43 protein-coding genes and 1 rRNA gene (1 of these 44 running past the window's edge) are annotated in these 57,671 nt (G+C 74.0%); 13 read left to right on the top strand and 31 right to left on the bottom strand.

Features of this window, described 5'->3' with window-relative positions; translation table 11 throughout:
* The 5 genes in view from ACFVSN_RS35210 to ACFVSN_RS35190 are tightly spaced (at most 41 nt apart) and all read right to left on the bottom strand, a layout consistent with a single transcriptional unit that may run on beyond the window.
* Positions 1 to 803, bottom strand: the 5' end (the start) of a protein-coding gene (locus tag ACFVSN_RS35210; RefSeq protein WP_380439468.1) for an ATP-dependent DNA helicase. The gene continues 1,324 nt to the left of window position 1, outside the view; the window shows 803 of its 2,127 coding nt (coding positions 1-803); it begins with the start codon at positions 801 to 803; its stop codon lies beyond the left edge, outside the window.
* A 12-nt stretch (positions 804 to 815) separates the two neighbouring features.
* Positions 816 to 2,642: an IucA/IucC family protein gene (locus ACFVSN_RS35205; protein ID WP_387591388.1), complete on the bottom strand. Its 1,827-nt coding sequence runs from the start codon at positions 2,640 to 2,642 to the stop codon at positions 816 to 818.
* Positions 2,620 to 3,990 carry a lysine N(6)-hydroxylase/L-ornithine N(5)-oxygenase family protein gene (locus ACFVSN_RS35200; protein ID WP_387591390.1) on the bottom strand — a complete coding sequence of 457 codons (1,371 nt, stop codon included), beginning with the start codon at positions 3,988 to 3,990 and terminating at the stop codon, positions 2,620 to 2,622. Before ACFVSN_RS35200 ends, ACFVSN_RS35205 begins: the two co-directional genes overlap by 23 nt.
* A 9-nt stretch (positions 3,991 to 3,999) precedes the next feature.
* Entirely contained in the window at positions 4,000 to 4,611 is a 612-nt protein-coding gene (locus tag ACFVSN_RS35195) for a GNAT family N-acetyltransferase (protein WP_387591391.1), read from the bottom strand.
* 41 nt (positions 4,612 to 4,652) lie between these two features.
* Positions 4,653 to 6,500 (bottom strand): IucA/IucC family protein, encoded by a 1,848-nt coding sequence (locus tag ACFVSN_RS35190; protein WP_387591392.1) that lies wholly within the window; start codon positions 6,498 to 6,500, stop codon positions 4,653 to 4,655.
* A gap of 352 nt (positions 6,501 to 6,852) precedes the next feature.
* On the opposite strand from ACFVSN_RS35190, the gene ACFVSN_RS35185 reads away from it, so the two are divergent.
* Positions 6,853 to 8,040, top strand: coding sequence for a trypsin-like serine peptidase (locus ACFVSN_RS35185; protein WP_380439458.1), 1,188 nt, complete (start codon positions 6,853 to 6,855; stop codon positions 8,038 to 8,040).
* A 32-nt stretch (positions 8,041 to 8,072) separates the two neighbouring features.
* Entirely contained in the window at positions 8,073 to 9,203 is a 1,131-nt protein-coding gene (locus ACFVSN_RS35180; protein ID WP_387957542.1) for a trypsin-like serine peptidase, read from the top strand.
* Positions 9,204 to 9,261: 58 nt separating this feature from the next.
* On the opposite strand, the gene hflX is transcribed toward ACFVSN_RS35180, so the two are convergent.
* From hflX to miaA, 5 genes are all read right to left on the bottom strand, one after another.
* Positions 9,262 to 10,764 carry a GTPase HflX gene (gene hflX / locus ACFVSN_RS35175; RefSeq protein ID WP_380498302.1) on the bottom strand — a complete coding sequence of 501 codons (1,503 nt, stop codon included), beginning with the start codon at positions 10,762 to 10,764 and terminating at the stop codon, positions 9,262 to 9,264.
* Entirely contained in the window at positions 10,761 to 13,100 is a 2,340-nt protein-coding gene (locus ACFVSN_RS35170) for a RelA/SpoT family protein (RefSeq protein WP_387957539.1), read from the bottom strand. The genes hflX and ACFVSN_RS35170 overlap by 4 nt, the downstream gene beginning before the upstream one ends.
* Before the next feature lie 165 nt (positions 13,101 to 13,265).
* Positions 13,266 to 14,174: a diaminopimelate epimerase gene (dapF, locus tag ACFVSN_RS35165; protein WP_387957537.1), complete on the bottom strand. Its 909-nt coding sequence runs from the start codon at positions 14,172 to 14,174 to the stop codon at positions 13,266 to 13,268.
* A gap of 70 nt (positions 14,175 to 14,244) precedes the next feature.
* Positions 14,245 to 14,754: a hypothetical protein gene (locus tag ACFVSN_RS35160; RefSeq protein ID WP_359964880.1), complete on the bottom strand. Its 510-nt coding sequence runs from the start codon at positions 14,752 to 14,754 to the stop codon at positions 14,245 to 14,247.
* Positions 14,755 to 14,980: 226 nt separating this feature from the next.
* Entirely contained in the window at positions 14,981 to 15,931 is a 951-nt protein-coding gene (miaA, locus tag ACFVSN_RS35155; RefSeq protein ID WP_387957535.1) for a tRNA (adenosine(37)-N6)-dimethylallyltransferase MiaA, read from the bottom strand.
* Positions 15,932 to 16,098: 167 nt separating this feature from the next.
* On the opposite strand from miaA, the gene ACFVSN_RS35150 reads away from it, so the two are divergent.
* Complete coding sequence (locus ACFVSN_RS35150) at positions 16,099 to 16,359, top strand: antitoxin (RefSeq protein ID WP_380448751.1); 261 nt, start codon at positions 16,099 to 16,101, stop codon at positions 16,357 to 16,359.
* Positions 16,360 to 16,377: 18 nt separating this feature from the next.
* On the opposite strand, the gene ACFVSN_RS35145 is transcribed toward ACFVSN_RS35150, so the two are convergent.
* Positions 16,378 to 17,076: a hypothetical protein gene (locus tag ACFVSN_RS35145; protein WP_329924765.1), complete on the bottom strand. Its 699-nt coding sequence runs from the start codon at positions 17,074 to 17,076 to the stop codon at positions 16,378 to 16,380.
* Between the two features lie 148 nt (positions 17,077 to 17,224).
* The gene (gene miaB, locus ACFVSN_RS35140; RefSeq protein ID WP_387957532.1) at positions 17,225 to 18,760 is read right to left on the bottom strand and encodes a tRNA (N6-isopentenyl adenosine(37)-C2)-methylthiotransferase MiaB; all 1,536 of its coding nucleotides are present in this window, start codon (positions 18,758 to 18,760) and stop codon (positions 17,225 to 17,227) included.
* Positions 18,761 to 18,854: 94 nt separating this feature from the next.
* Here miaB and ACFVSN_RS35135 point away from each other — a divergent pair, with 94 nt between their 5' ends.
* Positions 18,855 to 19,874: a TAXI family TRAP transporter solute-binding subunit gene (locus tag ACFVSN_RS35135; protein ID WP_380445402.1), complete on the top strand. Its 1,020-nt coding sequence runs from the start codon at positions 18,855 to 18,857 to the stop codon at positions 19,872 to 19,874.
* Positions 19,875 to 19,905: 31 nt separating this feature from the next.
* Here ACFVSN_RS35135 and ACFVSN_RS35130 read toward each other — a convergent pair whose 3' ends face one another.
* Together ACFVSN_RS35130 and ACFVSN_RS35125 are read right to left on the bottom strand one after the other, a co-directional pair.
* Entirely contained in the window at positions 19,906 to 21,333 is a 1,428-nt protein-coding gene (locus ACFVSN_RS35130; RefSeq protein ID WP_380445401.1) for a sensor histidine kinase, read from the bottom strand.
* Positions 21,334 to 21,339: 6 nt separating this feature from the next.
* A complete protein-coding gene (locus tag ACFVSN_RS35125; RefSeq protein WP_380445400.1) occupies positions 21,340 to 22,092 on the bottom strand; it encodes a response regulator transcription factor in 753 nt (250 codons plus the stop codon).
* A gap of 422 nt (positions 22,093 to 22,514) precedes the next feature.
* On the opposite strand from ACFVSN_RS35125, the gene ACFVSN_RS35120 reads away from it, so the two are divergent.
* The 6 genes from ACFVSN_RS35120 (at position 22,515) to ACFVSN_RS35095 (ending at position 27,894) form a co-directional block, all read left to right on the top strand.
* Positions 22,515 to 23,270, top strand: a complete 756-nt coding sequence (locus tag ACFVSN_RS35120) for an amino acid ABC transporter ATP-binding protein (protein WP_380445399.1) — start codon at positions 22,515 to 22,517, stop codon at positions 23,268 to 23,270.
* Positions 23,271 to 23,391: 121 nt separating this feature from the next.
* Positions 23,392 to 24,291: a glutamate ABC transporter substrate-binding protein gene (locus ACFVSN_RS35115; protein WP_380498307.1), complete on the top strand. Its 900-nt coding sequence runs from the start codon at positions 23,392 to 23,394 to the stop codon at positions 24,289 to 24,291.
* A 45-nt stretch (positions 24,292 to 24,336) separates the two neighbouring features.
* Positions 24,337 to 24,987, top strand: a complete 651-nt coding sequence (locus ACFVSN_RS35110) for an amino acid ABC transporter permease (RefSeq protein ID WP_380445397.1) — start codon at positions 24,337 to 24,339, stop codon at positions 24,985 to 24,987.
* On the top strand, positions 24,984 to 25,835 hold the full coding sequence (locus ACFVSN_RS35105; RefSeq protein WP_380445396.1) for an amino acid ABC transporter permease: 852 nt from the start codon (positions 24,984 to 24,986) through the stop codon (positions 25,833 to 25,835). The genes ACFVSN_RS35110 and ACFVSN_RS35105 overlap by 4 nt, the downstream gene beginning before the upstream one ends.
* 140 nt (positions 25,836 to 25,975) lie before the next feature.
* A complete protein-coding gene (locus tag ACFVSN_RS35100; protein ID WP_387591415.1) occupies positions 25,976 to 27,715 on the top strand; it encodes an FAD-dependent monooxygenase in 1,740 nt (579 codons plus the stop codon).
* Positions 27,712 to 27,894 carry a hypothetical protein gene (locus ACFVSN_RS35095; protein ID WP_387591418.1) on the top strand — a complete coding sequence of 61 codons (183 nt, stop codon included), beginning with the start codon at positions 27,712 to 27,714 and terminating at the stop codon, positions 27,892 to 27,894. The genes ACFVSN_RS35100 and ACFVSN_RS35095 overlap by 4 nt, the downstream gene beginning before the upstream one ends.
* Before the next feature lie 191 nt (positions 27,895 to 28,085).
* Here ACFVSN_RS35095 and ACFVSN_RS35090 read toward each other — a convergent pair whose 3' ends face one another.
* The 6 genes from ACFVSN_RS35090 to ACFVSN_RS35065 form a co-directional block, all read right to left on the bottom strand.
* Positions 28,086 to 29,126: a RecX family transcriptional regulator gene (locus tag ACFVSN_RS35090; protein WP_387591420.1), complete on the bottom strand. Its 1,041-nt coding sequence runs from the start codon at positions 29,124 to 29,126 to the stop codon at positions 28,086 to 28,088.
* 7 nt (positions 29,127 to 29,133) lie between these two features.
* Positions 29,134 to 30,252: a recombinase RecA gene (recA, locus tag ACFVSN_RS35085; RefSeq protein ID WP_380498310.1), complete on the bottom strand. Its 1,119-nt coding sequence runs from the start codon at positions 30,250 to 30,252 to the stop codon at positions 29,134 to 29,136.
* Positions 30,253 to 30,511: 259 nt separating this feature from the next.
* Positions 30,512 to 31,777 carry an AI-2E family transporter gene (locus ACFVSN_RS35080; protein WP_387957529.1) on the bottom strand — a complete coding sequence of 422 codons (1,266 nt, stop codon included), beginning with the start codon at positions 31,775 to 31,777 and terminating at the stop codon, positions 30,512 to 30,514.
* A 63-nt stretch (positions 31,778 to 31,840) separates the two neighbouring features.
* Positions 31,841 to 32,035 carry a DUF3046 domain-containing protein gene (locus ACFVSN_RS35075; protein WP_359964912.1) on the bottom strand — a complete coding sequence of 65 codons (195 nt, stop codon included), beginning with the start codon at positions 32,033 to 32,035 and terminating at the stop codon, positions 31,841 to 31,843.
* A 43-nt stretch (positions 32,036 to 32,078) separates the two neighbouring features.
* Entirely contained in the window at positions 32,079 to 32,633 is a 555-nt protein-coding gene (locus tag ACFVSN_RS35070) for a GNAT family N-acetyltransferase (protein WP_380445391.1), read from the bottom strand.
* Between the two features lie 104 nt (positions 32,634 to 32,737).
* Positions 32,738 to 34,315: a S8 family serine peptidase gene (locus ACFVSN_RS35065; protein WP_387957527.1), complete on the bottom strand. Its 1,578-nt coding sequence runs from the start codon at positions 34,313 to 34,315 to the stop codon at positions 32,738 to 32,740.
* A 195-nt stretch (positions 34,316 to 34,510) separates the two neighbouring features.
* On the opposite strand from ACFVSN_RS35065, the gene ACFVSN_RS35060 reads away from it, so the two are divergent.
* Complete coding sequence (locus ACFVSN_RS35060; protein WP_387957525.1) at positions 34,511 to 39,241, top strand: ATP-dependent helicase; 4,731 nt, start codon at positions 34,511 to 34,513, stop codon at positions 39,239 to 39,241.
* Between the two features lie 73 nt (positions 39,242 to 39,314).
* On the opposite strand, the gene ACFVSN_RS35055 is transcribed toward ACFVSN_RS35060, so the two are convergent.
* From ACFVSN_RS35055 to ACFVSN_RS35015, 9 genes are all read right to left on the bottom strand, one after another.
* Entirely contained in the window at positions 39,315 to 39,608 is a 294-nt protein-coding gene (locus ACFVSN_RS35055; protein ID WP_387957523.1) for a hypothetical protein, read from the bottom strand.
* A 69-nt stretch (positions 39,609 to 39,677) separates the two neighbouring features.
* Positions 39,678 to 40,046 carry a helix-turn-helix transcriptional regulator gene (locus ACFVSN_RS35050; protein ID WP_359964922.1) on the bottom strand — a complete coding sequence of 123 codons (369 nt, stop codon included), beginning with the start codon at positions 40,044 to 40,046 and terminating at the stop codon, positions 39,678 to 39,680.
* Positions 40,047 to 40,381: 335 nt separating this feature from the next.
* Positions 40,382 to 40,888 (bottom strand): CinA family protein, encoded by a 507-nt coding sequence (locus ACFVSN_RS35045; protein ID WP_380445387.1) that lies wholly within the window; start codon positions 40,886 to 40,888, stop codon positions 40,382 to 40,384.
* A 14-nt stretch (positions 40,889 to 40,902) separates the two neighbouring features.
* Entirely contained in the window at positions 40,903 to 41,541 is a 639-nt protein-coding gene (gene pgsA / locus ACFVSN_RS35040; protein WP_380445386.1) for a CDP-diacylglycerol--glycerol-3-phosphate 3-phosphatidyltransferase, read from the bottom strand.
* A complete protein-coding gene (gene rimO, locus ACFVSN_RS35035) occupies positions 41,538 to 43,031 on the bottom strand; it encodes a 30S ribosomal protein S12 methylthiotransferase RimO (protein WP_380445385.1) in 1,494 nt (497 codons plus the stop codon). The genes pgsA and rimO overlap by 4 nt, the downstream gene beginning before the upstream one ends.
* A gap of 97 nt (positions 43,032 to 43,128) precedes the next feature.
* Entirely contained in the window at positions 43,129 to 43,986 is an 858-nt protein-coding gene (locus ACFVSN_RS35030) for a RodZ domain-containing protein (RefSeq protein ID WP_329924323.1), read from the bottom strand.
* Between the two features lie 276 nt (positions 43,987 to 44,262).
* Entirely contained in the window at positions 44,263 to 46,941 is a 2,679-nt protein-coding gene (locus ACFVSN_RS35025; protein WP_380506071.1) for a DNA translocase FtsK, read from the bottom strand.
* 154 nt (positions 46,942 to 47,095) lie between these two features.
* Positions 47,096 to 47,734 carry a two-component system response regulator gene (locus tag ACFVSN_RS35020; RefSeq protein WP_380498319.1) on the bottom strand — a complete coding sequence of 213 codons (639 nt, stop codon included), beginning with the start codon at positions 47,732 to 47,734 and terminating at the stop codon, positions 47,096 to 47,098.
* Positions 47,735 to 48,085: 351 nt separating this feature from the next.
* The gene (locus ACFVSN_RS35015; RefSeq protein ID WP_380445404.1) at positions 48,086 to 52,603 is read right to left on the bottom strand and encodes a HAMP domain-containing protein; all 4,518 of its coding nucleotides are present in this window, start codon (positions 52,601 to 52,603) and stop codon (positions 48,086 to 48,088) included.
* A 575-nt stretch (positions 52,604 to 53,178) separates the two neighbouring features.
* Between ACFVSN_RS35015 and ACFVSN_RS35010 the strand changes: the two genes are divergently transcribed.
* On the top strand, positions 53,179 to 55,740 hold the full coding sequence (locus tag ACFVSN_RS35010) for a SpoIIE family protein phosphatase (protein ID WP_387957520.1): 2,562 nt from the start codon (positions 53,179 to 53,181) through the stop codon (positions 55,738 to 55,740).
* A gap of 373 nt (positions 55,741 to 56,113) precedes the next feature.
* Positions 56,114 to 56,677 (top strand): acetate uptake transporter, encoded by a 564-nt coding sequence (locus ACFVSN_RS35005; RefSeq protein ID WP_380445382.1) that lies wholly within the window; start codon positions 56,114 to 56,116, stop codon positions 56,675 to 56,677.
* On the opposite strand, the gene ACFVSN_RS35000 is transcribed toward ACFVSN_RS35005, so the two are convergent.
* Together ACFVSN_RS35000 and rrf are read right to left on the bottom strand one after the other, a co-directional pair.
* The gene (locus ACFVSN_RS35000) at positions 56,670 to 57,518 is read right to left on the bottom strand and encodes a phosphatase PAP2 family protein (protein ID WP_387957518.1); all 849 of its coding nucleotides are present in this window, start codon (positions 57,516 to 57,518) and stop codon (positions 56,670 to 56,672) included. The two genes, ACFVSN_RS35005 and ACFVSN_RS35000, sit on opposite strands and share 8 nt — an antisense overlap.
* A gap of 61 nt (positions 57,519 to 57,579) precedes the next feature.
* Positions 57,580 to 57,671: ribosomal RNA gene (gene rrf / locus ACFVSN_RS34995) — 5S ribosomal RNA — on the bottom strand; the annotation flags it as partial.

Genomic DNA, 57,671 nt, shown 5'->3' with positions numbered 1-57,671 from the left:
AGTTCGTGCGCCTCGTCGACGATCAGCAGCCCGTGCTCGGGCAGCACCGGCGCGCCCTCGATCGCGTCGATCGCGAGCATCGCGTGGTTGGTGACGACGACGTCCGCGAGCTTGGCCCGCTCCCTGGCCTTCTCCGCGAAGCACTCCTGCCCGTACGCGCAACGCGTCGCGCCCAGGCACTCCTTGGACGTGACCGACAGCTGGGACCAGGCCCGGTCGGACACGCCGGGGCTCATGTCGTCGCGGTCGCCGGTCTCGGTCTCGTCCGCCCACTCGCGCAGCCGCAGCACCTCCTGCCCGAGCTTGCTGGCCGGCCCGCCGAGCGCCTCGGCGGCGTCGAACAGGCCCTCGCCCTCGTCGCTCGGGGTGCCCTCGTTGGCCCGGTGCAGGCACAGGTAGTTGGAGCGGCCCTTGAGCATCGCGAACAGCGGCCGGCGGCGCAGCACCGGGTGCAGCGCGTCGACCGTGCGCGGCAAGTCGCGTTCGACCAGCTGGCGTTGGAGCGCCAGGGTGGCGGTGGCGACCACGACGCGGTCCCCGTGCGCGAGGGCCGGCACCAGGTACGCGAGGGACTTGCCGGTGCCGGTGCCGGCCTGGACGAGCAGGTGCTCGGCGTTGTCGACGGCGTCGGCGACGGCCTCGGCCATCTTCACCTGACCGGGGCGTTCCACGCCGCCGACGGACTCGACGGCGGCGTGGAGCAGCTCGGGGATGCGCGAGCGGGGGACCGCGACGGCTTCCCCGGTCTCGGCCGGGGCGGGTGCGTCCTCGCCGGGGAGCTGGGTTTGGGAGTCGTTCGTCATGACCCTCCCACCCTACGGCGCGGGGGTGACAATCCGGTCGCGTCGCCCCGGAAGATCCGCGCCGGGGGTGACGAGGGCGTTGGGCACCGTGCCGTGCCGGGCGGCGTGCGGCCGGTGCGGGCGGTCCTGGTAGCCGTCGAGGAGGAGCCGGTTGCGGTTGAGGCAGAGCCGGTCGATCCGCGGGGTGAGGAGGTCGAACAGCTCGAAGCGCTCGCGCAGCTCGGGGAAGCGGTCCTGGTGGCGGGCGATCTCGTCGCGCAGGAGGGCCCAGAAGTCGGCCTCGGGCAGGCCGGTCTGCGCCTCCAGGAGTGGGGCGAGGTAGCGGAAGACGCCGATGAAGAGCCCGGAGTGGAGGAACTGGCACAGGCCCTGCGGGGGCTCGCGGAGCAGGACGTCGTCGACCTCGGCGGGCAGGTCGCGCAGTTCGGGCAGGTCCTCGTCGCTCAGGTTGACGTCGTCGACGAAGTCCTTGACCGCGAGCCGGGCCGGGGCGTCGTGCGCGTCGAAGACGACGATGGCGTTCTCGCCGTGCGGGGAGAAGACCAGCCCGTAGCGGTAGAGGAAGTGCAGCAGCGGCGGCAGCATGGCGGCGAACAGCCGGCGGGTCCACTCGGCGGGGGCGAGCCCGGAGCGGGCGATCAGCTCGGCGGCGAGGGCGCGGCCGTCGGAGCCGGTCTGCAGGAGGGACGCGAGGGTGCGGGCGCGTTCGCCGCCGTCCAGGAAGGGGCCGAGCGGTTCGCGCCAGATCGCGCCGAGGAGTTCCTTGTACTGGTAGGGCGCCTCGGGCAGGTCGCGGTAGAGCGGGTGGTCGACGGTGACGGAGGCGATCTCGCCGAGCAGGATCACCCGGCACTCGTCGCGCAGGAACGGGTCCGCGTCGCGCAGGCCGTGGATCCAGGCGGTGACAGCGGGCGCGGCGAGGGTGCGCTCCACCGGCAGCCCGCGCCAGACCAGGGTGTTGAGGATGGAGAGCGGCAGTTTGACGGTGCAGCGTTCGGGGTGGGCGGTGTTGAAGAAGGAGCGGATGGACTGCTGGGGCAGCCGTGGGTCGCCGTCGGAGGGCAGCGGGACGATCTCGCCGGAGGCGATCCAGGGCGCGAACAGCGGGACGACCGTCTCGTCCCACTGCCAGGGGTGGACGGGCAGCAGCAGGTAGTCGTCGGCGTCGGGGCCGAGCGCGGCGCGCAGCGCGCCGGGGTCGTCGAGCTCGCGGGCGTAGAGCTGCTCGGGCCGTTCGAGCCCGGGCACGCCGCGGTAGCGGGCGAGCCGGCGGTGGACGGCGATCCAGGGCAGCGGGCGCGGGGTGCGCGCCTCGGGGGCCCAGTGGGCGGCGTCGGCGGCGGAGAAGCCGATCCGGCCCTTGTTGGGGACGATCCAGGGGTGGCCCTCCTGGCGGCCCTCCAGCGCGGCGTGGTCGAGGTCGGCGAGTTCGGCGGCGGTGAGCGCGGTGGCCAGCTGGTGCGCGTCGGCGGTGAGGGTGGCGGTGAGCTCACGGATCAGGTGGCCGGTGGTCTCGCCGCGCAGGCCGAGGGTGTGCCGGGCGTACGGGAGGAAGCGCAGCGGGTCGAGGCCGTCCTCGCGGTCGCAGCGGACGGAGTCCGGGTCGACCCGCCAGCTGCCGTAGGCGCCGCGGCGGGCGGTGAAGCGGTACTCGGCCTCGGGCAGCCCGAGCAGGTACTCGTCGTCCGCGTCCGGGACGGGGACCGGGGTGAGCAGTTCCTCGTAGGCGAACTCGCCGAGCATCTTGGCCAGCAGCGCGCGCCCGGCCCGCTGCCAGGGCCCGGGGGTGAGCTGCGGCGGCAGGTAGAGCGGCGGTTCAGCGGCCGGCGGTTGCGGCACGGGTCAGCTCCTGGGGGTGGGGGAAGGCGGGGACGGGCGGCGCGAAGCCGGTCCACGCGGTGCGGGTGGGCAGCCGGTGGACGGTGCGGCCGGTGACGGCGTTGAGGATGACGGCGGCGCGGTGGGCGCCGAGTCCGAGGTCGGGGGTGCCGACGCCGTGGGTGTGCAGTTCGGCGTTCTGGACGTAGAGGCCGCCGGTGAGTTCGGGCCGGGTGGCGACGCGGTGGTCCGGGTCGACCCGGTAGCGCCCGGCCGCGTCCCAGTCGATGAGGTGGGCGAGCGGTTCGAGCGCGGCCGGGCGGGCGGCCCGGTAGCCGGTGGCGAGCACCACGGCGTCGGTGCGCACGAGGTGCTCGGCGCCGGAGTCGGTGTGCCGGCAGCGCAGTTCGAGGCCGCCGCAGGGCCCGGTCCCGGCCTCGGTGACGGCGGTGCCGGGGGTGATCTCGACCGGGGCGGTGTCGATCGGGCGGCCGATGGTCCGCTCGTAGAGGTGGTCGTGGATCTCGGCGAGGGTCTCGGCGCTGGCGGCCTTGTGGAGCTGCCACTGGGCGGCGACCAGGGTGTCCCGGACGGGCTCGGGCAGGCCGTGGAAGTACCGGGTGTAGTCGGGGGTGAAGTGCTCCAGCCCGAGCTTGGAGTACTCCATGGGTGCGAGGGCCCGGGTGCGGGTGAGCCAGCGCAGCCGGACGCCGTCGCCGTCGTGGCGGCGCAGCAGGTCGAGGAAGACCTCGGCGCCGGACTGGCCGCTGCCGACGACGGTGATGTCCCGGGCGCCGCCGAGGGCGGCCCGCCGGTCGAGGTAGTCGGCGGAGTGGAACGCCCCGGGGTGGCCGTCGAGGGCGGCGAAGGCCTCGGGCAGGACGGGCCGGGTGCCGACGCCGAGCGCGAGGTTGCGGGCGCGCACGCGGCTGCGCCGGCCGGTCGCGGTGTCGGTCAGCTCGGCCCGGAACAGGCCGTCCTCCCAGTGCAGTTCGCTGACCTCGGTGCCGAACCGGCAGGTGCCGAGCCGTTCGGCGGCCCAGCGGCAGTAGTGGTCGTACTCGCGGCGCGGCAGCTGGAAGCGCTCGGCGAAGTAGAACGGGAACAGCCGTTCCTGGTCGCGCAGGTAGTTGAGGAAGGACCACCGGTTGGTCGGGTCGACCAGGGAGACCAGGTCGGCGAGGAACGGCACCTGCATCCGGGCCCCGTCGACCAGCATCCCCGGGTGCCAGCGGAACTCCGGGCGCTGGTCGCAGAAGAGCGTCCGCAGGCCGGGGACGGGCTCGGCGAGCGCGGCGAGCGAGAGGTTGAACGGGCCGATGCCCACGCCGAGCAGGTCGTACGGCGGCTGGGGGGTCGAGGAGTGCACGGGGGTGTCCTAGGCGGGGAGTGGGGCGCGGTCGCGGATCATCAGGGCGGCGCGCTTGGCGGGCAGGTCGAGCTCGCCGGCCGGGCGGAACCCGGCGCGTTCGAAGGCCCGGACCGAGCGCCGGTTGCGGACGTCGGGTTCGGCCACCACCCGTTCGCAGCGCGGCCGTTGCCGCAGGATCCGGTCGGCGAGGGCGGCCAGCAGGACGGCGCCCAGGCCCCGGCCGCGGCTCGCGGCGGGGCCGAGCAGCAGGTGGACGCCGGTGTCGTGGGGCCGGGCCGGGTAGTGCGCGGCGAGCGGGTCGAGGTCGGCGCGGTAGACCTCCCAGTAGCTCATCGGGGTGCCGTCGAGCAGGCCCAGGCAGGGCACGCTGCGCCCGTCGCCGTCGAGCTGGGCCCGGACGTGCTCCGCGGTGACGGCGGGCGGGCCGGCGAGCTCCCAGAAGGCGGCGACCTCGGGGTCGTTCATCCAGCAGGCGAGCAGGTCGAGGTCGGCGGGCAGCCGGACCGGGCGGAGCCGGAACCCGCCGGCCGGGGTGGGGGTCTCGCCCCACCCGGGCACGTCGTCGAGCATCATGCCTCCGCCTCTCCCCCAGCCTTGGCGGCTGGGAGGTACCCCCATCGCTCGGCGGGGGCATTCGCCCACGCGCACCTCTTCCTGGTTCACTCTCCCCCAGCCTCCGGCCGGGGGGACCCCCACCGCTCGCTCACGCACGCGTCCGCCAGGGGGTTGGGGATGTCCACGTAGACGGACTGCGTGGCGACCGGGCCGACCAGCTCGTCCAGGCCGTTGATCCGGGTGAGCAGGTTGGCCTTGCAGGGCAGCGTCGGCGCGTCGAGCAGCAGGGCGGGCAGCGTCGAGCCGGTGGCGGTCGCCTCCGGTCCGGCGAGGAAGCGGCGCAGCGCGGCGAGCAGCACCGTTTCGTCGGCGAGCCCCTGGGAGCCGAGCGCGCCGACCAGGCCGAGCACGTGGTTGATGCCGAGGTAGTAGGCGAAGTGGTGGTCGATCACGTCGTCCGGGAGGAAGGTGTCGCTGTGCTCGCCGAGGCCGGGCAGCCGGGCGGTGAGCCGCTCGCGGGCGCTCTCCCGGTAGTAGTAGCCCTGGTTGTCGCGGTAGCGCCCGCCGCGGGGCCAGCCTTCGGCGTCGAGCAGGACGAGGCTGTTCTGCTGGTGCGCCTCCAGGGCGATGCCGCCGCGGCCGTCCAGCCACAGGACGGGGAGCACGACGGCGTCCAGGTAGCGCAGGAACCATTCAGCGGCCACGGTGCGCAGCGGGCGGCCGCAGCGCACGGCGAGCGCACGGAGGGTGTCGCCGAGCCGGGACGGCACGGTGGTGCCGGTGCCGAGCGGCTGTTCGGCGACGAGCCCGGCGACGCACAGCGCGCGGTCGGCGGGGGCGAAGGGCTGGGCGCGCAGGACGGTGTCCAGGCCGCCGGGGTCGCCGAGGGCGGGGTGGTCGACGCCGATCCAGGCGGGGTCGCGGACGACGTCGAAGCCCGGGTGGGCGGCCCGCCACTCGGCGGCGAGTCCGCTCTCCAGCAGCCGGTGCACCTCCAGGCCGCGGTGGAGCTCCTTGCGCAGGTTCTCCCGGCGGGAGTTGGTGATCCGCAGGCCGAGCGAGAGCTTGAGCATCCACGGGGTGCCGGGCCGGTAGACGGTGCGCACCGACGAGGTGGGGTACCAGGGGTCGCCGGCCGGGCCGAGGTCGTGCAGGAGTCCTTCGGCGAGCAGGGCGGCGACGGCCGGGCGGTGGGCCAGCTCGCGGGCCTGCCAGGGGTGCAGGGGCAGGGCGGCGGTGCCGGGCGGCAGCGGGGCGCGGTCGCCGAGCAGGCGGGCGGTGATCCGCTCGGCGGTCTCGGGGAGGGCGGATCCGGCGGCGAGCAGGGCCCGGTCGACGGCGTACCAGTGGAGTTGGAAGGAGCCGTGCAGTTCGGGCGAGTAGGCGGCGCTCTGGGCCGGGCCGAGGCCGTCGCGGCTCTTGGGGGTGGGGTGCAGGGGGTGGCCGAGCAGCAGGGACTGTTCGGCGGCGAGGAAGTGGGAGCCTTCCGGTCCGCCGGGCGCGGCGCCGGTGCGGCGGTGGGCGAGGATCTCGGCGGTGCGCACGACGGAGTCGGCGACCCTGGCGGCGAGGTCGGCGACCTGTCCGGGGTCGGGCCGGTCGGCGGCCGCGGCGGCGAGCAGCGCGGCGGCGGTGACGGCGTCCACCGGGGCGTCGGGGGCGCCGTCGCCGGCGCCGAGGCGGGCCGGGCCGAAGCGGTGCCAGCCGCCGGGTGACCAGTGGCGGACGGGCGCGGAGAGCCGTGCGGCGCCGCCGAGCACGGCGATCCGCAGTCGGCCGTCCGGTCCCGGGCGGGCGCCGGTCTCGCGCGTCCAGCAGCGCAACAGGGCCTCCAGCGCGGCCTGTTCGGCGGCGACGGCGGGGTCGGGGTGCAGCAGCGGGTCTGGCCCGGCCGGCCGGTCCGCGGGCGGCAGCGTTTCGGGCGGGGCTCCGGTCAGGGCGGCGGTGCTCAAGGGTGCTCCTCGGGACGCGTGGGGTGCGGACGCGCGCGGATGGCGGAGGGGGGTTCGGCGGGCGCTCGCACCGTCGCGTCAGGTAAGGGTTACCTATCCCTGACGGGTGATCACAAGGACGGCTCACTCGTCCGGGTGAAGATCGGTGATTGTTCACCGCCGGGGAGGACGCCCGGTTGTACCGGTGGCTCCTGTGGAGGCTTCGTCACGGATCGGTGACCACCGCTCAGGAGCCGCAACCCGGGGGCGCCCGGCGCCGTCCTCCCGACCAGTGGAAGACTCCTACCCCGGACCGTCCCGTCCACGAACCACCGTCCCGTCCACGCACCGATCCACAGGGGGAAGCGCACAGATGCCATCGATCCACCGGTCCGCCGTCGCAGCCGTCCTCGCCGCCGGCACCCTGTTCGCGGTGAGCGCCTGCGGCCCGGACGGCCCGTCCTCGGCCACCGGCACGGACACCGCCGCACCGCCGCCCGCCTCGGCGAGCGGCCCCGGCAGCCCCGCCCCCGGCGGCGGCGTCATCGGCGGGATCACGCTGCCCTCGGGCATCCCCACCAGCCTGCTGGAGGGCCTGCCCAAGAGCTGGGACGACCTGAAGAAGTGGAAGTTCGAGGACTGGGACAACTGGGCGTCCAAGCACGTCTTCAACAACCCGGTCGTGAAGGACTTCTGGAACCCGGACAAGATGGGCGACTCCAAGCCGGCCGACCCGGCCCCGCCCACCGCCAAGCCGGCCGCCGACGACGGCGTGACCGACCCCGAGCCGCCGGTGGTCAAGGCCGTGCCGGTGCCGCGCCCGTACACCAAGCAGCCCTCCGGCAAGGTGTTCTTCAGCGCCCAGGGCGGCCGGGGCAACTGCTCGGCGACGGTCATCACCGACCCGCAGCACCCGGGCAAGAGCAACCTGGTCTGGACGGCCGGCCACTGCGTGCACGAGGGCAAGGGCGGCAACTACTACAAGGACCTCGTGTTCGTGCCCGCCTACAACAACTCGGGCGCCTCCAGCGGCGGCAAGAAGGCCCCGCTGTCCGAGCTGGCCCCGCTCGGCACCTGGTGGGCCGACCAGGTCACCACCTCGCCGCAGTGGGTGGTCGAGGGCGGCGGCACCGGGGACTCCGCCAGCCAGTACGACTTCGCGATCATGCACGTGAGCAACCAGAGCGGCACCGGCAAGTCGCTGGAGGAGACGGTCGGTTCGGCCGTCCCGGTCTGGTTCGACGCCCCGCGCGACCGGCTCTCCGTCTCGGCCGTCGGCTACCCGCTCTACAAGCCGTTCGACGGCCAGGAGCTGTACAAGTGCGACGGCGGGAAGCCGACCCGCCTGTCCTTCGACCCGAAGCGGCCGTCGATGCTCACCATCGGCTGCAACATGACCCAGGGCGCCAGCGGCGGCGGCTGGTTCGCCACCATGCCCGACGGGCGGACGGCGCTGGTCAGCAACACCTCGATCGGCACCCAGGAGCACACCTCGCTGAGCGGCCCGTACCTGGAGACGGTCGCCAAGAACGCCCTGGACTGGATCTCCAGGAAGCAGTGACCGCGTTCACCCACCGCCGGGGACGATGCACCGTGCCGTACACCACCCGCGGACGCGTGCCGCGGCACCGGGCCGCACTGGCCGGCGCCGCGGCGCTCGCCGCGCTCGCCCTCACCGCGACCGCGTGCGGGCCGGACCGGACCGCCGGGAGCGCCGCGAGCGCGCCAGCCACCCTCGCCCGGCCGGCGCCGCCGACCAGCCCCGGCGACCTGGCCGGCTGGAAGGTCGACGACTGGGCCCGCTTCGTCGCCGACAGCGCCTTCGCCAACGAGGTGCCCCCGGGCTTCTGGTCCCGCGCCAGGATGGAGGCCGCCAAGGGCCGGCCCGTCCCGGAGGCCCCGCGCACCGCCGCCCAGGGCGACGCGCCGCAGGACGCTCCCCCGGCCCAGGCCCCGGCCCAGGCGCAGCCGCACCCGTACGGCCCGGCCGCCGCCGTGGTCGGCAGGCTCTTCGTGACCGCGCCCGGGGGCGACGCCGCGTGCTCCGGCACGGTGGTCTCCGACCCGGCCGCCCCGGGCCGCAGCGACCTCGTCTACACCGCCGCCCACTGCCTGCACGACGGCAAGGGCGGCGCCTGGCTGCGGAACATCACCTTCGTGCCCGGCTACAACCGCGACGGCCAGGCCGGCCGCGGGAAGCCGGCCACCGACCAGCAGGTGTCCCCGTACGGCCGCTGGACGGCGGTGCGCGCGCTGGTCTCGCCGACCTGGCTCAAGGAGAGCGGCACCGGCGCCCACGACCAGTACGACTACGGGATCGTCCGGGTGCGCGACGAGAGCGGCTCCGGCCGGTCGCTGGAGGAGACGGTCGGCGGCTCGGTCCCGGTCTGGTTCAACGCCCCGCGCGAGCAGATCACCTCGGCGTCCGCCTACGGCTACCCCGCCGAGAAGCCGTTCGACGGTACGGAGCTCGACCACTGCGACGCGCCGGCCGCGCCGGCCCGGCTGGCCTTCGACCGGGCCCGCCCGCCGATGTACGCGATCGGCTGCACCATGACCGGCGGCGCCGACGGCGGCGGCTGGTTCATCGTCAAGGACGGCAAGCCCAACCTGATCAGCGTCACCTCGGTCGGCGACCGCAACCCGACCGGGTACCTGGCCGGCCCCTCGCTCCAGGACCAGGCGAAGCAGGCCTTCGAGTACTTCGCCAAGAACGTCCGATGACGTGCGAGCCCCCGGACGGGGTTCCGTCCGGGGGCCTTCGCACGTCACGAGGGGCCGGTCAGCCCCGCAGGGCCACCGCGAAGCGCTCAAGCTCCGCGGCCAGCTCGACCGGCACCTTGGCGTGCAGCAGCGTGCCCTCGCCGGTGTGCTCGGTGGAGAGCAGCTCGCCCTCCGCGTGCACCCGGGAGACCAGACCGCCCTGGGTGTAGGGCACCAGGGCCCGCACCTCGACGGCCGGGCGCGGCAGCTCGTCGTCGATGAGCTTCAGCAGCTCCTCGATGCCCGCGCCGCTGCGGGCCGACACCACGATGGCGTGCGGCTCGCGGCGCAGCAGGCGCTGCAGCACGTGCGGGTCGGCGGCGTCCGCCTTGTTGATCACCACGATCTCGGGGACGTTCTGCGCGTCCACCGAGACGATGACCTCGCGCACGGCGGCCAGCTGCGTCTCCGGCTCGGGGTGCGAACCGTCCACCACGTGCAGGATGAGGTCCGCGTCGGCGACCTCCTCCATGGTGGAGCGGAACGCCTCGACCAGGTGGTGCGGCAGGTGCCGGACGAAGCCGACGGTGTCGGCCAGCGTGTAGACCCGCCCGCTGGGCGTCTGCGCCCGGCGCACGGTCGGGTCCAGGGTGGCGAACAGCGAGTTCTCCACCAGGACGCCCGCCCCGGTGAGCCGGTTGAGCAGGGAGGACTTGCCGGCGTTGGTGTACCCGGCGATGGCCACCGACGGCACCTGGTTGCGCCTGCGCTCCTGGCGCTTGGTGTCGCGGCCCTTCTTCATGTCGGCGATCTCCTTGCGGAGCTTCGCCATCTTCTCGCGGATCCGGCGCCGGTCGGTCTCGATCTTGGTCTCACCGGGGCCACGGGTGGCCATGCCGCCGCCGGACGAGCCGGAGCCACCACCACCCATCTGCCGGGAGAGCGACTGGCCCCAGCCGCGCAGGCGCGGCAGCATGTACTGCATCTGCGCGAGCGAGACCTGCGCCTTGCCCTCGCGGGACTTGGCGTGCTGGGCGAAGATGTCGAGGATCAGGGCCGTCCGGTCGACGACCTTGACCTTGACCACGTCCTCCAGCTGGATCAGCTGGCCGGGGGTGAGCTCACCGTCGCAGACGACGGTGTCGGCGCCGGTGGAGGCGACGATGTCGCGCAGCTCCTTCGCCTTGCCGGAGCCGATGTAGGTCGCGGCGTCGGGCTTGTCACGGCGCTGGATCACACCGTCCAGGACCTCGGAGCCGGCGGTCTCGGCGAGGGCGGCGAGCTCAGCCATCGAGTTCTCCGCCTCCTCCAGCGTCCCGTCCGTCCAGACACCGACGAGCACCACGCGCTCCAGGCGGAGCTGGCGGTACTCGACCTCGGTGACGTCCTGGAGCTCGGTGGAGAGACCGGCGACGCGGCGCAGCGCGGCGCGCTCGCTGCGGTCGTACTGGTCTCCGTCGTAGTGCCGGCCGAGGTCCTCGTCGATGGCCGCGAGGTCCTCGTCCATGAGGGCTTCCGCTCGCAGACCGTCGAGGCGGCGCGGGGCGTCGGCGTGGTCGCGGGTGTCGAACGTGGAGGTCATTCTGTCCTTTGGTCGCTGGGTGGCTTCGGCGACGGCCCGTGGACGGTACCGGAGCTCTTCTGCCCGGTGAACGCCGTGGACCTGCCGCGCATTCCCCTCGATGGTCCCACGCCCGGCGCGGGCCGGTCACCCCCATTTCTTCCGGCCGTGCCGTCCTCGGGGGCGTGCGGGCGGCTGACGTCGTACACGCCGGAGACCCGGAGCATGGCCCGCATCAGGCCGGGCAGGGCGGCCGGGGCGGGCAGCTCGACGGTGTAGGTGTGCCGCACCCGCAGCTCCTGGGGCGGCTCGACCTCGGCCGAGACGATGCCGACGTCCTCGGCGGAGATCGCCGCGGTCAGGTCGGCGAGCAGCCGGGGCCGGTTCAGGGCCTCGGCCCGCAGGGTGGCCCGGTAGCCGTCGGCCGGGGTGCCGTCGGCCCGCCAGCGGACCTCCAGCGTGCCGCGTCCGGCGGTCCGCATCCGCTCCCCCGCCGGACAGCCGGTGCGGTGCACGGCGACGGTGCCGCCGCGGATCGGGTAGCCGGTCACCTCGTCCGGCGGCACCGGCGTGCAGCAGCGGGCCAGCCGTACCGGCGCCCCCGGCCGCCCGGCCACCGCGACCGGGGCGGCCCGGCGCTCGGCGGTGCGGTGCGCGGGCGGGGCGGGCTGCCCGGCGGAGGGGCCGGTGCGGACCGCCGGCAGCCGGGCCGGGTGGTCGGCCAGCCAGCGCTCGATGGCGAGGCGGGCGGCCGGGGTGCGGGCGTGGGCGAGCCACTCGGGCGCGGGCCCGGAGGGCTCGGCGGCGCGCGGCCCGGCCCCGGCGGGCACGGTCTCGGTGAGCACGGCGAGCAGGTCGCCGTCCTGGAGGACGGTGGACAGCGCGGTGAGCCGGCCGTTGACCCGCACGCCGATGCACCGGTGCCCGGTGTCCTCGCCGAGCAGGTAGGCGGCGTCCACGCAGGTGGCGCCGGCCCGCAGCTGAAGCGTTTCGCCGCACTCCGTCACGACCGTGATCTCCCGGTCGCCGGCCAGGTCGGCGGTGAGCGCCGACCAGAACGCGTCCGGGTCGGGCGTCTCCTGCTGCCACTCCAGCAGCCGGCTGAGCCAGCCGGGCCTGGCCGGGTCGGTGCGGTCGAGCTCGTCGGCGTCCTGGACGGCGGCGGCGGGCTCCGGGTCGCCGAGGGCGACCACCCCGGTCTCGGCCACCTCGTGCATCCGCCGCGTGCGCACCAGCACCTCGACCACCGCGCCGCCCTCCAGCGCGACCGCGGTGTGCAGCGACTGGTACAGGTTGAACTTGGGGGCGGCGACGAAGTCCTTGAACTCGCCGGGCAGCGGCGTCCAGCAGGTGTGCAGCTCGCCGAGCACGGCGTAGCAGTCGGCGTTCTCCTCGACGACCACCAGCAGCCGGCCGAAGTCGGCCGGCTGCGGCCCCTGCGGCCGCCCGTCCGCCCCGGGCGCGGCGGCCCGCTTGAGCAGCACCCGGTGCAGCGAGACGCAGTGCCGCGGCCGGACGGTGACCTCGGCGGCGACCCCGGTCTCGGCCAGCTGCCGGGCCAGCAGCCGCGCGAAGGGCTCCAGCAGGGTGTCCGGCTCACCCTCGTGACCGGCCATCAGGGTGCGGGTGCGGGTGTGCTCCTCGGGGTGCAGGGTGGCGAAGACGATGTCCTCCAGCTCCGCCTTGAGCACCTGGATGCCGAGCCGCTCGGCCAGCGGGATCAGCACGTCCCGGGTGACCTTGGCGATCCGCACCTGGCTGGCCGGCTTCATGTGCCGGATGGTGCGCATGTTGTGCAGCCGGTCGGCGAGCTTGATCACCATCACCCGGACGTCGTCCCCGGTGGCGACCAGCATCTTGCGGAAGGTCTCGGCCTCGGCCGCGGCACCGAAGTCGACCTTCTCCAGTTTCGTCACCCCGTCGACCAGGTAGGCGACTTCGGGCCCGAACCCGGCGCTCACCTGATCCAGCGTCAACTCGGTGTCCTCCACCGTGTCGTGGAGCAGCGAGGCAACCAACGTCGTGGTCCCGGCGCCGAGTTGGGCCAGGATCATGGTGACGGCCAGCGGGTGGGTGATGTACGGCTCGCCGCTCTTGCGCTTCTGCCCGCGGTGGCTGGCCTCGGCCAGCCGGTAGGCGCGCGCGAGCAGTCCGAGGTCGGCCTGCGGATGGTGCCCGCGGTGGGCCCGGACGAGCGGTTCGAGCGCGTCCGGCACCGGCTGGCGGCCGGTGGCCAGCAGGGCGGCCCGCCCGGCGCGGCCGAGCGCGGCCCGGCCGAGGCCGCCCAGGGGCCGCAGGACCCCGGCCTGCCGCGTGCTTGTCGGCGGCCCGAGCGGTTGTCCGGCTTCGATGGTCATGGCACCTCCGGCGACGGTCACCGGCGGCCGCCCCGACGAGGGGCGCCGACCCGGTGATCCATGCTACCGAGCACAGCACGTTGCGCGATGCCTCGCTTCCCCTCTGCGACCGGTATCACTCGATCGGGGGGATTCGTCACCGTACGAAATGGGCAAACCGGGCCCTCAGCCGGTCAGTGCCGCCCACCACCGGGGGTCGATCTCGCCGGCCGCCACGATCACCGCGGCGCCGGTCATCTGCACCAGGCCGTCGGGGTGCTCGGTGATCGTCAGCCGCCCGCCGGGCAGGTCCACCGCGTAGGTCGCCGCCTCGCCGGTGACCGCCGGGTCGAGGCCGTCGCGCCGGATCGAGGCCACCGCGACGGCGCACGCGCCGGTGCCGCAGGACAGCGTCTCGCCGGAGCCGCGCTCGTGCACCCGCATGGCGACGTGCCGCGGCCCGCGGTCCACCACGAACTCGACGTTGACGCCCTCGGGGTAGGCGCCCTCGGGGCTGGTGAGCGGCGGGCGCAGCAGGTCGCCCGCGTGGTCGAGGCTCTCGACGAAGGCGACGGCGTGCGGGTTGCCCATGTTGACGTTCAGCGCGGGCCAGCGCCGCTCGCCGACGGCGACCTCGATGCCGTCCGGCCCGGGCAGCCTCGCGCGGCCCATGTCGATGGTGATCTCGCCGGCCGTGCCGTCCTCGGCGTCCTCGGCGACCTGCGCGGTCAGCACCCCGGCCCGGGTGGCCACCGAGATCTCGCCGGGCTTGGCGTGGCCGGCCTCGACCAGGTAGCGGGCGAAGACCCGCAGACCGTTGCCGCACATCTCGGCGATGCTGCCGTCGGAGTTGCGGTAGTCCATGAACCACTCGGCCCGGTCGGCGAGGTCCGCGGCGGCCGGCTCGGCGGCGGAGCGCACCACGCGCAGCAGGCCGTCGCCGCCGATGCCCGCCCGCCGGTCGCACAGCGCCGCGACGGCCTGCGGGCCGATCGCCAGCCGGCCGTCGGGGTCGGGGACGATGACGAAGTCGTTCTGGGTGCCGTGCCCCTTGAGGAAGGGGATGCCGGCCGGCTGCGAAGAGGATGCGCTCACCCTCCCGATGGTACTGAGGAGGGCGGGAGGCCGGTCGGGGCGGGCGGCCCGTCGGGCTGGTGCCTCGGCCCTAGCGGAGGTGGGCGACCCGCCAGACGGCGAGGGCGCAGGCGGCGAGCGCGATCAGGGTGTAGACGACGATCGCCTTCCACCCGGCCCGCTTCCCGGAGCCCCGGCGCGGCAGGCCCGGCCACTTGTACCCGGCGTGCCGGGCGGCCATCGCACCCCAGCCGACCGAGGCGGCGGTGAGCAGCAGGCCGAGCATCCCGACCATGGTCGCCCGCGCCCCGGCGGAGCCGAAGGCGAGCGGGAAGCTGAACATCAGCGAGCCGAGGGTGCCGAGCAGCGCGATCGGCAGCGTCTGCCACCACCGCAGCCGGCGCCGCGGGCGGATCTCCCGCTCGTGCACCGCGCCGGCCGGGCCGCTGGTGTCCAGCGTGGGCAGCGCGACGGCGTAGGAGGTGGGCGCGTCCAGGCCGGTCAGCACGGGGAGGTCACCCATCGTCGACTCGTCGAACTCGTCGGCCGGTGCGGTGACGCTCCCGCTCTGGCCGGACTCGGGGCCGGTACCCGTCGACACACGGCCTCCCCTGACAGTTCGACACGAGCGGACTCGCGGCCGGTACGGCCGGCCCGCCCGGGCCGACCCTTATGACACCGATGATGGCATGTCCAGAGGTGCGTTCCGGGCCTCTCCGGGGTCGGCGGGTGATCCGTGGCCATCACGTGATCGGGCCGTAACCCCCGGTTGGTCCTGCACGGCCACGTGCTCGCGCAGCTGCACCGCCGAAGTGGCCGGATCCCGCCTACGCGGCCGATGCGCGCTGACGCCCGATCAGCTCAAGGGAACGTTCCAGCAGCTCGACCGGGTCGGTGCCGGCCGGGCGGGAGAGCCAGTGGATCCGGTCGTCCCGGCGGAACCAGGACTCCTGGCGGCGGGCGAAGCGCTTGGTGGCCCGCACGGTTTCGGCCTTCGCCTCGTCCTCGGTGCACTCGCCGGCGAAGTGGTCGAGCATCTGCTGGTACCCGAGCGCCCGGGAGGCGGTCCTGCCCTCCCGCAGCCCGACCCGTTCGAGCGCGCGCACCTCGTCGAGCAGCCCGGCCTCCCACATCCGGTCGACGCGCAGGGCGATCCGCTCGTCCAGCTCGGGGCGCGGCACCGCGACGCCGATCTGCACGGCGTCGTAGACGGCGGTGTTGCTCGGCAGGTTGGCGGTGAACGGCTGCCCGGTGATCTCGATGACCTCCAGCGCGCGGACGATCCGCCGCCCGTTGCCGATCAGGATCGCCTCGGCCGCCGCCGGGTCGAGCCCGGCCAGCCGCCGGTGCAGCGCGTACGGGCCGGCCTCGGCGAGCTCCGCCTCCAGCCGGGCGCGGACGGCCGGGTCGGTGCCGGGGAACTCCATCTCGTCGATCGCCGCCCGGACGTACAGCCCGGAGCCGCCGACCAGCACCGCGGCCCGCCCGGCGGCGAGCAGCCGGTCGATCTCGGCGCGGGCCAGCCGCTGGTACTCGGCGACACTGGCGGCCTCGGTGACGTCCCAGACGTCCATCAGGTGGTGCGGGATCCCGCCCCGCTCGTCCGTCGTGAGCTTGGCGGTGCCGATGTCCATGCCCCGGTAGAGCTGCATCGAGTCGGTGTTGATGATCTCGCCGCCGAGGCTGCGGGCGACGGCCACGGCGAGGTCGGACTTGCCGGCGGCGGTCGCCCCGACGATCGACACGACGGGGGGCTGGACGGTGCGGGAGCTGCTCACCGCTCCAGTCTCGCAAAACCGCCGCGGGACCGGGCACCGGGCTGCCTCCCGCCCCCGATTGCGCGACGATATGACTGTTTCCGGCTGTTTCCAGGCCCTGGTCCGGTTTGCGAACGCTTTACCCCTCCCGGACGTTGGGCAGGAAACAGGGAGAGAAGGAGATCGCCATGGGCCTGATGGACAACCTCAAGGGCAAGGCCGAGGAGCTCAAGGAGCGCGCCAGCGAGCTCGCCGGCAAGCACCACGACCAGATCGACAGCATGGTGGACAAGGCCGGCGGCGCCATCGACAAGGCGACCAAGGGCAAGTACAGCGACAAGATCGAGCACGGTGCCAGCAAGGCCAAGGGCGCGGTCGACGACTTCGCCCACAAGCCGGAGCCCGGCGAGGAGGGCACCGGCGGCAACGGCCGGGCGCCGCACGCCTGAGCGCGGGTGCGGCGGTGATCAGCTCCAGGACGCCACGAAGTACCCGACGCCGTACGGCGCGTCCTGGTAGCCGAGCCGCGCGGTGAGGCCGGCGCCCTCGGCGGCGCCGGCCAGCACCTGCCAGGGCGCCCGGCCGTCGGCCTTCAGTTCGGCGGCCAGGGCGGCGTCCAGCGCGGCCAGGGCGGGGAGGTCGGCCGAGCCCAGGGCGGCGGCCAGCGCCGCGTCGTAGCCCTCGGCGCGCTCGTCCAGGTAGCCGGGCGCCTTCACCGTGCGGCAGGCGCTGCCGCCGCCGAGCACCAGCAGGGCGACGCGGTCGGCCAGCCCGGCCAGGCCCTGGCCCAGCCCGAGCATGCGGTCGGCGGGGGCGTCCTCGGGCACGGCGCAGGCGTGCGTCGGCAGGGTCACCCCGGCGCGCTCCAGCAGCCACGCCCCGACGGTCAGCGAGGGCGCGAGCTCCGGCCCCTCGACCCGGCCGCCCGGCAGCTTGGCCACCAGCGGCACCCCGTAGCGCTGGAAGGAGCCCGCCCCGCCCTCGGTCCACACCTCGGCCCCGGGCCCGGCGCCGACCACCACGACCAGCTCGGGCCCGGCCGCGACCAGCGCCGCCAGTGCCTCGTCGCAGGCGGCCCGCAGCGCGTCCAGTTCGCTCGCCGCCCCGGCGGCGACCTCGGGGACGAGCAGCGGCGGACAGGGGCACACGGCGGCGGCTACCAGCATGTGGATCACTCTAGTGCCGTGGCCGGACAGGTCCGCCGTGTTGCGACGCCCGGCCACGGCACCAGCCGAGAAGCACGGCGGCCCGGCGGGACCCGAAGGTCCTGCCGGGCCGCCGGAGCGTCCTGCGCGGGGGCGGGCGGGGCGGGCGTCAGTCCCCGCAGCAGCCGCCCGCCGGGGCCGCGAGCGGCAGCGCCGCCGGGGCGCCGACGCTCGGCAGGCCGAGCATCACGCCAGCCGGCTTGGCGGCGGGCTTGGCCTGGCGCTTCTCCCACGCGTCGCCCGCGCGGGTGCGGCGCACGGCGAGGGCCGGGCCCTCGGCCAGCAGGTGGTGCGGGGCGGCGTAGGTGATCTCGACGGTCACCACGTCACCCGGGCGCACCGGCTCGGCGGGCCGCGTGCTGTGCTCGTCGTTCAACCCTCGAAGCCTCGGGTTGAAGTGCACGAGGCGGTTGTCGGGGGCGCGTCCGGAGAGGCGGTCGGTCTTGCCGTCCTTCTTGCCCTCGCCCTCGGCGACCAGGATCTCCAGCGTGCGGCCGACCTGCTTCTTGTTCTCGTCCCAGGAGATCTCCTCCTGGAGCGCGATGAGCCGGTCGTAGCGGGCCTGCACGACGGCCTTCGGCACCTGGTCCGCCATCTCCGCGGCCGGGGTGCCGGGGCGCTTGGAGTACTGGAAGGTGAACGCGTTGGTGAAGCGCGCCTCGCGGACGACGTGCATCGTCTCCTCGAAGTCCTCCTCGGTCTCGCCGGGGAAGCCCACGATGATGTCGGTGGAGATGGCCGCGTCCGGCATGGCCTCGCGGACCTTGCGGATGATCCCGAGGAAACGGTCCTGCCGGTAGGAGCGGCGCATCGCCTTGAGGACGCGGTCCGAGCCGGACTGCAGCGGCATGTGCAGCTGGTGCATCACGTTCGGCGTCTCGGCCATCGCGGCGATGACGTCGTCGGTGAAGTCGCGCGGGTGCGGGGAGGTGAAGCGGATCCGCTCCAGGCCCTCGACCTGGCCGGCGGCGCGCAGCAGCTTGGAGAAGGCCTCGCGGTCGCCCAGGTCGGAGCCGTAGGCGTTGACGTTCTGGCCGAGCAGGGTCACCTCGATGACGCCCTCGTCCACCAGCGCCTCGATCTCGGCGAGGACGTCGCCGGGGCGGCGGTCCTCCTCCTTGCCGCGCAGCGCGGGCACGATGCAGAAGGTGCAGGTGTTGTTGCAGCCGACCGAGATCGAGACCCAGGCGGCGTAGGCGGACTCGCGGCGGGTGGGCAGCGTGGAGGGGAAGGTCTCCAGCGACTCCAGGATCTCGACCTGGGCCTTCTTCTCGACCGCGGCCCGCTCCAGGAGCGCCGGCAGGTGGCCGATGTTGTGGGTGCCGAACACCACGTCGACCCAGGGGGCGCGCTGGACGATGGTGTCGCGGTCCTTCTGCGCGAGGCAGCCGCCGACGGCGATCTGCATGCCCTGGTTGCGGCCCTTGGCCGGCGCGAGCTGCCCGAGGTTGCCGTACAGCTTGTTGTCGGCGTTCTCGCGCACCGCGCAGGTGTTGAACACCACCAGGTCCGGGTCGCCCTCGGGCCCGGCCTTGACGTAGCCCGCCTCCTCCAGCAGCCCGGACAGGCGCTCGGAGTCGTGGACGTTCATCTGACAGCCGTGCGTGACGACCTTGTAGCTCTTCAATCCGCTCTCACCGCTCACCAGACCAGGGTACGGGCACGCGTGAAGGGCTTTTTCACGGACGGCGGCCCCGCGGCCCCTCCCGTTCTGCCGGGGCGCCTGGCACTATCCCTGCATGACCCCCACCGTTCCCTCACGTCCGGGCGCCGTGCTCCGCGCGGCCGCCCGAAGCCCGCTGTGGCGGACGGTCCTGGTACTGGCCCTGCTGCTGGCGGGACTCGGCGGGTGGTGGCTCTCGGCGGGCCGCTCGCCCGGCTACCCGCGCGGGGAGACGCACTTCGCGACGGGCGTGCAGCGCGGGGTCTACGACCGGTACGGGCAGCTGCTGCAGGCGCACGTCGCCAAGTCGATGCCCGGGGTGCGGCTGGCGCTGGACAACACCGACGGCTCGGTCGAGAACCTGAAGCGGGTGGCCGACGGCCGGGACCAGTTCGCCATAGCGACGGCCGACGCCGTCGCCGACTACCAGGGGCCCGGCAAGGACCGGCTGCGGGCGATCGCCCGGCTCTACGACGACTACCTCCAGCTGATCGTCCCGGCCTCCTCGCCGGTCCAGCGCACCGCCGACCTCAAGGGCCTGCGGGTGGGCGTGGGCCTGCCGCAGTCCGGGGTGAACCTGGTGACCAGGCGGCTGCTGACCGCCGCCGGCCTGGACCCGGACCGGGACATCAAGGGCGTGCCGGACGGGGTCGGCGACGCCGCCGACGACCTGCGCGAGGGCAGGGTGGACGCCTTCTTCTGGTCCGGCGGCCTGCCCACCAGCGCGCTGACCGACCTCTCCGACCACGTCCGGATCAGGATCGTCCCGCTGGCCGACCTGTCCGAGCAGCTCCACAAGGCCGAGGGCGGCGGCACCGACGCCTACCGGGCGGCCACCATGCCCAAGGGCACCTACCCGAACGCCGAGCCGCAGGACGCCGTCGCCACCGTGGCGGTGCCCAACCTGCTGATCACCCGGGACGACGTCGACCCCGGCCTGGTCCAGGGCATGACCGAGGCGGTGATCGACAGCCGCGACCAGATCGGCGCCCAGGTCCACGCCGCCCAGCTGGTCGACCTGCGCACCGCCGTGTACACCGACCCGCTCCCCCTCCACGAGGGCGCGATGCGCTACTACCGCTCGGTCAAGCCCTGACCTGGCGCGTCCGCGACCACTGCTTCCCCGACTACTGCTTCCCCGGGCGGGGCACGGCCAGGGTCACCGCGAGCCCGGTCGGCTTGACCGGGGCGAAGCCGAGCGAACCGCCGCCCGCCAGCAGCAGGGTGCGGGCGATCGACAGGCCGAGCCCGGAGCCGTCCACGTTCTGGTGCCGCGGGCTGCGCCAGAACCGGTCGCCCGCCCGGGAGACCTCCTCCTCGGTGAGGCCCGGCCCGGCGTCGCTGACCGTCACCGCGACCTCGTCGCGCCGCACCGCGACCCGCAGCCGCACCCGGCTGCCCTCCGGGGAGAACTTGAGCGCGTTGTCCAGGACCGCGTCCAGCGCCGAGCCGAAGCCGATCGGGTCGGCCATGCCGAGCGCGAGCGCCGGGCCGTCCCAGCGCAGCTCGATGCCGCGCTGCACGGCCACCGTCCGCCAGGCGTCGACCCGGGCGAGGGTGAGCGCGGCGAGGTCGGTCGGCTCGGGTTCGGGGCGGGCGTGCTCGGCGGTGGCGAGGCCGAGCAGGTCGTCCAGCACCCGGGCCAGCCGGGCGCCCTCCTCGCGGACGACGCCCAGCTCCTCCTCGTGCCCCTCGGGCAGTTCCAGGCCGAGCACCTCGACCCGCAGCAGCAGCGCGGCCAGCGGGTTGCGCAGCTGGTGGGAGGCGTCCGCGACGAAGGCCTTCTGCTGGTCCAGGGCGAGCACGACGTGGTCGGCCATCTCGTTGAACGAGTGCGCCAGCCGCTGCAGTTCGGGCGGGCCGCCGCCGGGGGCGACCCGGGCGTTCATCCGGCCGGTGGCGATGTCGTGGGTGGCCCGGTCCAGGGTGCGCACCGGGCGCAGCACCCACTCGGTGAGCCGGACGGCGAGCAGCACGGCGACGATCATCGCGGCGGCCTCGCCGGCCCCGATCACCAGCCAGCTGTGCAGGATCCGGGTGCGCAGCGCCCCGGTCGGCGACTCGCTGAGCACCACGGCGACGACGTCGCCGTCGCGCACCACCGGGGCCGCGACGATGACCGTGCGGTCACCGGTCCACGGCCAGACCTGGGGCGGGTTGTGGCTGCGCCGCCCGTCCAGCGCCTCCTGGAAGGCCTGGGCGCCGGAGCCGCCGGAGGGCACCGTCCAGTTCTTCGGCGCGGCGGCGATCGGGACGCCGTCGCGCTGGAAGATGCCGAGGCGCACGCCGTACAGGTCGTAGTAGCGGGCGACCTCGGCGTCGATCGCGTTGCGCCGGCTGAGGTCGCCGGGGGCGGGCCCCGGGTCGCCCTTGCGCGCCGCGTCCGAGGTGCCGGAGGTGGGCAGGTCCTGGGCGAAGCGGGCGGCGTCGTCGAGCCGGTCGACGACCACCTTGGTCTGCTGGGCCGCCGCGACCGCCGCCGCGAGCGGCAGCCCGAGGGCGGCCAGGACGCAGACCATCAGGGCGAGCAGGATGCCGAGCAGGCGATTGCGCACGTACGGTCAGTGCTCCGCGCCGGCCGGGGGCGCGTCCGGGGCGGCCGCCGGGCACTCGGGGATCAGCCGGTAGCCGACGCCGCGCACGGCCTCGACCAGGCCGGGCAGCGCGAGCTTGTTGCGCAGCGAGCCGATGTGGACCTCCAGCGTGCGGCCGTTGCCCTCCCAGCCGCTGCGCCACACCTCGCTGAAGATCTGCTCGCGGCGGTAGACCACGCCGGGGCTCTGGGCGAGCAGCGCGAGCAGGTCGAACTCCTTGCGGGTGAGCGGCACGTCGCGGCCGTCCACGCTGACCCGGCGGCGCTCCCGGTCGATCCGTATGCCGCGGGACTCCAGCGGACCGCGCTGCTGCGGGACGGCGTCGGGCGCGGCCGGGGAGGCGGCGGACGGCGCGGCGCCGCGGCGGGCGACGGCGTGGATGCGGGCGAGCAGTTCGCCCATGTCGTACGGCTTGGTGACGTAGTCGTCGGCGCCGAGGTTGAGGCCGTGGATCCGGGAGCGGATGTCGGCCCGGGCGGTGACCATGATCACCGGGACGCCGCTGCCGGCCCGGATCCGGCTGCACACCTCGAAGCCGTCGCGGTCGGGCAGCCCGAGGTCGAGCAGCACCACCCGGTACGGCTCGTTGCCGTCCGGCACCAGCGCGTCCAGGGCCTCGTGCCCGCTGCGGGCGTGCCGGACCTGGAACCCGTGCCGTCCCAGCACCGCGACCAGCGCGGCGGCCACGCGTTCGTCGTCCTCGACGAGCAGTAGTCGCATGTCTCCTCCTTCCCCGTTCCCCGACGTCTCCAGGGGCCCCGGGGACTCCCCCGGGCGGTGATCACCGGGGCCGCTCGGTCGGTCCCGGTCCTGCGCAGTATGGGCCAGCGGGCCGCCGGACGCCAGGTTCGGCCGCGCGGCGGGGCTCCGCGGGACGCACCGCGCGGGCGCCGTCCACGTCAACCGTGCCCCGATCGCGGCCGGACGAACAGCTTGCGAGCGCCGTGTGGCCGTTTCGTGATGCTCAAGTTCCGCTCAGATCGGCTGACGAGGCATCGTCACGGCTCCTATGGTCGGCCCACCGGGGGCTGCGGCTCCGCCGGCTGCGGCCCCCGGATTTCGTACCACCATTGCAGCCCAAGGGAGTTCAGACTTCGCGCGGGCCGAACGAGAGAGCAGGCGCGATGACCGGGAATCCGATCATGGACTCGAAGTCCGCAGCCGCTCCGCTGGTCGTGCTGGACGGCGTGAACAAGCACTACGGCGCCCTCCACGTGCTCCAGGGCATCGACCTGCGGATCACCCAGGGCGAGGTCGTGGTGCTGATCGGGCCCTCCGGATCGGGCAAGTCCACGCTCTGCCGGACGATCAACCGGCTGGAGACCATCGACTCCGGCACCATCACCATCGACGGCCGCCCGCTGCCCGCCGAGGGCAAGGAGCTGGCCCGGCTGCGCGCCGAGGTCGGCATGGTGTTCCAGAGCTTCAACCTGTTCGCCCACAAGACCGTGCTGGAGAACGTGGTCATGGGCCAGGTCAAGGTGCGCAAGGTGGCGCGCCCGCAGGCCGAGAAGACGGCCCGGGAGCTGCTGGAGCGCGTCGGCGTCGGCGCGCAGGCGGACAAGTACCCGGCCCAGCTGTCCGGCGGCCAGCAGCAGCGCGTGGCGATCGCCCGCGCGCTGGCCATGAAGCCGAAGGTGATGCTCTTCGACGAGCCCACCTCGGCCCTCGACCCGGAGATGGTCAACGAGGTGCTGGAGGTCATGCGCCAGCTGGCCGCCGACGGCATGACGATGGTCGTGGTCACCCACGAGATGGGCTTCGCCCGCTCCGCCGCGAACCGGGTGCTGTTCATGGCCGACGGAAAGATCGTCGAGCAGAACACGCCGGACGCCTTCTTCACCGCACCGCGCTCCGAGCGCGCCAAGGACTTCCTCTCCAAGATCCTGCACCACTGACGCTCCGCCTCCCCCGGAAGGCCGGCCCGCCAACGGCGCCGGCCGGCCCGCCCCTGCGCACAACTTCCAGACGCCAGAGCCCGGTTGACCCCGTGGCCCAGCCCCCAGGAGAACAACCCTCATGAGGACTCGTCGCACCCTCGCCGTCGCGCTCTGTGCCGTCGCGCTCACCGCCACCGCCGCGTGCGGCAAGGACGGCTCGCCCGACGCCGCCGCCACCCCCAGCGGCGCCCCCGCGCTGCCGACCTACACGGTCAAGACCGACGTCAAGATCGACTCGGCGGTGCTCGCCGAGGCCCACAAGCGCGGCCAGCTGATCATCGGCGCCAAGGCCGACCAGCCGTTCCTCGGCTGGGAGGACGTCGCCAGCGGCGACCGCAGCGGCTTCGACATCGAGATCGCCAAGATGGTCGCCGCCGACCTCGGCTTCACCCCGCAGCAGATCAAGTGGCAGACGCTGGTCTCCTCGCAGCGCGAGCCCGCCATCGCCAAGGGCCAGATCGACTTCTACGTCGGCACCTACAGCATCAACGACGAGCGCAAGAAGTCGGTCTCCTTCGCCGGCCCGTACTACATCGCCGGCCAGGACCTGCTGGTGAAGGCCGACAACAAGGACATCACCGGCAAGGACGCGGTCACGGGCAAGAACGTCTGCACCGCCACCGGCTCGACGTCCATCAAGAACATCCAGCAGTACAACCCGAAGATCACGCAGTTCGACACCTACTCGGCCTGCGTCGAGAAGCTGCTGTCCGGCGAGGTCGACGCCGTCACCACCGACGACGCGATCCTCAAGGGCTACGCCTCCAAGTACAGCCCCAAGCTCAAGGTGGTCGGCCAGCCGTTCACCCAGGAGAAGTACGGCGTCGGCCTCAACAAGGACGACGCGGCCCTGCGCAACGCCATCAACGACTCCATCAAGGCGCACCAGGACAACGGCGACTGGAAGAAGGCGTACGACGCGACCCTCGGCCTCTCCGGCTCCGCGGCGCCCACCCCGCCGGCCCTCGAGCGCTACTGATCCACCCGCCCGATTCCTTACCGCTCCTGAGAGGAGGGCCGCCGGATGGGTTTCCTGTTCGAGGACGGCAACTTCACGCTGTTCCGCGACGGCTTCCTGCAGACGATCGAGCTGAGCGCCCTCAGCGCGCTGCTCGCCCTGCTGCTGGGCACCCTGCTGGCGGCCTTCCGGGTCTCCCCGGTCCCGGTGCTGCGCGCCTTCGGCACCGGCTGGGTGACGATCTTCCGCAACACCCCGCTGACCCTGCTGTTCTTCGCCGTCGAGTTCGGACTGCCCGCGCTCGACGTGCACTTCGAGCACCTCACCTTCGCGACGCTGGCGCTCGGCGGGTACACCGCCTCGTTCGTCTGCGAGGTGCTGCGCTCGGGCATCAACACCGTGCCGCTCGGCCAGGCCGAGGCCGCCCGCAGCCTCGGCATGACCTTCGGCCAGACGCTCACCCTGGTCGTCCTGCCGCAGGCCGCCCGGACCGTGCTGGCCCCGATGAGCAGCGTGTTCATCGCCCTGCCGAGGAACTCGGCGATCGCCGGCGCGTTCAGCGTCGGCGAGCTGTACAGCGCGCAGCAGACCTTCTCCGAGCGCGGCTACTCGATCTTCTCGATCTTCTTCTGGGTGGCCTGCGCCTACCTGGTGATCAGCGCCGTGATCGCCACCCTGTTCCGCATCCTGGAGTCCCGACTGGCGGTGGCCCGATGAACAGCCCCTTCACCCGCGGCTCGACCGCCAGCGTCCTGTACGACGCCCCCGGTCCGAAGGCCCGCACGCGGTACCGGCTGTTCGGCGTGCTGGCGTTCGTCGCGATCGCCGGCCTGCTCTGGTACGCCGTCACGGCGCTGTCCGACAGCGGCCAGTTCGACGCCGGGCTCTGGGACGTCTTCCAGTACAACACCATCCAGCAGCGGATCCTGGACGGCCTGCTCTCCACCCTGGAGGCCTTCGGCCTGGCGGCGCTGTTCTCGCTCACCCTCGGCTCGCTGCTCGCCGCCGGGCGGCTGTCCGACCACAAGCCGGTGCGCTGGGTGTGCACCGCGATCGTCCAGTTCTTCCGGGCGATGCCGCTGCTGATCCTCATCGTCGCGCTCTACTACGCGTTCTTCGCCAAGGACCCGATGTGGGCGCTGGTGCTCGGCCTCACCCTCTACAACGGCGCGGTCCAGGCCGAGATCATCCGCAGCGGCGTCAACGCCGTCCCCCGGGGCCAGTCCGAGGCGGCGTACGCCCTCGGGATGCGCAAGACCCAGGTGATGGCCGGCATCCTGGTGCCGCAGGCGGTCCGCTCGATGCTGCCGACGATGATCGGCCAGCTGGTCGTCACCCTGAAGGACACCTCGCTCGGCTTCGTCATCACCTACCACGAGCTGCTGTTCGTCGGTAAGGCGATCGCGAGCCAGCCGATGAACGCCGCGGGCTTCCCCTACATCCCGGTGGTCCTGGTGATCGGTCCGATCTACGTCGCGATGTGCCTGTTGCTCACCGCGCTCGCCCGGTGGATCGAAGCACGCGGCCGTCGCGGCGCGAACCGGCGCACTTCGGCTGCTGCTTGACGGACACGCAGGTGAACTGTTGCATTGCTCTTCGTGACACCTCCCGGGAGCTTCCACGCGGCATATGACGCCAGCCTGACGGCCTGCCCATGCCCGGCCTTCCGGGCCCGAACGGTCCACCCCCGCCCGGAGGGCCCGGCATGGACCCGGTGATCGTGGTCGGGGCCGGACCGGTCGGTCTGGCCCTGGCCCTCGCGCTCGCCCGGCACGAGGTGCCGACCGTCGTCCTGGACGAGGGCTCCGGGCTCTGCCCCGAGGGCCCGCGCAGCGTCGTCCTCGGGGCCGACTCCACCGCCTTCCTCACCCGGATCGGCTACCCCCGGGCCGTCTCCGACTCCGCCCTCTGGGACTCCTTCGCCATCTGGCGGCGCCGCCAGGAGGTGCTGCGGATCGACCTCACCGACTCGCCCGCCTTCCACCTGCCGCAGCACCGCCTCCAGCGCGGCCTGCGCGACGCCCTCACCGGCACCCCGCTGGTCAGACTCGTCCCGCTCAGCCGCGTCACCGAGCTCGTCCAGGACCGCGACGGCGTCAGCGTCCGCACCCACGGCACCCAGGACGGCTCCAGCACCTGGTGGCGCGGCAGCCACCTGGTCGGCTGCGACGGCGCGCGCTCCACGATCCGCAAGCTCCTGAAGATCCGCTTCCCCGGCCGCCCGGCCGTCGACCGCAACGCCATCGCCACCGTCCGGGTCGACCTGCCCTTCGACGGCGCCCGGCTGCACCGCGAGCCGCCGTGGCGCGGCGACCGCGAGGCCTCCGCCCGCCCCCTGCCGGACGGCGTCTGGCGGCTCGACTGGCGCCTGCCGCCCGGCCGCCCGGCCCCCACCGAGCAGGTCGACCCGCACGCCACCTGGCCCGGCGTCGTCACCGGCGACACCCTGCTCAACCGCGTCACCGCGAGCCTCACCGGCTGGTGCGGCGAACTCCCCCGCTTCGAGCTGCTCGCCGCCGCCGACCACACCGCCCAGCAGCGCCTCGCCGCCCGCTTCCGCAGCGGCCGCTGCTTCCTCGCCGGCGACGCCGCCCACCTGCACGGCGCCCTCGGCATGCAGAACCTCGCCGACGGGCTGCGCGACGCCGACAACCTCGCCTGGCGGCTCGCCCTCGCCTGGCACCTCCACTCCGGCGGCCCCCAGCCCGGCGGCTCCCTCCTGGACGGCTACGAGGCCGAGCGCCGCGGCGCCGTCGGCGCCCGGCTGCGCGCCGTCGACCAGTCCATGCCGCTGCTGCGCCCGCTGCGCGGCTGGCAGCAGACCCGGCGCTCGCTGCTCGTCGGCGGCTTCCGCAAGCACGCGCCGCTGCTCGCCGACGGCCAGCTCGGCACCGGCCGCTTCGGCGGCGCGCCCGCCTACCCGGCGGCGCCCTCGGGCGTCCCCGGCCGGGTGCCGGTCCAGCGCGGCGCGCGCACCACCACCTCGCTCAGCGAGCTGCTGCCCGCCACCGCCCCCGGCGTGCTCGTGCCCGACCTCCCGGTGCTCTCCGCCGACGGCAGCCCCGACCACCTCCACGCCCGGCTCGGCTCGACCTTCCTGCTGCTGCTCGTGGCCCCCGGCACCGCCGTCTGGTCCGCCGAGCACTGGCTGGGCGCCGGGCTGATGCCCCGGCTCGCCGAGGTCGCGAACGCCCTGCCCGTCCCGGCCGAGGTGCTCGTCGCCGAGGAGTACCCGGACGCCGGCCCGCACACCGTGCTGCTGATCCGGCCGGACGGGCACCTCGTCGGCGTCACCCAGGGCGCCGCCGCCGAGGACCTGCTGGCGCTCGCCGACCGGGCCCGGGGCGGCCCGGCACCGCTCACCGGCGCGGCCGAGCCCGAACCCGAGCCGGCCCCGGAGGCCGTCCCCGAGCGGCTCGACCCCTCTGCCGTGCCACCTCGGTGACCCCGCTCTCCCGGACCACCGTCACCCGGATCCGCCCCGGGTGGGTCAGCTCCTCGGACACCCGCCGGGCGACCTCCCGGGCGATCAGCCCGGCCCCGAGGTCGTCCACCGCCTCCGGCCGCACCATGACGCGCACCTCGCGCCCGGCCTGCACGTTCCGCCGCTACGAGACCCGGTAGCGCAACGCCCCCGGGGTGCGCACGAGTTCGGGGTGCTCCCGCCGCCCCGGACGGCCGACAGCACGTCCTCGCCGGCCCGCACGCAGCCCTGCTCGATCTCCTCGCGGCTGCACCGGCACCCGCTCCCCTCGGTCACCACGCCCGGTGCGCGTCCTCCGGTTCGATGCGGTGCGCCGGGCCCCCGAGGCAGCTCAGTCGTCGGCTTCCGCGTCCTCTTCCTCGATGGCCGCGCGCACCACTCGGAAGGCCAGCCCCTCGGAGTAGCCGCGCCGGGCCAGCACGCCGACCAGCCGCCGCATCCGGGCCTGCGGCTCCAGCCCGCGGGTGCTGCGGAGCTTGCGGTCGACGAGGGCCCGGGCGGCCTCCGTCTCGTCGTCATAGTCGAGCTGGGCCACGGCCTGCTCGACCAGGTCGGCGGCCACGCCCTTGGTCCGCAGCTCCTGGGCGAGCGCCCGCCGCGACAGGCCCCGGACGGCGTGCCGGGACTCCACCCACGCCGCGGCGAAGGCCGCGTCGTCGATCAGCCCGACCTCTTCGAGCCGGGTGAGCACCTGGTCGGCGACGTCCTCCGGGATCTCCCGCTTGCGCAGGGCGTCGGCGAGCTGCTTGCGGCTCTTGGCGGTGCCGGTGAGCAGCCGCAGGCAGATGTCGCGGGCGCGGCTCTCGGGATCGGCGTGCTCCTCGGCCCGGGCCCGCTTCGGCTCGCGCGGCCGGGCCTGCTCGCCGTCCGGCTCGGCGTCCGGTTCCGTGCGTCGGCGCCCAGCCGACCGGCCACCCGCCCGGCCACCCGACCGTGCGCTCGTCCGCCCGCGCGGGGCGGAGGCGGCCGCACCCCCGTGACCGGCCGCCTCCCGGTAGTCCGCCGGTTCCGCGCGGTCCGCGTGCTCCCCGTACCCGTCGGCGTCCTCGGCCAGCGCCGAGCGACGGCGCCGACGGCCGGTGGGCAGCTCGGAGGCGGAGACCAGCCCGAGCCCGTCGGACAGCCCCTCCGCCGGACCCGGTCCGGGCGCCGCGCCGCGCACCGCCCGGACCGGCGCCCGGTCGAACTCCGGCTCCGCGCCGGATGCCCCTCGCGCCGCCGAACGCGGCTCCCGACGGCGCTGCGGCCGGACCGGGCCGGTCGCCGACGGCTCCGGACCCGGCTCCTCCGCCACGGCGGCGAACCAGTCCGGCGGCCCGTGGTCGTCGTCCGGCGACGCCGGGCCGGCGACGCCCACCTCGTCGTGCTGCATCAACGGCTCAGGCCTTGGCGGCCGCCGCCGTCTTCTTCGCCGCGGCCGTCTTGGCGGCGGTCGCGGTGATCGGCTTGGCGGCGCCGTCCGCGGCGGCGGTGTCGGCCGCGCCCTCGGCGGGCTCCTCGACCTTCGGGCCGATGCCGAGCTTGCCCTTGATCTTCCGCTCGATCTCGTCGGCGAGCTGCGGGTTGTCCCGCAGGAAGTTGCGGGCGTTCTCCTTGCCCTGGCCGAGCTGGTCGCCCTCGTAGGTGTACCAGGCGCCCGACTTGCGGATGAAGCCGTGCTCGACGCCCATGTCGATCAGGCCGCCCTCGCGGCTGATGCCGACGCCGTAGAGGATGTCGAACTCGGCCTGCTTGAACGGCGCGGCGACCTTGTTCTTGACCACCTTGACGCGGGTGCGGTTGCCCACCGCCTCGGTGCCGTCCTTCAGGGTCTCGATCCGGCGGATGTCGAGGCGGACGGAGGCGTAGAACTTCAGCGCGCGGCCACCGGTCGTGGTCTCCGGCGAGCCGAACATGACGCCGATCTTCTCGCGGAGCTGGTTGATGAACACGGCGGTGGTGTTCGACTGGTTCAGCGCACCGGCGATCTTGCGCAGCGCCTGGCTCATCAGACGGGCCTGCAGACCGACGTGCGAGTCGCCCATCTCGCCCTCGATCTCGGCGCGCGGGACGAGCGCGGCGACCGAGTCGATGATCACCAGGTCGATCGCGCCGGAGCGGATCAGCATGTCGGTGATCTCCAGAGCCTGCTCACCGGTGTCCGGCTGGCTGACCAGCAGGGCGTCGGTGTCCACGCCGAGCTTCTTGGCGTAATCCGGGTCGAGCGCGTGCTCCGCGTCGACGAACGCGACCGTGCCGCCGGCCCGCTGGGCGTTGGCCGCCAGGTGCAGCGTCAGGGTGGTCTTTCCGGAGGACTCGGGGCCGTAGATCTCGACCACCCGGCCTCGGGGGATGCCACCGACCCCGAGGGCGACGTCCAGGGCGGTGGACCCGGTGGAGATCACGTCGATCGGCTCGTTGGCCTTCTCGCCGAGGCGCATCACCGAGCCCTTGCCGAACTGTCGCTCGATCTGGGCGAGTGCGGTCTCTAGGGCCTTCTCGCGGTCCGTACCTGCCATGGCCTTTTCCTTCGGGTTCTGTGCTGTGCGCTTCATCGTCCTCGACGCTAGCGCGTCCCACTGACAAACGAGCCCGACCGGGCTCCGCCTGTGGAAAACTCCTCGCCGGAGAGTACAAAGAACATCTGTTCGATTCAAGCGTCGCACGCCACCAGGGGCGCGCGCCGAACCCCGCCCGCCCCTCCCGGCGCGGCCGGAACGGATCCGACCTCGTTCGATTCCGTTCGATTCCACGGGGCTCCGGGCGGGCCGGTCCGGCTCAGCCCGCCTCGTCCGACCCGCCGCCGACCATCCGCCGCAGCCGGCGCGCCGCCTCCCGGCGCAGCTCGCGCCGGGCCCGCCGCTGCTCGCCGCGGTCGATCCGCGGGTCGGTCGCCACCTCGTAGCGCCGCACGTACGTCCCGACGAAGCCCTGCAGCGTGGCCGCCGCCGGGATGGCGATCAGCGCGCCGACCGCCCCCAGCAACGCCGCGCCCGCGATCACCGCCCCGAACGCCACCGCCGGGTGCACGTCCACCGTCCTCGCGGTGATCCTCGGGTGCAGCAGGTAGTTCTCGACCTGCTGGTACACCACCGTGAACACCAGCACCCACAGCGCGTCCACCGGTTCCACGGTGAGCGCCACCAGCACCGGCAGCGCGCCCGCGAGGTACGTCCCGATGGTCGGCACGAACTGCGACATGACGCCGACCCAGATCGCCAGCGCGGCCGCGTACGGCAGGTCCAGCAGCGCGAACATCACCCAGTGCCCGGCGGCCGACACCACCGCGAGCAGCGCGCGCGAGTACAGGTACCCACCGGTCTTGGCGAGCGCGATCTCCCAGGCCCGCAGCACCTCGCCCTGCTTGGCGGGCGGCAGCAGCGAGCAGACCGTCCGCCGGACCCTCGGGCCCTCGGCGGTGAAGTAGAAGGTGAACAGTCCGACCGTGAAGGCCTGGAAGAGGCCGCCGATCACGGTGGAGGACAGGCCCCAGACGTTGTCGGCGGCCTGCTGGGCGTAACCCTCGATCGTGCCGGAGTCCTTGAGCAGCTTCTTCTGCAACTCGCCCAGCGAGACGTCCTGGTGGAACGTCCCGTTGAACCACGTGATCAGGTTGTCGACCAGGTGCGGCAGGTCCCCCGCGATCTTCGCGACCTGGTCCACCAGCAGCGTGCCGAGCGCCGCCAGGAACCCGAGGACGGCGACCGCGACCGCGACGAACACCAGGAACGTCCCGACGCCCCGACGCACCCCGCGGGCGGCCATCCGGTCGACGGCCGGCTCCAGCGCGAGCGACAGGAAGAAGGCCACCAGGAGCATCACGAAGAGGTCGATGAGCTGGCGGAACGCCCAGTCCGCGAGCTGGAACAGGCCGAGCAGGACGAACGCGAGCACCATCGCCCTGGGCAGCCAGCGCGGCATCCCGCCGCCCCAGAGCCCGCCGCCCCCGTCCGCCGCCTTGGCCGACGTCTCGGCCGGCACCTCGGCCGGCCTGTCCGAATTCTGGTGTTCTGTGTCACTTGTCACCGGGACAGTCTGTCCCATCGGCCCGGCGGCGGAGGCCGGTTCGGCGACATCCGGCCGTCGTCCGGGGGACGGCGGAGCCGCTCAGCGGAGCAGCGCGGAGACACCCTGGGTCTCGCAGACCGCCCGCCAGACGTCCTTGGCCTCCCAGCCCGCGTCCAGCGCCTGCCGGACCGTCCGGCCGCCGAGCTCGCTCATCACGTGGTCGGAGGCGAAGGACTCCGCGTACGTCTCCCCGAAGTGCTCGTACATCCGTCGCCAGAACTCCGTCAGCCTCATGCCGTCCAGTATCCCGGACCGGCCGCCGGAGCCCCCGGGCGCGTCAGCCCCGCCACCGCGCCCGCTCCAGGGCGTACTCGACCTCGCCGTGCTCGCTGCCGGGGATGGCCTCCGGGTGGTCCTCGTGGAAGGTCCGGACGTACGAGAGGCCGCTCTTCTCCATCACCCGCCGGGAGCCCGCGTTGACCGTCATCGTGTACGCCACCACCCGCTCCACGCCGAGTCCGGTGAAACCGCGGCGGACCAGCGCCCGCGCGCCCTCGGTCGCGTACCCGCGCCCCCAGGCGGCCCGGCGCAGCCGGTACCCGAGCTCGACCTCGCCGCGCTCGCCCGCCACCGTCGGCCGGAACTCGAACCAGCCCAGGAAGGCCCCGCCCGCCCGCTCCTCCGCAGCCCACCAGCCCAGGTCCCCGTAGCGCTCGTAGTGCGCGAGGTAGAGCGGCAGCAGCTCGCCCTCCACGACCTCCCGCGGCGTCGGCCGGCCGCCGGTGAGGTGGCGCATCACCTCGGGATCGCCGTCCAGCTCGACCAGGTGGTCCGTGTCCGCGGCGGTGAAGCGGCGCAGCACGAGCCGTTCGGTGGCGAGGAATGCGGTCATGCCCCGATCCTCGCCCGCCGGCGCTCGTCCGTCACCCGCTTTTCCGGGCCGCGACGGGCACCGCCCGGGCCGCGACGGGCGCCGCCCGGTCCGCGGGAGGAGCGCTACCGCGGCAGCGCCAGCAACCCCGCGCCGAAGTACTGCCGGTCCCCGCACGCGTACGGCCCCTGCGGGCAGGCGGCCGCGGCCGTGGTGGCCAGCAGGGCGGCGAGTCCGGCCGAGCCGTAGTCCGGGTGGAGCGCGGCGGCCACCGCGACCGCGCCCGTCACGTGCGCGGCCGCCATCGAGGTGCCGGCCAGCGCCGCGTACTGCCCGCCGGGCCAGTCGGAGACGATCGCGCCCTGCGGCCCGCCGTCCGGGTCCCCGCCGGGCGCGGCCAGCGAGACCCTGCCGCGCCCGTAGTTGGAGTACGCGGAGGGGCGGCCGTCCCGGTTGACGGCGGTGACGGTGACGACGCCGGGCAGCTCGCCGGGCAGCCTGACGCACTCGGTGCCCAGGTGGCGGGACTGCGCCGGGCCGGAGACCCGGTCGTTCGGACTGCGCTCGTCCGTCCTGGCCGCGCCGAGGTCCTGCCCGTCGTTGCCCGCCGAGGCGACGACGACGGCGCCCTTGCGCTGGGCGTAGGCCGCGGCCCGGCCGACGGCGGCGATCAGCGCGGCCTGGTCGCGGTCCTCCGGGCAGTTGTACTTCCACGGGTCGGCGAAGTAGCTGTTGTTGATCGCCCTGGCGCCGTGGTCGGCGGCCCACAGCATGCCGCAGACGATGTTCTCCGCGTAGTACTGGCCCAGCGGCCCGAGCAGCCGGACGGCGGCGATCCGCACGCCCGGCGCGACCCCGGTGACGCCCCGGCCGTCCCGGACGGCGCCGACGATCCCGGCGACGTGGGTGCCGTGCCCGCTCTCGCCGACCCCGGGGTCGGGCCGCCAGGAGCCGGTGCGCGGGTCCGGACGCCCGTCGGCGCACGAGGCGGAGGCCTTGGGGTCGACGGCGGTCCTGAGGTCGGGGTGGGTGTCGTCGACGCCGGAGTCGAGCACCGCGACGAGCACCTTGTGCAGCGCCTCCGGCGCCGGCCCGGCGGGCCCGGCCGGCGCGGCGGTCGCGTCGCCGCCCCCGGCGCCGGGGGCGCCGAGCATGGTGAGGTTCCAGCCGTCGTGCTCGGCGGGGTCGGGCACCGTGAGGGTGGTGTCCTCCTGCCGCTCGGACAGTTCTGCGGTGTCGGTCCCGCCGGAGCGCTCCGCCCCGCCCGACCGGTCCGCGCTGCTGCGCCCGGCGCGTTCGGTGCCGGCCGCGAAGTCCCCGGCGCCGTCCAGCGGGCGCGGCGGGCCGACCACCGGCGCGGTGCGGGTGGCCCCGACGGCGGCGATCCCGGGCCTGGCCCGCACCTCGTCCGCGAAGCCGCCGGGGGCGTACGCCAGTACGGCCCCGATCTGCGGGTACTCCTGGACCACCTGCCCGCCCGCCGCGCGGGCCTCGGCCCCGGCCAGGGCCGCGCCGGCGGCGTCGTCCCGTCCGGCCAGCACCAGGTAGCTGAGGTAGACCCGGCCGCTGCCGGACACGTACGGCACGGCGCCGCCGACCACGAGCGCGGTGAGCAGCATCGCCAGCAGGACCCGGACGGGCCCGCGGGCCCCGCGGCGGGGGGCGCGGACGGGACCTGTTCCGGACGGGTTCACCTGCGCCATCGCACGGTCTCCGCTCGTCGGTCCCGCGGGCGCGCGGGTGATCATGGGCTGGAATCATCACCATATGAGCGGATTGTCTTTTTTGCTCCTTTAACTACACCTCCTTTCGCTGGACCGCCCCACCGCACCGCCCCACCCACCCGGCGCTCCCCCGCCACCCGCCCGGTTGTCGGTCCCACCCGGCACCATGGGGGCATGGCGCCCCAGCAGCTGATCCCGCCGGCCGACCGGCCGGACGAACCGCAGGACGACCCGCTCGCCGGGTTCGCCCCCGCCACCCGGGCCTGGTTCACCGGCGCCTTCCCCGCGCCCACCACCGCCCAGGCCGAGGCCTGGCGCGCCATCGGACGGGGGACGGACGTCCTGGTGGTCGCCCCCACCGGCTCCGGCAAGACGCTCGCCGCGTTCCTCTCCGCCCTGGACCGGCTCAGCAGCACCCCGCCCCCGGCCGACACCAAGCGCCGCTGCCGGGTCCTGTACGTCTCGCCGCTCAAGGCCCTCGCCGTGGACGTCGAGCGCAACCTCCGCGCCCCGCTGACCGGGCTCCGCCAGGCCGCCGTCCGGCTCGGCGTGCCCGAACCTGACGTCCAGGTCGCCATCCGCTCCGGCGACACCCCCGCCGCCGACCGCCGCCGCTTCGCGACCCACCCGCCGGACATCCTGATCACCACCCCCGAGTCGCTCTTCCTGCTGCTCACCTCGGCCTCCCGGGAGGCGCTGCGCGGCATCGACACCGTGATCCTCGACGAGGTCCACGCGGTCGCCGGCACCAAGCGCGGCGCCCACCTCGCGCTCAGCCTGGAGCGCCTGGACGAGCTGCTGGACCGCCCGGCCCGCCGGATCGGCCTGTCCGCCACCGTGCGCCCGGTGGAGGAGGTGGCCCGCTTCCTCAGCCCGCAGCGCGGCGCCGCCGTCGTCCAGCCCGCCGCCGCCAAGGAGTTCGACCTCTCGGTCGTCGTGCCCGTCCCCGACCTGGACGACCTGCCCGCCGCCCCCGCCACCGGCGGCTCCTCCGACAGCGATCCACAGCGCCAGTCCTCGATCTGGCCGCACGTCGAGGAGCGGATCGTCGACCTCGTCCAGGCGCACCGCTCGACGATCGTCTTCGCCAACTCCCGCCGCCTCGCCGAGCGCCTGTGCAACCGGCTGAACGAGATCGCCCACGAGCGCGCCACCGGCGCCGCCGCCCCCGAGGCGCACGCCCCCGCCCAGCTGATGGGCGGCTCCGGCGCGGCCAGGGGCGTCCCGCCGGTCCTCGCCCGGGCCCACCACGGCTCGGTCTCCAAGGAGCAGCGGTCCCTGGTCGAGGAGGAGCTGAAGGCCGGCCGGCTGCCCGCCGTGGTCGCCACCTCCAGCCTGGAGCTGGGCATCGACATGGGCGCCGTCGAACTGGTCGTCCAGGTCGAGTCCCCGCCCTCGGTGGCCTCCGGCCTCCAGCGAGTCGGCCGGGCCGGCCACCAGGTCGGCGCCGTCTCCACCGGCGTCTTCTTCCCCAAGTACCGCGGGGACCTCGTCCAGTCCGCCGTGGTCACCGAACGCATGCGGGCCGGCCGGATCGAGGCCCTGCGCGTCCCGCGCAACCCGCTGGACGTCCTCGCCCAGCAGCTCGTCGCCATGACGGCGCTGGACACCTGGCCGGTGGACGACCTGCTCGCCGTGGTCCGCCGCGCCGCGCCGTTCGCCACCCTCCCGCAGTCCGCCTTCGACGCGGTGCTCGACATGCTCGCCGGCCGCTACCCCTCGGACGCCTTCGCCGAGCTGCGCCCCCGCCTGGTCTGGGACCGCGTCGCCGGCACCGTCACCGGCCGCCCCGGCGCCCAGCGCCTCGCCGTCACCTCCGGCGGCACCATCCCCGACCGCGGCCTGTTCGGCGTCTTCATCGCCGGGACGGACCCGAAGAAGGGCGGCGGCCGCGTCGGAGAGCTGGACGAGGAGATGGTCTACGAGTCCCGCGTGGGCGACGTCTTCACCCTCGGCACCACGTCCTGGCGGATCGAGGACATCACCCACGACAAGGTCCTCGTCACTCCCGCCCCCGGAATCCCCGGCCGGCTCCCGTTCTGGAAGGGCGACACCCTCGGCCGCCCGCTCGAACTCGGCCGCGCCCTCGGCGCGTTCACCCGCGAGCTGGGCGCACTCGCCCCCGCCGACGCCACCGAGCGCCTCAAGCGGGCCGGCCTCGACGACTGGGCCGCCGGGAACCTGCTCGACTACCTCGCCCAACAGCGCACCGCCTGCGGCCACCTCCCGGACGACCGCACGATCGTCGTCGAGCGCTTCCGCGACGAACTCGGCGACTGGCGGATCGTCATCCACTCCCCCTTCGGCGCCCAGGTGCACGCCCCCTGGGCCCTCGCCCTCGGCGCCCGGCTGCGCGAGAAGCACGGCCTCGACCCGCAGGTCATGCACGCCGACGACGGCATCGTGCTCCGCCTGCCCGACGCCGACCTGCTCGCCCCCGACTTCGACTTCGCCGGCCCGTCGCAGCGGTCCGCCCCGGACAGCGCCCCGGACGAGGCCCCGGTCGGCGCCGACGCCGCCCTCTTCGACCCCGGCGAGATCGAGCGGCTCGTCACCGACCAGGTCGGCGGCTCCGCCCTGTTCGCCTCCCGCTTCCGCGAGTGCGCCGGCCGCGCCCTGCTGCTCCCCCGGCGCAACCCCGGCCGCCGCACACCGCTCTGGCAGCAGCGCCAGCGCGCCGCCCAGCTCCTCGAAGTCGCCTCCGAGTACGGCTCGTTCCCGATCGTCCTGGAGGCCGTCCGGGAGTGCCTCCAGGACGTCTTCGACGTGCCCGGCCTGGTCGAGCTGATGGGCGACCTCGAATCCCGCGCCGTCCGCCTGGTCGAGGTCACCACCCCCGAGCCCTCCCCCTTCGCCCGCTCCCTGCTCTTCGGCTACGTCGCCCAGTTCCTCTACGAGGGCGACTCCCCGCTCGCCGAGCGCCGCGCCGCCGCCCTGTCGCTCGACTCCCGGCTGCTGTCCGAACTCCTCGGCCAGGCCGAACTGCGCGAACTGCTCGACCCGCAGGTGCTCGCCGAACTGGAGGCCGAGCTCCAGCGCCTCACCCCCGAGCGCCGGATCAAGGACGCCGAGGGCGTCGCCGACGCACTGCGCCTGCTCGGCCCGCTCGCCGAGGCGGAGCTCGCCGCCCGCGGCGCCGAGCCGCTCTGGGCCCTGGAGCTGGAGGCCGCCCGCCGGGTCATCCAGGTCCGGATCGCCGGCGAGCAGCGCTGGGCCGCCGTCGAGGACGCCGGACGGCTGCGCGACGCCCTCGGCACCCCCCTGCCCGTCGGCGTCCCCGAAGCCTTCACCGAACCGGTCAAGGACCCCCTGGGCGACCTCCTCGCCCGGCACGCCCGCACCCACGGCCCGTTCACCGCCGCCGAGGCCGCCGCCCGCCTCGGCCTCGGCACCGCCGTCGTCACCGGCGTCCTGCACCGCCTCACCGCCACCGGCCGCCTCGTCCAGGGCGAATTCAGGCCCGTCGAGGGCCACACCGCCACCGTCGAGTGGTGCGACGCCGAGGTCCTGCGCCGCCTGCGCCGCCGCTCCCTGGCCGCCCTGCGCCAGGAGGTCGAGCCCGTCCCGCCGCGCGCCCTGGCCGCCTTCCTCCCCCAGTGGCAGCACCTCGCCGGCCACCGGTTGCGCGGGCCGGACGGCCTGCTCCGGGTGGTCGAACAGCTCCAGGGCACCGCCCTGCCCGCCTCCGCCCTGGAGAAGCTGATCCTCCCGGCCCGCCTCGCCGACTACTCCCCCGGCCTGCTGGACGAACTGATGGCGGCCGGCGAGCTCGGCTGGTGCGGCGCCGGCGCCCTGCCCGGCAAGGACGGCTGGATCAGCCTCCACCTGGCCGAGAACGCCCACCTGCTGCGCCCCGAGCCCGTGCCGCCCGCCGTCACCCCGCTGCACGGCGCCCTGATGACCGCCCTCACCGGCGGCTACGGCCTGTTCTTCCGCCAGCTGGTCGAGCGGCTCCGCGCCGACGGCGACGAGACCCCCGAACCGGAGGTCGTCGAGGCCCTGTGGGACCTCGTCTGGGCCGGCTACGTCAGCAACGACACCCTCGCCCCGCTGCGCGCCCTGCTCGGCTCCGGCCGGACGGCGGGCACCACCGCCCACCGCGCCCCCAGGGCCACCCCGCGCGGCCGCTACGGCGGGGCCGGCCGCGCCTTCGGCCGGGCCGGCGGCGCGCTGCGCAGCGGCCCGCCGACGGTGGCCGGCCGCTGGTCGCTGCTGCCCGCCCCGGCCGCCGACCCCACGGTCCGGGCCACCGCCCAGGCCCAGGCCCTGCTGGACCGCCACGGCCTGCTGACCCGGGGCACGGTGGCGGCCGAGCGGGTCCCGGGCGGCTTCGCCGGGGTGTACCGGGTGCTCGCCGCGATGGAGGAGCGCGGGCGCACCCGCCGCGGCTACTTCGTCGAGGGCCTCGGCGGCGCCCAGTTCGCGATGGAGGGCGCGGCCGACCGGCTGCGGTCGGTCAACGGCCGGCTGGAGCGCACCCGGGCCACCGAATGGCCGGCCGGCCCCGCCGCCGAGCCGCCGCAGGTGCTGGTGCTCGCCGCCGCCGACCCGGCGAACGCCTACGGCGCCGCGCTGCCCTGGCCCGAGCCCCCGGCCGCCCCCGGCGCCAAGGAGGCCGGGGCGCACCGGCCCGGCCGCAAGGCGGGCGCCCTGGTGGTGCTGGTGGACGGCGAGCTCGCCCTCTACGTCGAACGCGGCGGCAAGTCCCTGCTGGCCTGGCCGGAGGACGGGGCCACCCGGGCGTCGGCGGCCGCCGCCCTGGCCGGTGCCGTCCGGGAGGGCGCGCTCGGCAGCGTCACGGTCGAACGGGCCAACGGCGAGCCCGCCCTCGGCTCGGAGCTCGGCGCGGCCCTGGAGGAGGCGGGCTTCCACGCCACTCCGCGCGGGCTGCGCCTGCGTCCGTGAACCCCGCGGGACCGGTGCCCGGGTACGCCGAAGGCCGCGGAGTCAACGACCCCGCGGCCTTCCCGCACACTTCTCACCCGATCGGGGGCGTCGGCGCCTCCGTTCGGCCCACGGCCCCGCGGGCCCCGCGGCGGACCGGTCCGGTCGCGCTCCGGTCGGCGTGGACCGGGATCAGACCGAGCCCCCAGCCGCCGGCCGCGAGCAGGCCGAGCACCGCGCCGTCGGCCAGCTGCCCCCGGACCACCAGGAGCCACCAGACCAGCCCGGCCGACAGGACCACCAGGACCCAGCGGGCCGGCCACGGCACCAGGCGCCGCAGCACCGGCCGTATTCGGGCCACCGCGTGCGCCGTCGCGTCTCTCCGCACGACCGCCCTCCTTCGCTCGCCCCGGGCCCTGCCCTGCGTCGAGCAGGCGTGCCGGGAGTCGAGGCCGGATCAGGCGGCGACCACGTCCATCGCGGCGGCCTTGGGCGACATGGTCGCCCGGTCGGCGCCGGGGGCGGGCAGCGGTACCGGTTCGAGCACCGGCCTCAGCAGATCACCTTCGGAGAGGGTGGCCATCGCCGCAAGTTCGGCGAGCGACAGTTCGTCGCTGACCTCGCGCATGACCTCGGACATCCGGACGTCGAGCGCGTCGCAGATGGCGGAGAGCAGCTCGGACGAGGCCTCCTTCTGTCCCCGCTCGACCTCGGAGAGGTAACCGAGCGAAACCCTGGCGGCCGCCGACACCTCGCGGAGTGTGCGGCCCTGGCGCTGGCGCTGCCGACGCAGTACATCGCCCAGTAGGCGACGGAGCAGGATCATCGGTGCCTCCCTCCTCGGACTGCGGATCGAGATGTCACGCCCCCACCGTACCGCCTTGCCCGCTTCGCGTGCGGGGACCCTGGTCGTGTTCACTCTGGGCTGCAAGGCTGTCCCCCTCCTCGTTCCGGTGTCGTACCCGGGTCCGCGGGCCCCTCGTGGTACCCCTCGCGGGCCGCCCGGCCACCGTCACGCAACTCGTTCTCCACCTGGTTTCTGCCCAACCAGGCTGTCGGATGTAACACGATCCTGCGGCTCCACCGTCCCCGCACGCGACTTCGGGCGGATCCCGGTCGGCAGGGATCGGGACGGACGGGGTCCTGGGCCGTGCCTTCGGCTCAGGCCGGCAGCCGACCGGCGAGCAGCTCCAGCGCGGCGGTCACGGCCCCGTGACGGATTGTGGCACGCCCCCCGGACAGCCGGGGCGAACTGACCAGAGTTCCCCCCGGACCGGCGAGCGCCAGGTGTACGGTGCCCACCGGCTGCCCGTCCTGCGGCTCCGGCCCGGCCACCCCGGTCGTCGCGAGCCCGTACGTCGCCCCCAGCAACCGCCGGACGCCCTCGGCCATCTGCCGGGCCACCACCGGGTGCACCGGCCCGTGGACGTCGAGCAGGCCCTCGTCCACCCCGAGCACCGAGGCCTTCAGCTCGGTCGCGTACGCCGTCACCGATCCCCGGAAGGTCGCGGACGCCCCGGGGACGTCGACCAGCGCGGCCGCCAGCAGCCCGCCGGTCAGCGACTCGGCGACGGCCACCGTGCTGCCCCCGCCGCGCAGCGCCGCGTGCACCCGCTCGGCCAGCGCGTAGTCCGCGGTCGTGTGCTCCGCAGTCCCGTGGTGCGTCACCAGGCCCCCCTCGTTCACCGGTCCGCGCGCTCCGCGGCCATTCCCTCGCGGCGCAGGCGCAGCGCCTGCCCGATGTAGTCCAGCGCGGTGCCGACGGTCAGCAGCACCGCCAGGCCCATCAGCACGGCCCGCGCGGTGGCGAGCCACCCGGTCAGCTCCAGCACGTACATGCCGACCGCGATGCCCTGGGCCAGGGTCTTGAGCTTGCCGCCCCGGCTGGCCGGGATGACGCCGTAGCGGATCACCCAGAAGCGCATCAGCGTGATGCCGAGCTCGCGGGCGAGGATCACCGCGGTGACCCACCAGGGCAGGTCGCCGAGGACCGACAGGCCGATCAGCGCCGAGCCCATGATCGCCTTGTCGGCGATCGGGTCGGCGATCTTGCCGAAGTCGGTGACCAGGCCCTTGCGCCGGGCGATCTCGCCGTCGAACAGGTCGGTGATCATCGCGATGGCGAAGGAGGCCCAGGCCACCGAGCGCCACTTGGGGTCGTGCCCGCCGTCGGCGAACAGCAGCGCCACGAAGACCGGCACCAGCAGCAGCCGGAGCATCGTGAGCATGTTGGCGATGTTCCAGACGGCCGGCGCCGGCGGCAGCGCGGCGGCCGGTCTGTCCGGATGGGCCGCGGGCGGGGCGCCGGGCCCCTTGGTCATTCCCCGGCTCCCGGGGCCTGCCGGACCCGCACCGGCTCCAGGGCCTCGGCGATCAGGTCGACGCCCTCGCTGGCCACCACCCTGGCCCGCCAGAACTGGCCGACCCGCGGGTCCTCGACGCCGGTGAGGGTGGTCAGACCGTCCGTCTCGGGGGCCTGGTGGGCGGCGCGGCCCTCGACCACGTCCTCCTCGACCGACTCGATCAGGACCTCGACCTCGGTACCGATCCGCTGCTCGGCGCGCTGCGCGGTCATCTCCTCGGCGAGCCGGCTGAGCCGGTCCAGCCGGTCGGCGATCACGTCCTCGGCGAGCTTGCCGTCGTAGGTCGCGGCCTCCGTGCCGTCCTCGTCCGAGTAGCCGAAGACGCCGATCGCGTCGAGCCCGGCGTGCGTGACGAAGCGCTCCAGCTCGGCGAAGTCCTCCTCGGTCTCACCGGGGAAGCCGACGATGAAGTTGGAGCGGGCGCCGGCCTGCGGGGCCTTGTCCCGGATGGTCTTCAGCAGCTCCAGGAACTGGTCGGTGGAGCCGAAGCGGCGCATCCGGCGCAGGACCGCCGGCGCCGAGTGCTGGAAGGACAGGTCGAAGTAGGGCAGGACGTCGGCGGTGCCGGTCATCGCGTCGATCAGGCCGGGGCGCATCTCGGCGGGCTGCAGGTAGGACACCCGGACGCGCTCGACGCCGTCGATCTCCGCGATCTCGCCGAGCAGCGTCTCCAGCAGGCGGATGTCGCCGAGGTCCTTGCCGTACGAGGTGTTGTTCTCGCTGACCAGGACGACCTCGCGGACGCCCTGCTCGGCCAGCCACTTGGCCTCGTTCAGGACGTCGGAGGGGCGGCGGGAGATGAACGATCCGCGGAAGGCCGGGATGGCGCAGAAGGAGCAGCGGCGGTCGCAGCCGGAGGCGAGCTTGACCGAGGCGACCGGGCTGTCGTCCAGCCGCTTGCGCAGGGTGCGCGGGCCGGAGGCGGGCGCGAGGCCCTCGGGCAGGTCGTCGATCGGCTCGGCCGGGGTCTCGGCGGGCCCGTGGCCGGGCAGCGCGACGGTCTCGGCGGCGGACTGCCGCTCGGCCGGGCTGATCGGCAGCAGCTTGCGGCGGTCGCGCGGCAGGTGCGGGGCGTGGTGGCCGCCGGAGAGGATGGTCTGGAGGCGGTCGGAGATGTCGGCGTAGTCGTCGAAGCCGAGGACCCCGTCGGCCTCGGGCAGCGCGTCGGCGAGCTCCTTGCCGTAGCGCTCGGCCATGCAGCCGACCGCGACGACGGCCTGGGTGCGGCCGTGCCCCTTGAGGTCGTTGGCCTCCAGCAGGGCGTCGACGGAGTCCTTCTTGGCGGCCTCGACGAAGCCGCAGGTGTTGACGACGGCCACGTCGGCTTCGGCGGCGTCGTCGACCAGCGACCAGCCGTCGGCCTCCAGTCGCCCGGCGAGTTCCTCGGAGTCCACCTCGTTGCGGGCGCATCCGAGCGTGACAAGGGCGACAGTACGGCGTTCAGGCATAGGCCCAAGATTAACGCGCGGCTCCCGGTGCCGTTCGCCCCGGAGGCCGCGCGCCTCGATAACACGATCTTCTGCGGGCCCCGCCCGGTGCCGGTGGTCAGCCCGCCTGCGGGTCTCCGGGGGTGTACGTGACGTGCACCACCTGCCCGTCCTTGCCGAGCAGACCGAGGTCCTTGCCGTTGACGTACGCGTGCACGGCCCCGCCGTTGCCGAGCACCAGCTTGATCTGCTTGGGGTCGGTGAAGGTCTGGTCCTGGCCGTCGCTGATGTTGTTCTGGAACAGCGACTTGCCGTTCCCGTCTATGGCCGAGACCCAGCTGGTGCCCTCGGCGACCAGCTTCACGGTGACCTTGTCGGCCGGGACGGCCGCGATCGCCGCTGCGCTCGGCGCGGGGGCCGGGGGCTGCACGGAGGGCGAGGGCGCGGGGGCGATCGAGCCGGTGCCGGTGCCGCTGGGCAGCGGCGCGCTGGCCGAGCCGGTGCCGGTGTGGCCGCCCTTGCCGCTCACCAGGTTGAAGCCGATCAGGGCGACCACCGCGACGATCGCGGCGACCATGGCGGCGGTCCAGTTCGGCCGGCCGCGGGAGGGCACCTTGATCGGGCCGCTCTCGATCAGCTGGGTGGGCCGCTTGGAGGCCGGTGAGCCGCCGTGCGCGGCGTCGTAGCGGGCCACCAGGGCCTCGCCGTCCACGCCGACCTCGCGGGCGATCGCACGGATGTGCCCGCGGGCGTAGAAGTCGCCGCCGCAGCGGCCGAAATCGTCCTCCTCGATGGCATGCACGATCGGCACCCGGACGCGGGTCGCCGTACTCACCTGATCCACCGTGAGTCCGGCCTCCAGCCGGGCGGCGGACAGCACCCGGCCGATGCTCGGGGCATCGGCCGCCTGGACCGCGTCGCTCGGCTCTGCGGACGACGGGGCGTTCTCGCGGTCGGGGGACTTGCCGATGGTCACGGGGCACGCCTTTCGAGCGGATGGCCACCTGCTGGGGAACAGTCTAGGGGCGTGGACGGATCGATTCTCAAGCGGAACAGGCCCGAATGCGCGCACCCGCCCCGATCGGGGTGGGGCCCCGCAGACGGCCGGTCGGCGGGGTCACGCAGGGGGAGCACGGTGATCGCTTTCCGGCCAGTGACGCGGTGCGCGGACGTTCGGTTCCCGCCCTGGCGCCTACCCTCCTCCGAACGAGTGACACCTCGTCCGGGACACCCGCCTCCCGCGCCCGGTCCGTCAGCCGCGCAGGGTCACCAGCACCCCGTCGAGCTCGTCCGGCTTCACCAGCACGTCGCGCGCCTTGGAGCCCTCGCTCGGGCCGACGATCCCGCGCGACTCCATCAGGTCCATCAGCCGGCCCGCCTTGGCGAAGCCGACCCGGAGCTTGCGCTGGAGCATCGAGGTCGAGCCGAACTGGGTGGAGACCACCAGCTCCGCGGCCTGGATCAGCAGGTCGAGGTCGTCGCCGATCTCCTCGTCGATCTCCTTCTTCGGCCCGCCGCCGACCGTGACGTCGTCCCGGTAGCGGGCGGCCAACTGGTCCTTGCAGTGCTGCACCACCGCGGCGATCTCGGCCTCGGTGACGAACGCGCCCTGCATGCGGATCGGCTTGCCGGCGCCCATCGGCAGGAAGAGCGCGTCGCCCTTGCCGATCAGCTTCTCGGCGCCGGGCTGGTCCAGGATGACCCGGGAGTCGGCCATCGCGGAGGTCGCGAAGGCCAGCCGGGACGGCACGTTGGCCTTGATCAGACCGGTCACGACGTCCACCGAGGGCCGCTGGGTGGCAAGCACCAGGTGGATGCCGGCCGCGCGGGCCAGCTGGGTGATCCGGACCACCGAGTCCTCGACGTCGCGCGGGGCGACCATCATCAGGTCGGCCAGCTCGTCGACGATCACCAGCAGGTACGGGTACGGCGTCAGCTCGCGCTCGCTGCCGAGCGGCGGGGTGACCTTCCCGGCGCGCACCGCCGCGTTGAAGTCGTCGACGTGCCGGAAGCCGAACGCCGCGAGGTCGTCGTAGCGCATGTCCATCTCGCGCACCACCCACTGGAGGGCCTCGGCGGCCTTCTTGGGGTTGGTGATGATCGGTGTGATCAGGTGCGGGATGCCCTCGTAGGCGGTCAGCTCGACCCGCTTGGGGTCGACCAGCACCATCCGCACCTCGTCCGGGGTGGCCCGGGCGAGGATCGAGGTGATCAGGCAGTTGATGCAGGAGGACTTGCCCGCGCCGGTCGCCCCGGCCACCAGGATGTGCGGCATCTTCGCGAGGTTGGCCATCACGGTGTGGCCCTCGACGTCCTTGCCCATGCCGACGACCATCGGGTGGGTGTCCTCGGCGGCCGTGCGCGAGCGCAGCAGGTCGCCGAGGTTGACCATCTCGCGGTCCCGGTTGGGGATCTCGATGCCGACCGCGGACTTGCCCGGGATCGGGCTGATGATCCGCACGTCCGCGCTGGCCACCGCGTACGCGATGTTCTTGGCGAGCGCGGTGATCCGCTCCACCTTGACGGCCGGGCCGAGCTCGACCTCGTAGCGGGTGACCGTCGGGCCCCGGGTGAATCCGGTGACCTTGGCGTCCACCTTGAACTCGGCGAACGTGCTCGTGAGCTGGGCCACCACCTCGTCGTTGAGGGCGCTGCGGGGCTTGGCCGGGCCGCCGCGCTCCAGCAGGTCGAGCGGCGGCAGGCTGTAGGTGATGTCGCCGGAGAGCTGGAGCTGCTCCATCCGCACCGGGGCGCGGCCGTGCTCCTCGGGCGCGCCCGGGCCGCCGCCGCGGGCCGCCGGGACGAGGGCCTCCTCGGGCGGGGCGGTGCGGTCCTGCACCTGGTGCATCATGTCCGCCACCGCGGAGGAGGCGGGCACGCCGTAGACCAGCGCGCCGTCCAGGTCGGCGGCGGCGCCCGCGGCGAGGTTGCGGGTGGTGAACGGGTCGTCGACGTCCTTGTCGAACGAGACGGGCTCGGGGCCCGCCTCCGCGCCCTCGGGCTCCTCGGACTGCGGCTTGCGCCGGCGGCGGCGCCGACGGGCGGCCACCTCGTCGACCGTGTCCTCGGAGTCGACGCTGAACGGCAGCGCCGACGGGTCGGCGTCCTCCGGCGGATCCGTGGACAGTTCGCGCTCCGGCGCACGCCCCTCGCCGTACTCGTCCTCCGGCCCCGGCTCGACCACGCCGAGCCGCACGCCGGCGGAGCGCAACCGCTCGGGGATGCGGTTGACCGGGGTGGCAGTGACCACCAGCAGGCCGAAGAAGGCCAGCAGCAGGAGCAGCGGCACGGCCAGCGCCGGGCCCGCGGCGGCCATCATGGGCGTCGACGCGGCCCAGCCGATGATGCCGCCCGCCGCCCTTATCCGGGACGCGCCGCTGCCCATCGTGGGCGCGCCGCAGCCGATGTGGACCAGGCCGAGGACTCCGACCACCAGCGCGCTCAGGCCGATCACGATCCGCCCGTTGGCCTCCGGCAGCTCCGGGTGGCGCCAGAGCCGGATCGCGATCCCGACCAGCAGGAACGGCACCAGCACGTCGAGCCGCCCGAACAGCCCGGACACCACGGCGGTGGCCGCCTCGCCGAGCCAGCCCTGCGGGCTGAACCAGGTCCCCGCGGCCGTCACCAGGCCGAGCGCGAACAGCACGAGGCCCAGCCCGTCCTTGCGGTGGGCCGGGTGGAGGTTCTTGGCACCGTCGCCGACGCCCCGGAAGATCGCGGCGATCGGGCTCGCGAGCCCGTTGAGGGCGCGCAGGAGTATCGACCTGTTCGGCGGCGGTGGCGGGGCCGACCTGGCCGCCGTCTTCTTCGCGGGTGCCTTGCGGGGCGCCGCCTTCTTCGCCGGCGGTTTGCCCGGAGTCCTCGCCGCGGCCTTCTTGGACGGTCCCGGACTCGTCTTACGTGCTGCGTTTCCGGGCGTACGAGTGGCCATGGGTCAGCAGCCTACCGGTGCGGGCCACCGGTGCACATGTGGCGAGCCGGGGCGCCCCGACGTGTCGCAGACACTCCGTCACGCTGACCGGAATTCACCCGGACGCCCGCGCGCTCCACCCGGTCGGGCCGGCCGGCGCGGCTCCTGCGTACCCCTACGAGCTGCCCGGGCGCAGCGCGTCCAGGGCCCGGCGCAGCCCGGCCAGCTTCCGCTCCAGGTGCGCCGCGGTGGCGGCCACCCCCGCGTCGGCGCTGCCGTCCAGCTGCTTGCCCAGCGCCTCCGCCTGCTCCTCGACCGCCGCCAGCCGCGCGGACAGCTCGCCGAGCAGCGCCCCGCCGAGGGCCGGCTCTCCGCCGCCCGCCTCCAGCTCCAGCCGCAGCAGCGCGGCCTGCTCCTTCAGCTGGCAGTTCTTCACGTACAGGTCGACGAAGACGGAGACCTTGGCGCGCAGCACCCACGGGTCGAACGGCTTGGAGATGTAGTCGACCGCGCCGGCCGCGTAGCCGCGGAAGGTGTGGTGCGGGCCGTGGTTGATCGCGGTGAGGAAGATGATCGGGATGTCCCGGGTGCGCTCGCGGCGCTTGATGTGGGCGGCGGTCTCGAAGCCGTCCATGCCCGGCATCTGGACGTCCAGCAGGATCACGGCGAAGTCGTCGGTCAGCAGCGCCTTGAGCGCCTCCTCGCCGGACGCCGCGCGCACCAGCGTCTGGTCGAGCGCCGACAGGATCGCCTCCAGTGCCAGCAGGTTCTCCGGCCGGTCGTCGACCAGGAGGATCTTCGCCTTCTGCATCAGGGCCCGCCCTCCTGTCGCCTGCCTGCCCGGTGAGGGCACTCGCGTACTGCCCACCGCTACCCCGGTCATGCTAGCCGCACCCCCTCGCCCGGCACATCGCTCCGTCGCGACCCGGCTGCGTCGGACCCGATCGGGACCGGTGCACGGCCGGTGCTCCGGCGCACGCTCAGCAGTGTGTCGCCGTCCGGTCACTGTTCGCAACGATCGGTGACCCTACCGGGTTCCCGGCCCTCCCCGCCAGCAAACCGATCTCCGGCCCGGCGTACGCCCCGGAGTCCGCCTCCCGGTGCGCGCCCCGCCGGCGGAGCGTCGCTCAAGTCCCGCTTGGGAAACGGGACCTGGGGTACGCGCTCAGGGCCGGTCGGGCCGCAGCCACTCGTGCATCACCGCCAGCAGGTGGTCGGTCTCCACCGGCTTGGTGATGTGGTCGGTGGCGCCCGCCGCGAGGGACTTCTCGCGGTCGCCCTTCATCGCCTTGGCGGTCAGCGCGATGATCGGCAGGCCGGCGAACTGGGGCATCCGGCGGATCGCCTCGGTGGTCGCGTAGCCGTCCATCTCCGGCATCATGATGTCCATCAGGACCAGCGCGACGTGCTCGTGCTGCTCCAGCATCTCGATGCCCTCGCGCCCGTTCTCGGCGTACAGGACGGTCAGGCCGTGCTGTTCCAGGACGCTGGTGAGGGCGAACACGTTGCGGACGTCGTCGTCGACGATCAGCACCTGCTGGCCGCCGAAGCGCGCGTCGGTGCGGCCGGGGCGCAGCGGGACCGGCTCCACCGGGCGGCCCCCGGCGGGGAGGTCCAGGGCGGCGGTGCGACGGCGCTCCACGGCGCCGCGGCGGCGCTCCTCGGCGAGTTCGCGGACCTCCTGGGCCCAGTGGTCGGCCGGGTTCTCGCCCACCGGGACGGGAACGCCCACCGGGGTCACGCCGACGGTGGCGCGCAGCACCGGGGTGTTGGGCACGGCCGCCACGGCGGCGCGCTCGGTGGGCGGGGTGTCCGAGGACTCGGTGCGCAGCGGCAGGTAGAGCGTGAAGGTCGAGCCCCTGCCGAGCTCGCTCTCGACGTGGATCTCACCGCCGAGCAGCCGGGCGATCTCCCGGCTGATCGAGAGGCCCAGGCCCGTTCCGGCGTACTTGCGGCTGATGCCGCCGTCGGCCTGCTTGAAGGCCTCGAAGATCTCCCGCAGCTTGTTGCCGGGGATGCCGATGCCGGTGTCGGAGACGGCGAAGGCGATCAGCGGGTCGTCCGGGTCCTTGATCGAGCCGGACTCCAGCAGCTGCTCGCGGACGTGCTGGGGCACGTCCGGCCCGGCCGGGCTGATCGAGAAGTCGACGGCGCCCGCGTCGGTGAACTTGACCGCGTTGGAGATCAGGTTGCGCAGCACCTGCTGGAGCCGCTGCTCGTCGGTGTGCAGGGTGACCGGCAGCGCGGGCGAGACCCGGACGGCGAAGTCCAGGTTCTTGTCCAGCGCGACCGGCTGGAAGGTGGCCTCGACGTAGTCGACCAGCTGGACCAGGGCGATCCGGCTCGGGCGGACGTCCATCTTGCCGGCCTCGACCTTGGACAGGTCGAGGATGTCGTTGATCAGCTGGAGCAGGTCGGATCCGGCGCCGTGGATGGTGTCGGCGAACTCGACCTGCTTGGGCGAGAGGTTGCCCTCGTTGTTGTCGGAGAGCAGCTTGGCCAGGATCAGCAGCGAGTTGAGCGGGGTGCGCAGCTCGTGCGACATGTTGGCGAGGAACTCGCTCTTGTAGCGGGAGGCCAGGGCGAGCTGTTCGGCGCGCTCCTCCAGGACCTGGCGGGCCTCCTCGATCTCGCTGTTCTTGATCTCGATGTCGCGGTTCTGCTGGGCGAGTTGCTCGGCCTTCTCCTGCAACTCCTCGTTGGTGCGCTCCAGTTCCTCCTGACGGGCCTCCAACTCGGCGGAGCGCATCGAGAGTTCCGCGGTGAGCCGCTGGGACTCCAGCAGCAGGCCCTCGGTCTTGGTGTTGACGCTGATGGTGTTGACGGTGACGCCGATCAGGTCGGCGATCTGGTTGAGGAAGTCGAGGGCGACGGTCGTGAACGAGCTGAAGGTGGCGAGTTCGATCACGCCGAGCAGCCGGCCCTCGAACAGCACCGGCAGCACCACGATGTGGGCCGGCGAGGCCTCGCCGAGGCCCGAGGCGATCTTGAGGTACCCGGGCGGCGCCTCCTTGAGGATGATCGCCCGCTTCTCCACCGCGGCCTGGCCGATCAGCGACTCGCCGGGGCGGAAGGTGGTCGGCATCGCGCGCCGCTGGTAGCCGTAGCTGCCGATCAGGCGCAGCACGGTGTCGTTCTCGTCGTCGTCCTCGGTGATCAGCTCGGCGGTGCGGCCGGCCGGCTGGGCGAGGAAGAACGCGCCGTGCTGGGCGGAGACCACCGGGGTGAGCTCGGTCATGATCAGCGAGGCGACCGCCTCCAGGTCCCGGCGGCCCTGGAGCAGGCCGGAGATCCGGGCGAGGTTGGTCTTGAGCCAGTCCTGCTCCTGGTTGGTGCGGGTGGTCTCGCGCAGGTTGGCGATCATCTGGTTGATGTTGTCCTTGAGCTCGTCGAGCTCCCCCGCGGCGTCGACGTCGATCCGCAGGCTCAGGTCGCCCCTGGTCACGGCGGTGGCGACCTGCGCGATCGCGCGCACCTGCCGGGTCAGGTTGTTGGCCAGCTCGTTCACCGACTCGGTGAGGTCCTGCCAGGTGCCGTCCACCCCGGGCACCCGGGCCTGGCCGCCGAGGCGGCCGTCGGTGCCCACCTCGCGGGCGACGCGGGTGACCTCGTCGGCGAACGCGGACAGCTGGTCGACCATCGTGTTGATGCTGGTCTTGAGCTGGAGGATCTCGCCGCGCGCGTCGACGTCGATCTTCTGCGACAGGTCGCCGCGGGCCACCGCCGTGATCACCAGCGCGATGTTGCGGACCTGGCCGGTGAGGTTGTTGGCCATCAGGTTGACGTTGTCGGTCAGGTCCTTCCAGATGCCGGCCACGCCGGGCACGCTCGCCTGGCCGCCCAGGGTGCCGTCGGTGCCGACCTCGCGGGCGACCCTGGTCACCTCGACGGCGAAGGACGAGAGCTGGTCGACCATCGTGTTCAGCGTCCCGGCGAGCGTCGCGATCTCGCCCTGCGCGTCGATGGTGATCTTCTTCGAGAGGTCGCCGCGGGCCACCGCCGAGGCGACCTCGGCGATGTTGCGCACCTGCCCGGTCAGGTTGGACGCCATGAAGTTGACGTTGTCGGTCAGGTCCTTCCAGATGCCCGACACCCCCCGCACCCGGGCCTGGCCGCCCAGGATCCCCTCGGTGCCCACCTCGCGGGCGACGCGGGTCACCTCGTCGGCGAACGCCGACAGCTGGTCCACCATCGTGTTGACGGTCGTCACCAGCTCCAGGATCTCGCCCCGGGCGTCGACGGTGATCTTCTTCGAGACGTCGCCGCGCGCGACCGCCGTGGTCACCTCGGCGATGTTGCGGACCTGGCTGGTCAGGTTGTTGGCCATCAGGTTGACGGAGTTGGTCAGGTCCTTCCAGGTCCCGGACACCCCCGGCACGCTCGCCTGGCCGCCGAGGATGCCCTCGGTGCCGACGTCCCGGGCCACCCGGGTCACCTCGTCCGCGAACGCCGAGAGCTGGTCCACCATCGTGTTGATGGTGTTCTTCAGCTCCAGGATCTCCCCGCGCGCGTCCACCTGGATCTTCTGCGACAGGTCGCCCTTGGCGACCGCGGTCGTCACCTGGGCGATGTTGCGCACCTGATCGGTGAGGTTGTTCGCCATGAAGTTGACGTTGTCGGTCAGGTCGCGCCACACGCCCGCCGCGCCCGGCACCTGCGCCTGACCGCCGAGGCGGCCCTCGGTGCCCACCTGGCGGGCCACCCTGGTCACCTGCTCGGCGAACCCGGACAGCTGGTCCACCATCGTGTTGATGGTGTTCTTCAGCTCCAGCATCTCGCCACGCGCGTCCACCTCGATCTTCTGCGAGAGGTCCCCGCGCGCCACCGCCGTCGTCACCTGGGCGATGTTCCGCACCTGGCCGGTCAGGTTGTCGGCCATGAAGTTCACCGAGTCGGTCAGGTCCCGCCAGACCCCGGCCACGCCCGGCACCTGCGCCTGACCGCCGAGGCGGCCCTCGGTCCCGACGTCCCGGGCGACCCTCGTCACCTGCGCCGCGAAACCGTTGAGCTGGTCCACCATCGTGTTGACGGTGTTCTTCAGCTCCAGCATCTCGCCGGCCACCTCGACGGTGACCTTGCGGGACAGGTCGCCCTTGGCCACCGCCGTCGTCACCTGGGCGATGTTGCGCACCTGGGCCGTCAGCCGCCCGGCCATCGTGTTGACCGAGTCCGCCAGGTCCTTCCAACTGCCCGACACGCTGCGGACCTTGGCCTGACCGCCCAGCTTGCCCTCGGTACCGACCTCGCGGGCCACCCGGGTCACCTCGTCGGTGAACTCCGAGAGCTGGTCCACCAGTCCGTTGACCGTCCGCCCGATCTTCAGGTACTCGCCGCGCAGCGGGTGGCTCACCCCGTTGCTGTGCAGCGAGCGCAGCTCCATCTTCTGGTCCAGGTCACCCTCGGCGATCGAGGTCAGCACCCGGCCCACCTCGGCCATCGGACGGGCCAGGTCGTCGATCAGCGCGTTGCAGTTGTCGACCGCCGCCATCCAGGCGCCCTCGCCCGCACCGGTCTCCAGCCGCTCGTTCAGCCGGCCCTCGCGGCCCACCGCCCGCCGCACCCGGGCCAGTTCACCGGTCAGGTGCTGGTTGCGCTCGGCCACCTCGTTGAACACCGCGGCGATCTCCGCCAGCGGCCCGTCCCCCGGCACCGTCAGCCGGCGCCGGAAGTTGCCGTCGCGCATCGCCGTCAGCGCCGACAGCAGCTTGCGCAGCTCCGCCGGTTCCGCGCCCCGGCCGTGGTTCGCTCGCCGGCCGGCCGCGCTCCGCGGCGCGGCCCCGGGGCGAGCACCGCGCTGGGCGGCCTGCGTCGTACCGGTTGCGTCCTTGGTGGCCGAACTCAACGGGCCCCTCCCACGTCGTGAACTGTCCGGTGGCCCTCCGCGCCCCGGCGGACCGGGGCCCGGGCACCGCCCCGGCTTGGGCTGCGCACCGGCCGCACCTCACGACGCACCGGCACCCGCGTCGACCGTACTGTCCCGACCGACCGTCGCGGACCCCCCAGTCTGGCAGCACCGGCCCCGGGTATACGGCCGGTTGCACACGGTTGTTACCGCCTCTCCCGAAACGCGTGGGCAGAATCACCCTCTGGTGCCCGTTTCGACGCCCCGCCCCCACGGGGAACCAAGCGGAAAGTAGGGTGGAGCGCTGCACCGGGCCACGACCCGTCCCAGCGCCGCCGCCCACCCGCCGGCGCGTACCGGGAGACGGCGCCGCACCCGGACAGCCAGGGCAAGAGCAGCAGAGGAGAAGTGGCAACGTGGTCACCGCGCGCGCAGCCGCCACCTTCGACCCCGACGGCAGGTCCGCGGCCGCCGCCCGGGGCTTCGTCCGGGACGCGCTGCTCGGCTGGGGGCTGCCGGAGGTCGTCGACGACGCCGTCGTCCTGGTCAGCGAACTCGTCACCAACGCCGTCGTGCACGCCGGCACCGCCGCCGAGGTCGGCTGCCTGCGCGAGGAGGGCACCGTCCGGATCGAGGTCACCGACCACCACCCGGAACGCGGCCTGCCCGCCTTCACCGACGGCCCCGTCACCTCCTCCGACCGCTACGCCGACCCCGACGGCGAGGGCGGCCGCGGCCTGCTGATGTGCTCCGCCCTCGCCGAACGCTGGGGCGTCGAGTACGCGGCCGGCCGCAAGACCGTCTGGTTCCGCCTCGCCCTGCCGGTCCCCGTCGCCGGCACCCGCTACGCCGTCCCCGCCACCCCCGGCAGCGACCTGCCCAGCGGCCCCGGCCCGGTGCACGTCGCCGTCGTCCAGCTCGACGACGACGGCCGCGTCCTCGCCTGGAACCCGGACGCCGAAGCCCTCTTCCGGCACCCCGCCGACAGCGTCCTCGGCCGCCCGTGGGCCGACCTCGCCGTCTGGCCCGACACCCCCGCCCGCGGCCTCGGCCTCGCCGAGACCCTGCGCCTCGCGCGCTGGGAGGGCGGCTTCGCCGTCCGCCGCGCCGACGGCCGCACCGAGGAGGTGTACGGCGTCCAGGTCCGCGTCCGTGACACCGAGGGCGTCCCCTCCACACTCTGCCTGCTCGTCCTCGAACCCGACCGCGCCGTCCTGCGCTCCCCCGCCCGCGCCCTGCCCGGCGACCGCACCGACCCGGCCGGCCCCCGGCTCGACCTGCTGGCCGGCCCGGTCGCCACCGACGACCTCGACACCCTGCTCCAGCGCACCGTCGAACGCGCCCGCGACCTGCTCGACGCCGACGCCGCCTACCTGCTCCTCACCACCGAGGACGAGACCGAGTTCGAGGTCCGCGCCGCCACCGGCCTCACCACCGGACACCGCCGCCACACCCGCTTCCCGGTCGGACACGGCAACCGCTACGACTCCGCCCGGCTGCCCACCGTCCACGACGACCTGATCGCCCGTCCGGCCGGACCGGCCCTCCTCGACGGCAGCGGCATGCGTTCCCTGGTCACCGTCCCGCTCAAGGTCGAGGGCCGGCTGATCGGCTCCCTCGGCATCGCCACCGCCGCCCCCCGCCGCTACGACAACGAGGACGCGCTGCGCCTGCAGTTCGCCGCCGACCGGGTCGCCCTCGCCGTCGAAAGCACCCGCCTCACCGAGCTCGAACGACTGCGCCGCGGCTCGCTCTCCTTCCTCGTCGAAGCCTCCGACCTGCTCGCCGGCACCCTCGAACACGAGCAGACCCTCGCCCTGATGGCCCAGATGGCCGTCCCCACCCTCGCCTCCTGGTGCGCCGTCTACACCAAGGGCGACCACGGCGCCGCGCCCAACCTCGCCTTCGTCCTGCACGAGGACGAGGACCGCATCGACGCGCTGCGCGGCCTGCTCGACAAGACCCCCGCGCCCGACCCCGGCCCCGCCCACAGCGCCCGGTTCTGGCCCGCACCCACCGAGACCGCCGCCGCCGGCGGACTCACCGACAGCCCCGAACTCGCGGGCGTGCTCGGCGAGACCGTCGTCCTGCCGCTCACCGCCCGCAACCGCGTCATCGGCCTGCTCGCCCTCGGCACCCCGGCCGGCGTCCGCTTCCGCCAGGAGATCCTCGAACTCGCCGAGGACCTCTCCCGCCGGGCCGCCCTCGCCCTCGACAACTCCCGCCTCTACTCCGAGCGCACCGCGACCAGCCAGGCCCTCCAGCGCAGCCTCCTGCCACCCGACCTGCCCGAGATCCCCGGCGTCGAGGTGGACGTGTACTACCAGGCCGCCGGCGAGGGGAACGAGGTCGGCGGCGACTTCTACGACCTGTTCACCATCCGCGAGGGCACGTACGGCTTCGCCATCGGCGACGTCTGCGGCACCGGCCCCGAGGCCGCCTCCGTCACCGGCCTGGCCCGCCACTCGCTGCGCCTGCTCGCCCGTGAGGGCCTGGACGCCCCGCAGGTCCTCACCCGGCTCAACGCGGCCATCCTGGACGAGGGTTCGCGCAGCCGCTTCCTCACCCTGCTCTACGGCGAACTGACGCCCCGACCGGACGGCAGCACCGAACTGTCCCTGGTCTGCGCCGGCCACCCGCTGCCGCTGCGGCTGCGCACCGACGGCCAGGTCGACCGCGCCGCCACCCCGCAGCCCCTGCTCGGCGTCATGGACGACCTCGACCTCACCGCCGAGCACCTCGTGCTCGCCCCGGGCGAGGTCCTGCTCTGCGTCACCGACGGCGTCACCGAACGCCGCGAGGGCCGCCGGATGCTGGGCGACGACGGCCTCGCCGAGGTCCTCACCGGCTGCACCGGCCTCACCGCCGGGGCCGTCGCCATGCGCGTGCAGCGCGCGGTCGAGCGCTTCGCCCCGGAGCCGCCGTCCGACGACATGGCGATCCTGACGCTGCGGGTGCCCGCCCAGCGCACGAGCTGAGCGCGACGCACCCGTGCCGACCGGGTCGGCGCCGGGGCGGACCCGCCGGACCGCCGCCACTGAGCAGAACTGCCACGGCCGGACCCGGCCGGCGGCCGATCGTGAGCGTTCCACAGCTGACGGCGCCACAAATTGTGCGATTCACAAGGGTACAAGCCTGGTCGGCCCGGGTACACCGACCTCAGCGGGGACTTCCCCCCACCCCTCGGCCCGGAACATTCGGCCCTCGGCCCACCACCTCTGACCGCAGCCCGCGCACGCTCCTGCCGTGCGCCCTCGGCGCGGTCGCGCGCACCTTCTCGCAACCACTCCTTCGGACCACTCCACTGCGTTGACTGCGCCCTGCGCGCGGCCAGAGTGAAAGGAGCCTCCGGTGAGCAACGACGCCTCCGGGGCAACGAACGCCCGTCCCACCGGAGCCGACGCGGGTAACCTCGGCTACCTCGCACTCGGCCTCACACTTCTCGCCTACGGCCTGCTCTCGACCGGAATCCTCAAGGGCACCGGCGCCGGGGACGCGGCCCACCTCGCCCACGTCGTCGGCGGCATCACCCTGTTCGTCGCGGGCCTCTGGCAGCTCCGCGGCGGCGAGGGCTTCACCGGCACCGCGTTCACCAGCCTCGGCGCCTTCTGGGCGACCTGGTCGGTGGCCGGCGGCGCGAGCAAGAACGCCGCCGGGCTGTTCCTGCTGCTGTGGGCCCTGCTCGCCCTCACCCTCACCGCGGCGAGCTGGGGCGCGGGCCTGTACAGCCGGGCCGTCTACGGCCTGCTGACGCTGTCCCTGCTGGTCGCCGCCATCGGCGCGTTCGGCGGCCACGGCAGCCTCACCAAGCTCGCGGGCTGGGTCGCGGCGCTCTCCGGGCTCATCGCCTGGTACGGGGCCACGGCCAGGCTGAGCAACGGCAAGTGGGGTCGGATCGCGCTGCCGCTCAAGTGACCTGCCCGGTCCGCGAACCGGACCCGCTGCGGGGCCGGTCCTCCGTCTCGTCGACGGAGGGCCGGCCCCGCCGGCGTGCCGTCAGCGCCAGGACGGCGTAGGCGAAGAGCAGGATCGTCACGGCGACGATGCCGTCCGCCCAGAAGTGGTTGGCGGTCACGACGACCACGGCGACCGTCAGGACGGGGTGCAGCACCATCAGCCAGCGCAACGGGCTCCGCGCCACCCGGATCACCGCGACCGCCGCCAGCACGCACCACGCCACGTGCACCGACGGCATCGCGGACAGCTGGTCCGCCACCACCACGCCGCCGACCGCGCCGCCGTACACGGACTGCCCGTACTGCGCGGCCACGTCGACGAAGCCGTTCTCCGGCAGCATCCGCGGCGGTGCCACCGGGATGAACTGGACCAGGAGGCAGACCGCCGTCGTGATCACCACGGTGTTCCGCACCCACGCGTACCGCTCGCGGTGCCGCAGGAACACCCAGAGCAGCACCGCCAGCATGACGCCGAAGTGCATGACCGCGTAGTAGTAGTTCGCCAGCCGCACCAGCACCGGGTACGGCGTGATCGCGGCCTGCCACGACGCCTCGTCCGGCAGCCCGACCGCCAGCTCCGTCCGGTGGATCCACTCCGCCCGGTCCAGCGCGTGGTCCGCGCTCATCACCGACAGGTGCCCCACCAGCTGCCACAGCGCGAACAGGGCGAGCAGGGTGCCGGCCTCGCGCAGGAGCGCCGACAAGGACGGCTTCCGGACCCTCGCGGCGACGTACGCGCCGCCGTAGAGAACAACGGCGGTGCCCCCGGCGGACTGCCAGGTCAGGGTCAGGTTCTGCATTCGCAGAGGGTAACGCAAAAAGACCCACTCCCGATCGGGAATGGGTCTTTTTGGAATGATTGTTCGGCGGCGTCCTACTCTCCCACAGGGTCCCCCCTGCAGTACCATCGGCGCTGTGAGGCTTAGCTTCCGGGTTCGGAATGTAACCGGGCG

Source organism: Kitasatospora sp. NPDC057904, assembly GCF_042887925.1.
GTDB lineage: Bacteria > Actinomycetota > Actinomycetes > Streptomycetales > Streptomycetaceae > Kitasatospora.
Note: the sequence above shows the minus strand (reverse complement) of the source record. Positions and strands in the feature narration are given on the sequence as shown.

What these genes read in the sequence shown, in the direction of transcription:
- ACFVSN_RS35195 (WP_387591391.1), bottom strand. Translation starts at nt 4,611, where the DNA reads ATGGGGGTACCTCCCAGCCGCCAAGGCTGGGGGAGAGGCGGAGGCATG.
- ACFVSN_RS35185 (WP_380439458.1), top strand. Translation starts at nt 6,853, where the DNA reads ATGCCATCGATCCACCGGTCCGCCGTCGCAGCCGTCCTCGCCGCCGGC.
- hflX (WP_380498302.1), bottom strand. Translation starts at nt 10,764, where the DNA reads ATGACCTCCACGTTCGACACCCGCGACCACGCCGACGCCCCGCGCCGC.
- ACFVSN_RS35170 (WP_387957539.1), bottom strand. Translation starts at nt 13,100, where the DNA reads ATGACCATCGAAGCCGGACAACCGCTCGGGCCGCCGACAAGCACGCGG.
- ACFVSN_RS35150 (WP_380448751.1), top strand. Translation starts at nt 16,099, where the DNA reads ATGGGCCTGATGGACAACCTCAAGGGCAAGGCCGAGGAGCTCAAGGAG.
- ACFVSN_RS35145 (WP_329924765.1), bottom strand. Translation starts at nt 17,076, where the DNA reads ATGCTGGTAGCCGCCGCCGTGTGCCCCTGTCCGCCGCTGCTCGTCCCC.
- ACFVSN_RS35135 (WP_380445402.1), top strand. Translation starts at nt 18,855, where the DNA reads ATGACCCCCACCGTTCCCTCACGTCCGGGCGCCGTGCTCCGCGCGGCC.
- ACFVSN_RS35125 (WP_380445400.1), bottom strand. Translation starts at nt 22,092, where the DNA reads ATGCGACTACTGCTCGTCGAGGACGACGAACGCGTGGCCGCCGCGCTG.
- ACFVSN_RS35120 (WP_380445399.1), top strand. Translation starts at nt 22,515, where the DNA reads ATGGACTCGAAGTCCGCAGCCGCTCCGCTGGTCGTGCTGGACGGCGTG.
- ACFVSN_RS35115 (WP_380498307.1), top strand. Translation starts at nt 23,392, where the DNA reads ATGAGGACTCGTCGCACCCTCGCCGTCGCGCTCTGTGCCGTCGCGCTC.
- ACFVSN_RS35110 (WP_380445397.1), top strand. Translation starts at nt 24,337, where the DNA reads ATGGGTTTCCTGTTCGAGGACGGCAACTTCACGCTGTTCCGCGACGGC.
- ACFVSN_RS35105 (WP_380445396.1), top strand. Translation starts at nt 24,984, where the DNA reads ATGAACAGCCCCTTCACCCGCGGCTCGACCGCCAGCGTCCTGTACGAC.
- ACFVSN_RS35100 (WP_387591415.1), top strand. Translation starts at nt 25,976, where the DNA reads ATGGACCCGGTGATCGTGGTCGGGGCCGGACCGGTCGGTCTGGCCCTG.
- ACFVSN_RS35090 (WP_387591420.1), bottom strand. Translation starts at nt 29,126, where the DNA reads ATGCAGCACGACGAGGTGGGCGTCGCCGGCCCGGCGTCGCCGGACGAC.
- recA (WP_380498310.1), bottom strand. Translation starts at nt 30,252, where the DNA reads ATGGCAGGTACGGACCGCGAGAAGGCCCTAGAGACCGCACTCGCCCAG.
- ACFVSN_RS35080 (WP_387957529.1), bottom strand. Translation starts at nt 31,777, where the DNA reads ATGGGACAGACTGTCCCGGTGACAAGTGACACAGAACACCAGAATTCG.
- ACFVSN_RS35075 (WP_359964912.1), bottom strand. Translation starts at nt 32,035, where the DNA reads ATGAGGCTGACGGAGTTCTGGCGACGGATGTACGAGCACTTCGGGGAG.
- ACFVSN_RS35070 (WP_380445391.1), bottom strand. Translation starts at nt 32,633, where the DNA reads ATGACCGCATTCCTCGCCACCGAACGGCTCGTGCTGCGCCGCTTCACC.
- ACFVSN_RS35065 (WP_387957527.1), bottom strand. Translation starts at nt 34,315, where the DNA reads ATGGCGCAGGTGAACCCGTCCGGAACAGGTCCCGTCCGCGCCCCCCGC.
- ACFVSN_RS35060 (WP_387957525.1), top strand. Translation starts at nt 34,511, where the DNA reads ATGGCGCCCCAGCAGCTGATCCCGCCGGCCGACCGGCCGGACGAACCG.
- ACFVSN_RS35050 (WP_359964922.1), bottom strand. Translation starts at nt 40,046, where the DNA reads ATGATCCTGCTCCGTCGCCTACTGGGCGATGTACTGCGTCGGCAGCGC.
- pgsA (WP_380445386.1), bottom strand. Translation starts at nt 41,541, where the DNA reads ATGACCAAGGGGCCCGGCGCCCCGCCCGCGGCCCATCCGGACAGACCG.
- rimO (WP_380445385.1), bottom strand. Translation starts at nt 43,031, where the DNA reads ATGCCTGAACGCCGTACTGTCGCCCTTGTCACGCTCGGATGCGCCCGC.
- ACFVSN_RS35025 (WP_380506071.1), bottom strand. Translation starts at nt 46,941, where the DNA reads ATGGCCACTCGTACGCCCGGAAACGCAGCACGTAAGACGAGTCCGGGA.
- ACFVSN_RS35015 (WP_380445404.1), bottom strand. Translation starts at nt 52,603, where the DNA reads ATGCGCGACGGCAACTTCCGGCGCCGGCTGACGGTGCCGGGGGACGGG.
- ACFVSN_RS35000 (WP_387957518.1), bottom strand. Translation starts at nt 57,518, where the DNA reads ATGCAGAACCTGACCCTGACCTGGCAGTCCGCCGGGGGCACCGCCGTT.